General features: G+C 37.5%; 49 protein-coding genes (2 of these 49 cut by a window edge). 9 read left to right on the forward strand and 40 right to left on the reverse strand.

Annotation, left to right across the window (positions count from 1 at the left end):
• The 8 genes from AC27IF_RS11775 to AC27IF_RS11810 form a co-directional block, all read right to left on the reverse strand.
• Positions 1–1,500, reverse strand: partial view of an AAA family ATPase gene (locus tag AC27IF_RS11775; protein ID WP_487054525.1) — the 5' portion only. The gene continues 891 nt to the left of window position 1, outside the view; 1,500 of the gene's 2,391 nt are visible here — the first part of the coding sequence; its start codon is at positions 1,498–1,500; its stop codon lies beyond the left edge, outside the window.
• Positions 1,488–2,036: a hypothetical protein gene (locus tag AC27IF_RS11780; protein WP_487054526.1), complete on the reverse strand. Its 549-nt coding sequence runs from the start codon at positions 2,034–2,036 to the stop codon at positions 1,488–1,490. The genes AC27IF_RS11775 and AC27IF_RS11780 overlap by 13 nt, the downstream gene beginning before the upstream one ends.
• Positions 2,029–2,706 (reverse strand): hypothetical protein, encoded by a 678-nt coding sequence (locus tag AC27IF_RS11785; RefSeq protein WP_487054527.1) that lies wholly within the window; start codon positions 2,704–2,706, stop codon positions 2,029–2,031. The genes AC27IF_RS11780 and AC27IF_RS11785 overlap by 8 nt, the downstream gene beginning before the upstream one ends.
• Entirely contained in the window at positions 2,699–6,544 is a 3,846-nt protein-coding gene (locus AC27IF_RS11790; RefSeq protein ID WP_487054528.1) for a site-specific integrase, read from the reverse strand. Before AC27IF_RS11790 ends, AC27IF_RS11785 begins: the two co-directional genes overlap by 8 nt.
• Positions 6,544–8,085, reverse strand: coding sequence for a tyrosine-type recombinase/integrase (locus tag AC27IF_RS11795; RefSeq protein WP_487054529.1), 1,542 nt, complete (start codon positions 8,083–8,085; stop codon positions 6,544–6,546). Before AC27IF_RS11795 ends, AC27IF_RS11790 begins: the two co-directional genes overlap by 1 nt.
• An 84-nt stretch (positions 8,086–8,169) precedes the next feature.
• The gene (locus AC27IF_RS11800) at positions 8,170–9,135 is read right to left on the reverse strand and encodes an AI-2E family transporter (RefSeq protein WP_487054530.1); all 966 of its coding nucleotides are present in this window, start codon (positions 9,133–9,135) and stop codon (positions 8,170–8,172) included.
• 96 nt (positions 9,136–9,231) lie between these two features.
• Positions 9,232–11,841 (reverse strand): ABC transporter permease, encoded by a 2,610-nt coding sequence (locus AC27IF_RS11805; RefSeq protein ID WP_487054531.1) that lies wholly within the window; start codon positions 11,839–11,841, stop codon positions 9,232–9,234.
• Complete coding sequence (locus AC27IF_RS11810; RefSeq protein ID WP_487054532.1) at positions 11,838–12,587, reverse strand: ABC transporter ATP-binding protein; 750 nt, start codon at positions 12,585–12,587, stop codon at positions 11,838–11,840. Before AC27IF_RS11810 ends, AC27IF_RS11805 begins: the two co-directional genes overlap by 4 nt.
• Here AC27IF_RS11810 and AC27IF_RS11815 point away from each other — a divergent pair.
• Together AC27IF_RS11815 and AC27IF_RS11820 are read left to right on the forward strand one after the other, a co-directional pair.
• Positions 12,586–13,251, forward strand: coding sequence for an arylesterase (locus AC27IF_RS11815; RefSeq protein ID WP_487054533.1), 666 nt, complete (start codon positions 12,586–12,588; stop codon positions 13,249–13,251). The two genes, AC27IF_RS11810 and AC27IF_RS11815, sit on opposite strands and share 2 nt — an antisense overlap.
• Before the next feature lie 2 nt (positions 13,252–13,253).
• A complete protein-coding gene (locus AC27IF_RS11820; RefSeq protein WP_487054534.1) occupies positions 13,254–14,828 on the forward strand; it encodes a cation:proton antiporter domain-containing protein in 1,575 nt (524 codons plus the stop codon).
• A 440-nt stretch (positions 14,829–15,268) separates the two neighbouring features.
• Here AC27IF_RS11820 and AC27IF_RS11825 read toward each other — a convergent pair whose 3' ends face one another.
• The 15 genes from AC27IF_RS11825 to yceD form a co-directional block, all read right to left on the reverse strand.
• Positions 15,269–16,036, reverse strand: coding sequence for a TatD family hydrolase (locus tag AC27IF_RS11825; protein WP_487054535.1), 768 nt, complete (start codon positions 16,034–16,036; stop codon positions 15,269–15,271).
• Positions 16,037–16,092: 56 nt separating this feature from the next.
• Positions 16,093–16,419, reverse strand: coding sequence for a PilZ domain-containing protein (locus AC27IF_RS11830; RefSeq protein WP_487054536.1), 327 nt, complete (start codon positions 16,417–16,419; stop codon positions 16,093–16,095).
• A gap of 13 nt (positions 16,420–16,432) precedes the next feature.
• Entirely contained in the window at positions 16,433–17,422 is a 990-nt protein-coding gene (locus tag AC27IF_RS11835; protein WP_487054537.1) for a DNA polymerase III subunit delta', read from the reverse strand.
• 1 nt (position 17,423) lies between these two features.
• The gene (tmk, locus tag AC27IF_RS11840; RefSeq protein WP_487054538.1) at positions 17,424–18,059 is read right to left on the reverse strand and encodes a dTMP kinase; all 636 of its coding nucleotides are present in this window, start codon (positions 18,057–18,059) and stop codon (positions 17,424–17,426) included.
• 142 nt (positions 18,060–18,201) lie between these two features.
• Positions 18,202–18,669, reverse strand: a complete 468-nt coding sequence (locus AC27IF_RS11845; RefSeq protein WP_487054539.1) for an OsmC family protein — start codon at positions 18,667–18,669, stop codon at positions 18,202–18,204.
• Positions 18,670–18,693: 24 nt separating this feature from the next.
• Entirely contained in the window at positions 18,694–19,257 is a 564-nt protein-coding gene (locus tag AC27IF_RS11850) for a dienelactone hydrolase family protein (protein WP_487054540.1), read from the reverse strand.
• Positions 19,258–19,289: 32 nt separating this feature from the next.
• Positions 19,290–20,306 (reverse strand): endolytic transglycosylase MltG, encoded by a 1,017-nt coding sequence (gene mltG, locus AC27IF_RS11855; RefSeq protein WP_487054541.1) that lies wholly within the window; start codon positions 20,304–20,306, stop codon positions 19,290–19,292.
• A complete protein-coding gene (gene pabC, locus AC27IF_RS11860) occupies positions 20,299–21,111 on the reverse strand; it encodes an aminodeoxychorismate lyase (protein WP_487054542.1) in 813 nt (270 codons plus the stop codon). The genes mltG and pabC overlap by 8 nt, the downstream gene beginning before the upstream one ends.
• A gap of 109 nt (positions 21,112–21,220) precedes the next feature.
• Positions 21,221–22,456, reverse strand: coding sequence for a beta-ketoacyl-ACP synthase II (gene fabF / locus AC27IF_RS11865; protein ID WP_487054543.1), 1,236 nt, complete (start codon positions 22,454–22,456; stop codon positions 21,221–21,223).
• A 118-nt stretch (positions 22,457–22,574) separates the two neighbouring features.
• Positions 22,575–22,808 carry an acyl carrier protein gene (acpP, locus tag AC27IF_RS11870; protein WP_487054544.1) on the reverse strand — a complete coding sequence of 78 codons (234 nt, stop codon included), beginning with the start codon at positions 22,806–22,808 and terminating at the stop codon, positions 22,575–22,577.
• Positions 22,809–22,984: 176 nt separating this feature from the next.
• A complete protein-coding gene (gene fabG / locus AC27IF_RS11875; protein ID WP_487054545.1) occupies positions 22,985–23,728 on the reverse strand; it encodes a 3-oxoacyl-ACP reductase FabG in 744 nt (247 codons plus the stop codon).
• Between the two features lie 34 nt (positions 23,729–23,762).
• Positions 23,763–24,716, reverse strand: coding sequence for an ACP S-malonyltransferase (gene fabD / locus AC27IF_RS11880; protein WP_487054546.1), 954 nt, complete (start codon positions 24,714–24,716; stop codon positions 23,763–23,765).
• Between the two features lie 51 nt (positions 24,717–24,767).
• Positions 24,768–25,823, reverse strand: a complete 1,056-nt coding sequence (plsX, locus tag AC27IF_RS11885; RefSeq protein WP_487054547.1) for a phosphate acyltransferase PlsX — start codon at positions 25,821–25,823, stop codon at positions 24,768–24,770.
• Between the two features lie 28 nt (positions 25,824–25,851).
• On the reverse strand, positions 25,852–26,022 hold the full coding sequence (gene rpmF, locus AC27IF_RS11890; RefSeq protein WP_116000475.1) for a 50S ribosomal protein L32: 171 nt from the start codon (positions 26,020–26,022) through the stop codon (positions 25,852–25,854).
• Positions 26,023–26,069: 47 nt separating this feature from the next.
• Positions 26,070–26,582, reverse strand: a complete 513-nt coding sequence (yceD, locus tag AC27IF_RS11895; protein WP_487054548.1) for a 23S rRNA accumulation protein YceD — start codon at positions 26,580–26,582, stop codon at positions 26,070–26,072.
• A 158-nt stretch (positions 26,583–26,740) separates the two neighbouring features.
• Between yceD and AC27IF_RS11900 the strand changes: the two genes are divergently transcribed.
• Positions 26,741–27,349, forward strand: a complete 609-nt coding sequence (locus tag AC27IF_RS11900) for a Maf family protein (RefSeq protein ID WP_487054549.1) — start codon at positions 26,741–26,743, stop codon at positions 27,347–27,349.
• Between the two features lie 112 nt (positions 27,350–27,461).
• Positions 27,462–28,106, forward strand: a complete 645-nt coding sequence (locus AC27IF_RS11905; RefSeq protein WP_487054550.1) for an HAD family hydrolase — start codon at positions 27,462–27,464, stop codon at positions 28,104–28,106.
• Positions 28,107–28,590: 484 nt separating this feature from the next.
• Here the strand turns inward: AC27IF_RS11905 and AC27IF_RS11910 are convergent, their stop codons facing one another.
• Together AC27IF_RS11910 and rluC are read right to left on the reverse strand one after the other, a co-directional pair.
• On the reverse strand, positions 28,591–29,238 hold the full coding sequence (locus AC27IF_RS11910; RefSeq protein ID WP_487054551.1) for an HAD-IA family hydrolase: 648 nt from the start codon (positions 29,236–29,238) through the stop codon (positions 28,591–28,593).
• A gap of 3 nt (positions 29,239–29,241) precedes the next feature.
• Positions 29,242–30,252: a 23S rRNA pseudouridine(955/2504/2580) synthase RluC gene (gene rluC / locus AC27IF_RS11915; protein ID WP_487054552.1), complete on the reverse strand. Its 1,011-nt coding sequence runs from the start codon at positions 30,250–30,252 to the stop codon at positions 29,242–29,244.
• A gap of 753 nt (positions 30,253–31,005) precedes the next feature.
• Between rluC and rne the strand changes: the two genes are divergently transcribed.
• Positions 31,006–34,041 carry a ribonuclease E gene (gene rne, locus AC27IF_RS11920; protein WP_487054553.1) on the forward strand — a complete coding sequence of 1,012 codons (3,036 nt, stop codon included), beginning with the start codon at positions 31,006–31,008 and terminating at the stop codon, positions 34,039–34,041.
• A 111-nt stretch (positions 34,042–34,152) separates the two neighbouring features.
• Positions 34,153–34,947, forward strand: a complete 795-nt coding sequence (locus tag AC27IF_RS11925; RefSeq protein WP_487054554.1) for an ABC transporter permease — start codon at positions 34,153–34,155, stop codon at positions 34,945–34,947.
• 69 nt (positions 34,948–35,016) lie between these two features.
• On the opposite strand, the gene AC27IF_RS11930 is transcribed toward AC27IF_RS11925, so the two are convergent.
• From AC27IF_RS11930 to zwf, 4 genes are all read right to left on the reverse strand, one after another.
• Positions 35,017–35,664, reverse strand: coding sequence for a bifunctional 4-hydroxy-2-oxoglutarate aldolase/2-dehydro-3-deoxy-phosphogluconate aldolase (locus AC27IF_RS11930; protein WP_487054555.1), 648 nt, complete (start codon positions 35,662–35,664; stop codon positions 35,017–35,019).
• A gap of 79 nt (positions 35,665–35,743) precedes the next feature.
• Positions 35,744–37,558 carry a phosphogluconate dehydratase gene (gene edd, locus AC27IF_RS11935; protein WP_487054612.1) on the reverse strand — a complete coding sequence of 605 codons (1,815 nt, stop codon included), beginning with the start codon at positions 37,556–37,558 and terminating at the stop codon, positions 35,744–35,746.
• Between the two features lie 103 nt (positions 37,559–37,661).
• Entirely contained in the window at positions 37,662–38,357 is a 696-nt protein-coding gene (gene pgl / locus AC27IF_RS11940) for a 6-phosphogluconolactonase (RefSeq protein ID WP_487054556.1), read from the reverse strand.
• Positions 38,358–38,359: 2 nt separating this feature from the next.
• Positions 38,360–39,829 carry a glucose-6-phosphate dehydrogenase gene (zwf, locus tag AC27IF_RS11945; protein WP_487054557.1) on the reverse strand — a complete coding sequence of 490 codons (1,470 nt, stop codon included), beginning with the start codon at positions 39,827–39,829 and terminating at the stop codon, positions 38,360–38,362.
• A 516-nt stretch (positions 39,830–40,345) separates the two neighbouring features.
• Here zwf and AC27IF_RS11950 point away from each other — a divergent pair.
• Together AC27IF_RS11950 and pyk are read left to right on the forward strand one after the other, a co-directional pair.
• Positions 40,346–41,194 (forward strand): MurR/RpiR family transcriptional regulator, encoded by an 849-nt coding sequence (locus AC27IF_RS11950; RefSeq protein WP_487054558.1) that lies wholly within the window; start codon positions 40,346–40,348, stop codon positions 41,192–41,194.
• 106 nt (positions 41,195–41,300) lie between these two features.
• On the forward strand, positions 41,301–42,752 hold the full coding sequence (gene pyk, locus AC27IF_RS11955) for a pyruvate kinase (protein ID WP_487054559.1): 1,452 nt from the start codon (positions 41,301–41,303) through the stop codon (positions 42,750–42,752).
• Between the two features lie 103 nt (positions 42,753–42,855).
• Here pyk and AC27IF_RS11960 read toward each other — a convergent pair whose 3' ends face one another.
• Positions 42,856–43,155 (reverse strand): PilZ domain-containing protein, encoded by a 300-nt coding sequence (locus tag AC27IF_RS11960; protein WP_487054560.1) that lies wholly within the window; start codon positions 43,153–43,155, stop codon positions 42,856–42,858.
• 142 nt (positions 43,156–43,297) lie between these two features.
• On the opposite strand from AC27IF_RS11960, the gene AC27IF_RS11965 reads away from it, so the two are divergent.
• Complete coding sequence (locus tag AC27IF_RS11965; protein WP_487054561.1) at positions 43,298–43,510, forward strand: hypothetical protein; 213 nt, start codon at positions 43,298–43,300, stop codon at positions 43,508–43,510.
• Positions 43,511–43,520: 10 nt separating this feature from the next.
• Here the strand turns inward: AC27IF_RS11965 and hrpA are convergent, their stop codons facing one another.
• The 10 genes from hrpA to AC27IF_RS12015 form a co-directional block, all read right to left on the reverse strand.
• Complete coding sequence (hrpA, locus tag AC27IF_RS11970; protein WP_487054562.1) at positions 43,521–47,606, reverse strand: ATP-dependent RNA helicase HrpA; 4,086 nt, start codon at positions 47,604–47,606, stop codon at positions 43,521–43,523.
• 104 nt (positions 47,607–47,710) lie between these two features.
• Entirely contained in the window at positions 47,711–48,145 is a 435-nt protein-coding gene (locus AC27IF_RS11975) for a CBS domain-containing protein (protein WP_487054563.1), read from the reverse strand.
• A gap of 107 nt (positions 48,146–48,252) precedes the next feature.
• Positions 48,253–49,113: a D-amino acid aminotransferase gene (locus AC27IF_RS11980; RefSeq protein ID WP_487054564.1), complete on the reverse strand. Its 861-nt coding sequence runs from the start codon at positions 49,111–49,113 to the stop codon at positions 48,253–48,255.
• Between the two features lie 73 nt (positions 49,114–49,186).
• On the reverse strand, positions 49,187–50,053 hold the full coding sequence (locus AC27IF_RS11985; RefSeq protein WP_487054565.1) for a DUF4392 domain-containing protein: 867 nt from the start codon (positions 50,051–50,053) through the stop codon (positions 49,187–49,189).
• Positions 50,053–51,000, reverse strand: coding sequence for a 5-oxoprolinase subunit C family protein (locus AC27IF_RS11990; RefSeq protein WP_487054566.1), 948 nt, complete (start codon positions 50,998–51,000; stop codon positions 50,053–50,055). Before AC27IF_RS11990 ends, AC27IF_RS11985 begins: the two co-directional genes overlap by 1 nt.
• Complete coding sequence (gene pxpB, locus AC27IF_RS11995) at positions 51,000–51,737, reverse strand: 5-oxoprolinase subunit PxpB (protein WP_487054567.1); 738 nt, start codon at positions 51,735–51,737, stop codon at positions 51,000–51,002. The genes AC27IF_RS11990 and pxpB overlap by 1 nt, the downstream gene beginning before the upstream one ends.
• Positions 51,737–52,462: a 5-oxoprolinase subunit PxpA gene (locus tag AC27IF_RS12000; protein ID WP_487054568.1), complete on the reverse strand. Its 726-nt coding sequence runs from the start codon at positions 52,460–52,462 to the stop codon at positions 51,737–51,739. Before AC27IF_RS12000 ends, pxpB begins: the two co-directional genes overlap by 1 nt.
• A gap of 36 nt (positions 52,463–52,498) precedes the next feature.
• The gene (locus AC27IF_RS12005) at positions 52,499–53,311 is read right to left on the reverse strand and encodes a putative hydro-lyase (protein WP_487054569.1); all 813 of its coding nucleotides are present in this window, start codon (positions 53,309–53,311) and stop codon (positions 52,499–52,501) included.
• 210 nt (positions 53,312–53,521) lie between these two features.
• Positions 53,522–54,595: an efflux RND transporter periplasmic adaptor subunit gene (locus AC27IF_RS12010; RefSeq protein ID WP_487054570.1), complete on the reverse strand. Its 1,074-nt coding sequence runs from the start codon at positions 54,593–54,595 to the stop codon at positions 53,522–53,524.
• 40 nt (positions 54,596–54,635) lie between these two features.
• A protein-coding gene (locus AC27IF_RS12015; protein WP_487054571.1) for an efflux RND transporter permease subunit crosses the window boundary here: on the reverse strand, positions 54,636–57,671 show its 3' portion. 111 nt of this gene lie beyond the right edge of the window; the window shows 3,036 of its 3,147 coding nt (coding positions 112–3,147); its start codon lies beyond the right edge, outside the window; its stop codon occupies positions 54,636–54,638.

The raw sequence follows: 57,671 nt of genomic DNA on the forward strand, positions 1-57,671 counted from the left end.
AACCAATAATTGATTAAACAACCCCAAATCTGGCATGGAAGATTCATCCATAACGATTATCGGCTTTTGATTCAATTTTAAGTTAAAAGGGCTTTCTTCCTTAGCTTTTTTGGTTTTGTAGATGGCATTAATAAAAGAGTGAATAGTAAAACATGTCGGCTCTTCAATTTCTAAATAAGGGTCTTTAGTCGGAAAATTATTGATTAGCCCTTGTTTATGTAAATCTCGGTAGATTTTCCTCTGAGCAACTCCTGCTAGAGCAACAAAATAAACGGGTCTATCTATCTCAATCCCTACTGCTTTGATGCCAGCTAATGCCGTTGTTTTGCCTGTCCCCCCCTCACCTTGAAGAACTACCAGCCCTGTTGTGAAAGCCATTTTAATAGCTTCAGTCTGCTTGGCGACTAACCCATACCCATTTGTTTTTTCGAATTTGTCAGCATACTTTTCTGTAGCTTGCGAAACATATTCAATTTCTAATGCATCAAAAAGTTGTCCTTGCATTGGACTATTTAAATTCAACAATTTAGAAAAAGATTTTTCTACGTATATTTCTAGTTCGGCTGGACCAACGCCTTGCAAGCAATCACCTATTAGACAAGCGGTTCTCTTTTTTAAAGCAAGCTTTATCGCCTCTTTGCCCAACTGAGCGTCTTTTAGTAGTGAAGCAAGGTCATCACTTGCCTTTTCAATTAAAATAGCTGTATGGCCCTCTGATAGCGCGTCATAAACAATTTTATCTACCGAACCAAGTAGCCTTCTAGGGTCGTTATCACTAATTCCAAGTTTTTCTTTTAAGTCTTCAGCTAATATCCATGCTTTCTTTGCCAGTCGGCTTCCAAAAGCCAATAAACAGTATGGATTGGATTTAATAGTTTCATGACACATTGTTCCAAGTAGAGATATTATCTTTTTAATTTCATTGTTATCTAGCCCGGAATCAGCCAGAAACCGAGCGGTATCAATCTCTGCTTGAAGCTCATGATATCCATCAATAACGCCTCTCGCTCTTACGTAATTGCCGTTAAATGCATCCATTAAGGATTTGGTGTTGTAATTTTCCAAATCGGCCATAAAGAGAGTAAAACTACCAACATGATCTATGGCTTTTTGAAGTCGCTTCGGACCGAGACCTAATCCTTCAAAAGCTGGGTGTTTGTTAAAATAATATAAATAGACTGGAGGAATAAGAAGTGGAGATTTTACTAGCTCAATCTCGATAATTTCCATAGGGATTGGAATAGGGGTACATTTTTCAACTAATAATTGCCAAGTATTTTCAAAAGTAACCCACCTACCATAAGCTTCTACAAACTCCCCTTGTTTTGGCAACCTAAAAGTAGATTTCCAAGAGTTTATTTTTAATCTAGTAAGCTTAAGTGTAAAATCCCCCTTTTCTTTTTTGTATCGGATACCTGTTATTATTCCGTCACCAGCCCCCAATTTACCCTTAAATACGTTGGTTACACGCACTATCACTTTTACTTTTACTTCAACCATCGATACCCCCTGCCACCAGATTCTAAAAGGTTTTGGCGTTGGTTTTCGACTTTCTCATGAATGGCATCCACTTCTTTTTTCGCATCTTTTACATCTGTTAAAGATCTTTCTAAAGCTAAAGATAATTCTTTAACTTTCTCTGCTAATAGTTTTTTTTCTTTTTGCAAAGTTTGAACTTGTCGCTTTAAAGATCCTATGTCGCGCTGTCGCTCATCCAAGTTTTTTTCAAGTAAAGATTCCGTAACCGTTTTTTCTGCTTCTCCAGAAATACCAATTTCATTGATCGCGTCCTTTAGCATTTTTGTATAATTTTTATTTGCGTAAAAAGGGTTGCGGTTTTTCATACCACACCATCGAGCCACTTCACTTACATTTACCCCAAATACATCATTTCCCGCTTCTGCCGGAAATTTATGCTCGGTCTCCCTCATTCGATCGAAAATATTTCCAATTCGTTCTTTAATGATTGGCCCTCTACTTCGTGAGGAAATGGTGCCATCAAGGAGTGGGTAAACATTAAATGGTAAACTACTCATTACTGGCCTTAGACTGCTCTTCAAACCACTGCAAATAACCAGCAACAGTGTTCTTTTGAATTACTACCTCGTCTGTCAGAGGCTCGACTAACCCCTCATTGGTGAAATTTAACAAAGCAAGTTTTTCACTTTTTAAATAGCTCAATATGTTAAAAATACACACATAGGCATCGTGTATCTCTTGTTGCTGATTTTGCTGATCTTTTAATTCATCACTATTGGATTCTGGTAGTGGGTCAAATGTTGAGCCTGTTTGATTTTGAATTCTCCTCACAAATATATCATTTTCTCTTCGAGACTCAGCCAATTCATGTTGAAGGGTGCGAACCATTACCCTTAAAGCTTCTTCGCTAGCTACGCTCACATTCAGTTTAAGACTATCTTTACCACTTAAAGATGCAAAAAAACTGTCTAATAGATCCCGGTACTTTCCTTCCGGTCTTAGTAAGGCGCTTTTGCTCATAGGATAGTTTTCACCGTCAACATAAACATACTCTTTGCTGATCAGCTTAACTTTATTTGCTAATTCTGTGATGCTGGTCGGGTGATACTTATGAGTTTTCTTTGTGCCTAACGACTTTAAAATGGCTTTAACAATTTCTACCTTCTTTGCTTCTTCTAAAACAAGGTGGTAAGAATCTCTATCTCTTTTACTCTCTTTGCTATTCATTGTTCAATACCAATTTGGACGTTGACCCAATTAACCTATTCCCTTCCGTTTTAACATCATTTTCAATCCTAAGAAATGATGGTTTTTTCTCGACTGGTAAAGCATATTGCTTGCGCTCATCTGAGATAAGTTTGATGAGTTGTTCACGATCAATGATATTCGTATTAACCATCGACTTAACCAAAGAAGACACCTGCAATAATGTTTCACCGCTAGCATCACTATTTGCAACCTCCGCTAAGTAATTTTCCATTTCTTTTGGGTTTGCACTTGCCAAAGAAAATAAGATTTTTGCTTTTAGTCTCCTAGCAATTTCATGCAGAAGATTTGAACTTTCTGCTAATTTAGGAAAACTTTCTGCCTCTTCAATTGTTGTTAATACAAGTTCATCAACAGACGTTTTATCACGAGTAAGTTGGATAGATTCATCCAACATATTTGGGGGATATTGAATAGTTTCACTTGATTTGTTCTTCCTCAACAATTCCTGACGTTGATGTTCAACTCCTTGTAGTGTCAGTTCCCACCCGGCTAGTTCTTCTGCTATCTGGTCATTTAACACCTTAAAATTTGTTTCATTTTTACCCGTATTATTTTTATATTTCTTATGCTTTAGAAATGTTTCTAGTAAATCCACCTCGGTTAACTCGATTTTTCTAGCGATGGCCGGACCATGATCAATCCCTGCTACTTTTGCCCTGCATATACCGCACTTTCTATATCCCCTGTTTTCTTCAACAATTTCATCGGGACAGTTCATTTTAAAAGGACAAATATGAGTATCTGTAAAGGCAATATTTTTGTTTTCAGCAGTTCTCAAAATCAATAATCCTGATGGTCTTGGTTTTTGATCTCTTCCTTCAGAAAATCGGATGTCTTCCTGATGAACATCAATTGATGTAAATCCAAATACGGATTCTGTTTTTCTACGATCTTCGTTAAAACTTTTCACCAGATTTGATGATTCATTTGATTGTGAAGTTACTGCCGCTCGGTGGGAGTCGAGATATTTCTTAAATTTGCCTTTTGTTACTTGGTTATAATGTACAGTAGTAGCAATAGATTTCTGCCCCACCAAAGCTGCGATATCAGCCAATTCCATATGATCGGTTAAACTGCTGATAAAACTATTTCTTGTCGAGTGAGGGGTATGAATAGCTCTCAAAGTAATATCGGTATACTCAGTTTCCACTACGTAATTATTGCCATCCCTATTAGTAAAAGTATTTGAGATTGTCTTCTTAGCAGCTTTAACTGCCTGATCATTTTCACTAAATACGCTTAATGGACTTAGGGAGAATTCTTTCTTTGAATCTTTTGGGCACCAGCGCAAATATTTAACAGGGTGGCCTTTGATTTTTGACATAAAAGATGAAAAGGCGATCAATAATTCGTTCCAGCACGGATTTCGCGTTTTACTACTTGGCGGTTTACCAGTATCTGGTTGAGCAAATATGGCTTGAAACGTTAAGTCTTTATTATAGTCAAATTCATGTACAAAGTGAGATGGGTATGCACTTCTGAATTCTCGTTCGCGGTACAAGACCTCCATTACTGAGTAATTTACAGGTCTTAACCATGGTTTAGTTTTCACTTTATCTGTCGTTATTTTTAAGGTTGTAACACCTAATTCAACATCTACTCTATCGTCAACATGTGCATCAAATTCATTAGCATCAAGACTGAAACCATGTATATGCCTGATCCCTAAATCAGTTGATATTAGCTGCGCCCTCAACACATTGAGCATTGGCATCATTAGAGTAACACCAAGGTCTTCGTTATAGAGTCTCCTTACTGGCGTTATTGCAGGTATTTCACAATTGAACATTGTTTCTTTTATATCACCAGATTCAATATCCAGATATTTAACGTCAAAATGCTCAGGACTTATGTACTTCTTCGATACCTCAAGATCAATTGATATGAAGTTTAATTGTGTAGGACGCGGTTTTTGCGTAGCAGGTAGGATTCCAAAACGCTCATCAACCTTCGCCTTATACTTGAGATTAAGTGATTCCCAGCCTAACTCCAATAATGCCGTTTCACTAACCTTGATGTAATACTGGGCATCTTGATCAGGACCTGTCGTTTCAGTCCAAAGTTTCTTAGCTTTAGGCGCATATTCTTGTGCTTCCTTAACTCTCTTAATGACAAATTTCTGAACCTCGAAAAAGTAATTCTCAAGCATATCCATAAGATGCTTTAATGTGCTGAACTCATCACTTTCAAAAGCTTTTTTATCATCTCCGACATTCGCTGTACTTCTAGGTTTTTCTTCTGCTGCTTCCCACCATTTTTTTTGAAACTCAAGTTTAGTCACTATGCTGGCACTCTGACCATGCTTCTCTTCTAGCACATATGGACTATCGCTTTGCATCCATCGTGTAAATTTTCCAAATTGCATACATGCTGAGGAGGAACCAAACTCTCGTATAAACTCAGCGAATGTTCGGGGCAAGCTTTCATCTTCAGTATCTCTTATTAGAAATACGCTCCTGGTAAAATTACTAAAGTCGATTGGAAAGTTGAAATTTGGCTTATGTTCTTGAAACCAAGTGTCTAGATAAAGGAAGTATTTTATCAATAATTTAGTACCGCCTTTAAAATGTGTCTGAACTCCTCTTGAGGCGCTTTGAAGATAACTCTTTCCATAATTATCCCAATTTTCTAATTTATAGAACTCAATATCAGAAAATAAACTAACGTTTTCTGGTGAAAGATTTCCTTTCTCATCATAGAGAAGTTTGCCAGAATCGAACTTACCCCAAAAATCCCAACACTCGTCACTATTCATTGCAGATATTTCATCTTTAGTAATATCTAACTGAACAAGCATCAAAATTCGTTCAGCATCACTTAGGACAACAGCTCTTAGTTCTTCCAACTCCTCTTTATACTGTGGGATTAATTTATTTCCCCCTTGTATAATACGACCAAAAGGCAAATACTCCTCTTTACCACCAAACCTTCGAAATAGATCCCTTTTGATAATTGGTGTCATTGCTCTTTTTTTTCCTTTTTCCCACTGTTCCCAGTAATGGCAATGAATGACATGTGTGTTTTTGAATTCTGCAAGGTTTAGTTTTCCATACCAATCTGTTGCAAGTAGTAACCGTAAAAATGCTGGGTAATCCCTTTTTAAATTTTTAGAGTTGACTGTTACTCGCAGACCTTCACTGCCTAAACGTAAATCTATATCTTCAACATTAGCCTTAAAGCACTGAATAAATATTTTTACATCTTCATTTGTTGCAATCGCATGACATAAAGTAACATACAAATTTTTGATATGATCTGTTGTTGCTAAATAATGTGACAGTCGTGAGGTCAAAGGTAAAATTAGCGCCTTGCTTTCCCACAACCTGATAAACAAAGGAATGGTAATAAACCTCCAAAAACCGTTGAGAACGTGCTGATCACACCTTTGTCCATAATAATTAATTGGTGAATATTCTTTGACAGGAGCAATCAAAGAATCCGAATATCCCAATCCATCTGCTTTTTTCGCAGCACCTCCACTATTTCCAGCTCCAAAAGAAGAATGCAGTAATAGCGTGTTAATTAGACTCCTATTTACATCTAAAGATTGAATAAAGTTATCATCAAGAATAGTTGCTGTTAATTCTGGAGCAGAATAGGATTGTAAAAGTGCAGGCTTGAATTCCTGATTTTTATCATAATAAGGATCACCATCGACTCTTTTAACCATCTTAATTTCATGATCGACTCCCAGCGAAATCAACGAAAGCTTTATATCCTTTAATGCTTCTTTAACGATTACCGTCAAAGTACTGTCATCAACTAAAAATGTTGGTTCCGTATTTAGATTAATCATTATTTTTTGCCTTCTATTAACTGCATTGCTTTCGCTCTTTCTTCAGGGGATTCGATCTGTGAAATTAAAGCGTTTCTGATTTTTGTATGGTAAGTAGCCAAAGCTATAATTCGCGTCTGATTGTTACCTCCAGACTCTAAAATGGCATTAGCTTCTATGTGTGATGCTTTCGATGAAGCCAGAGTTGTTTTAGCATATACATTTGTTGATTCTAAACTTGCGTGACCCATAAATTTTGAAACGTCAGCTAAAGGAAATCCATACTCTATTATTGTGCGGTCTCCTTTAGAGTCTGAAATTACTTTAATCCGTGGTGCATAATTTCGCATGTAAGTACCGTAACCATGTCTTAAATCATGTTTTACGTAAGCTAAGTACCCTGAAATATGAGGAGGTACTATCGCAGCCTTTTTACATGCCGATTTGAAAGGAGTAATTAAAATAGATACTGAGTTGTTCTCCACATCAACTATTTGGAGCAGAGGTTGACCGACCCTTTCCCCTTTAGTAAATACAAAAATAAATTCATGATTTGGTGAAGTTTTGTATTCATTGCTTTTTTGATATTCATACAAGCACTTATACATTAAAGGCTCTAACTCAGCAATTGGCATCGTATTTGCTGTTTTTCTTCCTTTCCATGAAAGAATACTGTTTTGCTTTTCTTCTGGTACATTAGCTTTGGTAAGTTCTTCATGCGTAGCAGGTCTAACCTGAATATCTCGCTCTAAAAGGTCTATATCGCTCCATCTTAATTGCAGCGCTTCAGATATGCGCAAACCTAAGCAAGCTAGAACTGCAAATATAGCTCTATTTCTTTTTGAAGTAGTATGGCGAATCAAGTTATCAACTTCTTCCACAGGAAACGCTTTTTCAGTTTCAGCAACAGGTGCTTGCTTACCTAATAGGCCTGACACACCTAATATTTTAGAGGGCTTGAGAATCAATTTTCCAGTATCTTTAATGCACCCTCCTATTTTAGTTTGAGCAAACTTATTTTTTTCTTTTTGACTTAATGGCTTCAATTCCCAAACAGCAGGGAAAAGTGCCTCATAAGAATCATTAGCTGAAAGACCAGCCTTGATTGCTAATATTTCAGCAGCTTCTCTTGCTATTTTTTCAGACAATTCAAGATATGCATTTACATAGGTAATGTGAGATTTATGAGAACCAACGGTATTTAACTCTGGTTTAAAATTCTTAAGTGCATCGTGAGCTGACTTAAGTAATTCAATTTCTGAGTTGATTTTATCAGCTAAAAAATCAGGATATTGATTAATTACAAACCGTAATAACGTAGAGTTATATTCACCATTAAAGGATTTTACTTCTGCCATATAATCAAGAAACTTTGCAACAGCAGTTCTAGCTGTTTTTATGGTAGATGCTGAATGTGAATTTGGAGCATCAATAAAGTCTCGCTGAAATATTGAAAATGGAGAAAATTCATTTCCATCATGATCAATAAGCTCATAAACAACATATCCGCGATACATTTTTTTTATTGCTAGGAAGTTTTTGAGGACGATCCCTTGACTCATTGTTGGACACCTTAACTTAACAAGTTAAAGTAAACTATAGTATAAATATTCAATAATTCAAAGATGTTAAGAAATAAAATCAGCTTACGCTAAGACAAAATATTGTTGGACTTTTGGTTTGTTCGGATAACCTAGTAACCATCCCCAAAAAATTAACGACAGAAACACCACCAAAGTAGATAGACCTAAGCCTTTTCCTAAATATCTTGGCTCTATCATATTGCCCATGATCATATTAATCAGTACGTAACCTAAACCAATCGCACCAGCTTCACCTAAACCCAATTGAATTGCAGCTAAGGTTACCGCAGGTACCGCCGCAATAATTGAACCTATATTGGGAATATAATTCAATAGAAATGCAAATACTCCCCATAACAAATAGAAATCTAAACCAAAAATCCACAGCATGGTAGAAACAATAATCCCGGTAGCAATACTAACCATGGTTTTGATAGCGATATAGTTATTGACTGACGAAAGAAAGCGTTCAATTTGTTTTATGCGCATCTCAGGATCATCTAACGCAAAGTGTAACTTGATAGGAAAAGAAGATGCTTCAAAAAGCATAAAAACAACCGTTAGTATGATCAAAAACAAGTTAGTCATTACTGAGCCAAAGCCACTCAGCATGCTTGCAGCCATCCCCATAGCAACAGCGGGATCAAAGTACTCTAATAAAATTCCTGTAGATATTTGCATGTTATAACGCGCTAGAAAAGCCGTTAACCAAATAAATTGTTCTTTAAGCTGTAATCGGTATTGAGGAATAAGCTGAGATAATTCGTTTAATGATTTTCCTACCAATCCTGCGATAGAAAGTGCAATGGTGACAAATAAACCAATAACTATAATAACCGAAATAGCCTTTGGTATTTTAAATTCACTGGCTTTAGCGACTATTGGGTTGCAAATAATGGCAATAAATAAAGCCAATAAGAATGGGACTAAAATATTGGCTGCCGTTTTGATCCCTGCAAAGATAATAAAAATGGCTGCAATGGTGACAAACACTTTCACTACACTTGTATTCTTAGCTAACGCACCCATATATTTTCAATCCTTTTACCAATAAAGCTATTGTTTTTATTATTTAAATCATCATCGGCAATATACCTTAATTACCGATGATAATATATGGTGCTACTACATTGTCCGACGAATTAAAGTTACGCTAGGCAAATTTATCAATCGCCAACAAGACAACAAGCCAACAATACCAACAAATCCAGCGCCAGCGATGATGCCTAGTAACCAAAAATCAAAATGAAAACTTGTTTGCATTTGAAATAGGTTTGTTTGTAATAGATATACTGTCACCTCCATCGCCATACTTGCCATCAAACCTGCGATAGCACCTAACGCAACAAATTCGAATAATACACTATTACGCAATAATGAGCCTTTAGCCCCGATAGTACGTAATATAGCAATTTCTCTCTCACGCTCTTCCATACTTGCTTGTACTTGAGCAACTAGCACTAAACAGCCAGCAAGTACCACTAACACTAGTATAAACTCAACAGCTTTGGAGACTTGCTCAATAACTTTGCGTAATTGATCAATCATGGCATCGATATCAATTAAACTAATTGTTGGGTAATCAGCAAGGAACTTTTGCATTAACAACTTTTTATCTTTAGCAACATAAAGAGAAGCTATATAGCTGGCTGGAAAATCAGCCAAAACTTGAGGGCTGAATATCATATAGAAGTTTGGTTGCATCGATTGCCAATTTACCGTACGAATAGAAGTTACCGGTACTTCGATAGTATCACTGCCCAATTGAAAAGTGAGTTTGTCGCCAAGTTTTACATTTAATCGCTCAGCTAAACTTTCCTCGATTGATACTTCAGCAGTACTAGAACTTTCATTCCACCACTGCCCCTGTGAAATAACATTTTCATTCGGTAATTTGTCACGCCAAGTTAAATTAAGCTCACGCCCAACGCCTCGACGGCCATTATCAGCGCCATCGTCTTGCTCTTTAGTCACTTGTTTTGCAACTTCATCATTATTGATCGCCGTTAATCTACCTCTAATAACCGAATATAAATCACTCGCTACAATATTATTAGCATTAATAAACTCTTCAACGTTTGTTGCTTGATCGTTGGCAATATTCACTAAGAATAAATTTGGTGCATTTTCGGGTAGTTGTTCTTGCCACTCTGAAAGTAAAGCGCTTTTAATAACAATGATCATCAATAAAAGTTTTATGGCAATCGTAAAACTGACTAGCTGAACACTATTCGCTGCAGCACGTCTTTTTAGGTTAGCCATGGCAAGATGCCAAGCAGCACCAGATTTACTACCGACAGTTCGACTTATGTTCATCAGTAGGCGCCCCATAACAAGTAATAAACCTGAAACGACGACCCCTGCAAACAATAAGTTGATGCTAAGTTGTAAGCTGCGACTAAATAAGACTAACAAAAAGAATAATGCGAGTAGCGGAGGTAGTGCTTCAATAAGTCGATTTGAGAAAGATTGTTTTATTTTACCCTGATTGCTATCTCTAAGCGTAGCCAATGGAGAGGTAGCAATTAGCTGCTTTAAAGGAGTCAAAGCAAAAGCAACGGCACATACAAGTCCTGTTAATACCGCCATAACGAGAGGATATAGACCAAGAGGTATTAAGGTGAATGAAAATATGCTTAAGCCACCATCTTGATTTTGGCTCTCTATGACCTGAATGGGTAAATAATCTTTAATGGCATAAAGGCCTAGCTGAGCCAAAATATACCCAAATAATAACCCTAACATTATGCTAAACAGACTTAAACTTGCCCAATGTAAAGTATACAGTTTTCTAATGTGTGATAACGACGCACCCATTGCTTTGTACACAGCAACACTACTTAAGTGCTTTTGGCCATAACGCCTACTAGCGACTGCCACGGCAACAGCTGCCAATATGATACCGAGTAAACTGGCAAGCGATAAATACTTTTCTGCTCGATTTAAGGCATTTGCTAATGGTGATTGTTTAGATTGGATGTCATACCAACGTTGAGCATCATTTATTTGAGGTTTAATCCAGTTATCTAATGCTGTAATGGCATTACTATTACCAGCAAATAAATATTTATACGTAACACGGCTTCCAGGCTGAACAAGCTTAGTTGCCGCTAAATCGTCAATATTTATAATAACTTTAACACCTGAGGTAAAAACACTAAAAGAAGCATCAGGAATTTGATTAGCAATGCCATCAATTGTTAGTTGAGCATTCCCTATCTCAATCACATCGCCAACATTAACATTCAACAATGATAAAAATTTAGGCTCAACATACACACTACCTTGCTCAGGAGCATGTTTAACTTGTGACTGTTCAGACGATAGTTTACTACTAACTAAAAGTTCACCTCTTAATGGGTACCCACTTGAGACGGCAACTAATTCAACAAGTTGCATATTATCACCAGCAAATACCATAGATGACATTAATACTTGTTCAGCTTGAGAAATACCTGCTTGATGCGTATGCGCTTTTATCGCTTCAAGACTTAGCTCTTCACTTGTTGTTTCATGTAGAGAGCGGCTAGTTTGTAAAATTCGATCCGCAGCAATAAAACTGGTGCTTTCATTAATCAACGCTTGTTTTATTTGCCCTGAAAAACCCGCCAGTGAAAATACACTCATGACGCCTAAAACAATTGCCAAAATAATGATAGTGAGCTCTCCACGCTTTAATTCGTGGAAGAATAATCTCATTGACTGTTTAGCCCAGTTGGCCGTTAAAATACTCATGCGTTAGCTGGCTTAGAAGTGGCTTGTGGCTCTATTGTCGATTGTGTTTTTTTCTCAACATTAGATTGATCAGTAAGATAACCGCCCTTCATTTTAACACTTCGTTGGCAACGTTTTGCTAACGTTAAATCATGGGTTACTAATACTAACGTGGTGTCATAATGTTTGTTTAAATCAAAGAGTAAATCAGCAATATGGTTAGAGGTTTGTTTATCTAAATTACCGGTAGGCTCATCCGCAAATAATATGTCTGGTTTAGTAATGAAAGCACGTGCTATGGCAACTCGCTGTTGCTCTCCTCCTGATAATTGAGAAGGAAAGTGATTCACTCTATCAATCAAGCCAACTTGCTTTAATAACGATAATGCATCTTCTTTAGCCGTAGAGCTATTCGCAAGCTCTGCGGGTAGCATGACATTTTCTAAAGCCGTTAAACTATTGACTAATAAAAACTGTTGAAAGATAAAACCGACATGCTCAGCACGAACTTGACTACGCTCTTCTTCATTTAGCTGGTGTAAAGGCTTGTTTTTAAGATAAACTTCACCCTGAGAAGGTAAATCTAACCCTGCTAGTAGTGATAGTAATGTTGTTTTCCCTGATCCTGATGAGCCAACAATGGCGACAGTTTCACCTTTATAAACCGTTAAGTCGATGCCATTTAGCAATTGTAATTGCTTATTTTCTAGCGATACTGACTTAGTAATTGATTGAGTTTTAAGAATAATTTCGGAATTAAATGTCATGATTAAAAATACTTATTTAAATGTGTTACTACTGTTAATTGTGGTTACTTTATTTTACTCAAATTCAAGTTATAGTGAGTCAAAAAAACCTAGCTCTATTTTAATACTAGGTGATAGCCTAAGTGCAAGCTTTGGCTTAAAAGAAAACCAAGGTTGGGTATACCAGCTAAACCAAACATTAAGTAACCAAAATGCCCCTTATACACTTGTTAATGCCAGTATAAGCGGAGAGACTACAGGTGGTGCACTAGCTAGGTTACCAAGCATTTTAGCGAAACAAAATATCGATTATTTACTTATTGAATTAGGGGGCAATGATGGCTTGCGAGGCTTCCCTCCTAAGCTAATTAAAAATAACTTGTTACAAATAATCGAACTTGCCGAGCAAAAAAACATCCAAGTTTTACTAATGTCCATCATGATACCGCCAAATTACGGACAACGATATAACCAGTTATTCAATCAGACTTTTATTGATGTTGCAGAGCAAAAAAGTATTCCTTTATTACCATTTTTTATGGAGTCTATTGCGACACAGCCTGATCTAATGCAAGCAGACGGTATTCATCCTAATCTAGCAGCCCAACCATTAATAGTAGAATTTATGGAGCAAACATTATCAAACCTTGTTTCTACGCCACTGGTGTTAAAGGAACATAAATAACGATGGACTTTATTTGGATTTTCTTCGCCTTTATTTGTGGTTTAGCAGCTAAAACTATTAACCTCCCTCCTTCAATTGGTTTTTTACTTGCAGGTTTTGCATTGAACTTTAGTGGCTATCAGGCAGATGATAGTTTGACGATATTAAGTGATTTAGGCATTACCTTGATGCTATTTACTATCGGCCTAAAGTTGAATGTAAAAAGCTTGTTTAAAAATGAAGTATGGTTAGCCAGTTCATTGCATACCATCATTTGGCTTACTGTCACTATTAGTATCATTAAAGTTTTTGCTTTTTTTGCTATCAATTATTTTGCAGAGTTAGATTTTTTAACCATGATGCTCATCGGCTTCGCTTTAAGTTTCAGTAGTACCGTTTGTGTGATCAAGTTATTAGAAGAAAACGGCGAAATGAAAACTCGCCATGGTAAAATCGCCGTAGGTATACTTGTTATCCAAGATATCCTTGCGGTTGCATTTCTTGTCTTTGCTACAGGTAAAATACCTTCTGTCTGGGCTGTCGCATTATTATCCTTGTTTTTAATCCGACCGCTCATTAACAAAATCATTGATTTGGTTGGTCACGGTGAATTAATTCCGCTAACAGGTTTCTTTATCGCTTTAGGGAGTTATGAGCTATTTGAGTTAGTTAATATTAAAGGGGATTTAGGAGCATTACTTATTGGTATGTTTTTATCATCTCACTCTAAAGCATCAGAAATAAATAAATCATTAATGAGCTTTAAAGACCTATTTTTAATCGGTTTCTTTCTATCGATTGGCTTTAGTGCATTACCCACCATAGAAATGTTAAACCTGGCATTACTACTAATATTACTATTACCGATCAAATTTGTTTTATTCTTTGGTTTACTGAGCATCATGAAAATAAGATGTAGAACGGCTTATTTAAGTGCCTTAACACTCAGTAACTTTAGTGAGTTTGGGTTAATAGTTGCCGCAATAAGTGTAAGTAGCGGTTGGCTTAGTAATGAGTGGTTAGTGATCTTAGCGCTAACAGTCGCTATTTCGTTTGTTATTACTAATGTTTTGTATCGTTTTGCTCATAGCTTCTTTAGCCACAGTAAATATGTATTTCAACGCTTCGAGCGAAAAGAGATTTTGGCAGAAGATGTATTTACTCAACCTTGTAATGCTCCCATTGTCATTATTGGTATGGGACGTGTAGGTATGGGGGCATATCGAGCTATTTATGAACATAGCGATAAACTTGCTTGGGGCTTAGATGCTGAACAGGAAAAAGTGTCTTGGTTGAAAAAACAAGATGTTGAGGCCTTTTATGGGGATGCTGAAGATGCCTTCTTTTGGGAGCGTATTGACTTAACAAAGCTTGAATTGGTGCTGTTAGCATTACCCAACGTTATTGATAGTTTAAGTATCACAGAGCAACTGCAGTTAGCCGGATATAAAGGTAAAATTGCAGCAATAGCACGTTATGATGATGAACGAGAGCAATTAGAAGCATTTGGCATTGATAAAGTCTTTAACTTTTATACTGAAGCAGGTGTTGGTTTTGCCGATGAAAGTATTGCCTTAATTGATGTCAATAATAGCTGATCTGGCTGTGGATATACTGTGAAAAAGCCGTGCATAGCCAGTGCTTAAATTGTTACTAAAAGTGTCGGCTAATATATCAATATAGGGATAATCCCAATTAAAACTTTAAAAAACAACAAGATAAAAAAACATAAAAATAATTAGCATTTGTAAAAACATCCACTACACTTAATTAGTACAAGTTGAGCGGTCAATGTGTTTTGATAAACAGATTTACAATGCTGACTTCGTAATCTAGTCACCATTTAGGTGATAAAAGTGATGCTCGCGCACTCTTTTCCTAGTACTTTGATACTAGGTAAGTCTTGATTGAAAAAGTATTTTAGTTTTGATTAGTTTTTTTGTTAATGGATAGTTAATTAGCGCACGGCTCAAACCCCTTTGAGCCATCCCTTGAGCCCGAATGCTTTATTCGGGCTTTTTTTTATCTTATTTCAAGGTTATAAATTAAATAATCGGTTAAAGTTATCCGTGGTTAATTTGGCAATAGTATCAACAGATTGCCCACGAATACTGGCTAAATGTTTTGCAACTTCAACAACATAGGCGGGCTGGTTTTCTTTGCCACGATGCGGAACAGGTGCTAGGTAAGGAGCATCGGTTTCAATCAGTAACCTATCATCAGGTACTAACTTTGCTACCTCACGTAGTGCCGTAGCATTTTTAAAGGTCACGATACCAGAGAAAGAAATATAAAAGCCTAAATCAAGTGCTTGTTTAGCCATATCCCAACCTTCGGTAAAGCAGTGTAAAATCCCTCCTACGTCCTCTGCACCTTCGTTATTAAGCATGTCTAAAGTATCTTGCTGCGCAGCACGAGTATGGATTATTAAAGGCTTTTTCAACGCTTTTGCAACATTAATATGCTTCTTGAATGAATCTAACTGTAATGCTTTAGTTTCTGGTGCATAGTGATAATCAAGGCCAGTTTCACCAATAGCGATAACTCGTTCTTGATCTGAAAAGCTCAACAGCTCTTGCTCATCAACTTGATCGTCTTGGTTTAATGGATGCATACCACACGAAACCAAAACATTATCGAAGCTTTTGGTTTTTTCTAGCATGGATGGAAAGTCTTTCAGTGTAACGCTGACACAAAGAAGTTTATCTACTTTCACTGCTTTGGCAGCCTGTACTACATTGGCAAGTTCATTGTCATGAAGCGATAAATCAAGTCGGTCTAAGTGGCAATGGGAATCGATGAACAAAAATAGGCTCCGTATAAAATTATAGAAAGAATTTGGAAAAATATATATGAACTGAGTTACATGGTTAATGTTGGCTCAGATGAACTTAATTGGCGTGCAATAGCTTGTTCAATTTGATTTCGGATCTTATCCGGATCATCAGTAAAACTTACACCAATACCTGCAGGTGTGCCATTTTGCGCGCCTGTGGGGGTTAACCAGCACACTTCTCCTTTAATAAGGGAAGGCTCTAACGAATCAGGTAATAATACGTTTAGCTCAACTTCACTGCCAAGATCATAGGGCTCAACAGTACGTATAAACAACCCCCCCTCTTTTAAAAAAGGCATGTAAGATATGTATAAATCATGCTCAGACTGAAACTCTACATTGATGGGGATCACACTCGCTCTCCTGCTAGCCGCTGTTTTTTATTAACATCTTATTTTGAGCAATAACATCACTAATTGACATAATAAGTTGTTCGCAAACGAACTGCTTATTTGCTTGTATGTAAGACTTCATTACTTTACACCCATTAATGATTACATTATAGAGCTGATTCAAAACAAGCGCACTTAACTGCTCTTGCTCTGGAGTTAAATCATTTAACGACAATAAGCGATTTCGCTGAAGGTTAACGGTAATTTGCTCTAACCAGCGTAATGCATGTTCATTATTTAAGACCTGTTGCAATAACTCACTTTCTCCCTGTTGATGGAAAATATAAGTTAGATAAGTCTGTTTAAATGTTTGAAAAGCTTCATTGACTGATGGATTTGTTAATTCTGGTAATTGGGTTAGATTAACAAAATGACTTTCTTGACTGATATCTTTATGGCTAGCTAAGGGGTTGCTATCAAACTCAGTCAATTTTTGTATTAAGGCATCACCTACTACTGGCCTAATATTTAAAACTCTAGAGCGACTAATAATGGTAGGCAGCAAGCGGTCATGATCATCTGTTAATAGAAGTATAATACTGTTTTGTGTTGGCTCTTCTAAAGTTTTCAACAAGGCATTTGCAGCTTGCACTGTCATGCTTTCACTTTCCTTTATTAACACGGTTTTATAAAGGCCAAGTTGTGTGGTTTTTTGTAGAAAGCTATTCGCATGGCGAACTTCATCGACACCAATACTGTTTTTTTCAGCGACTAGATTTAAATGATCAGGTAAAGTATTACTTTGCTCAAGTAAACAGGTTTTGCACTCGCCACAAGCAGTTAATAACCGATGTTCATCTTGCTGCTCTGTCGGTGATTGACAAGCTAATAATTTGATTAACCACTGAGCCAAGTCAGTCTTGCCAGAGCCCTTTACTCCGGTAATAAGAATAGCGTGGGGTAAAATCTGCTCTTTAAGCTGTTGAGATAGGAGCTGTTGATGCTCAATCAACCATGGTTTCATATTAAGTACGCTTTGCTAACAATAAATCGATAATGTCGATAACTTCAGCCAATACAGTTTCTTTGGATTGCGCGGCATCAATTACAGAAAATTTTTCAGGTTGTTGCTCTGCCTGTGTTAAATAGCCATTTCGTGCTTTAATTAAAAAATCAGCTTTTTCATCTTCTAAACGATCAAGCCCCTCTCCCCGGCTATGGACACGCTTAAGCCCTTCGTTAGGATCGAGATCTAGGATAATATTTTGATCTGGACTAAACCCTGCCAATGCTAGATCGTTTATCTTGATAATCGTATCTAATTCGATGCCTCTAGCATAATGCTGAAAACTAAAGGTTGCGGCATCAAACCTATCAGAAATAACAATTTTCCCCTGCTCTAAAGCTGGAATGATTTTTTCTTGAATATGTTGAGCACGGCCTGCACCAAATAGCATTAATTCGGTCATGTAGGTCATTTCAGGGGTTTTGGGGTCTAAAATTACTTCTCTGATTTTTTCACCAATAACTGTGCCACCAGGCTCTCTTGTTAATAAAACATCTAAACCTTTTTCCGTTAGATATTTTTCTACACCTTTAATCACGGTTGTTTTTCCCGCACCATTGCTGCCATCAAAAACAACCATAAAGCCTTTATTCATATTTCTCTCATTTCATATAATTTTTGTCTGCACGACATTGTCCAATGATAGCTAGCTTTGCAACTGACAACAATACTATAGACGAATTGTTGATGGGTATTTTGAACAATTCACCGCTATATGAACAAATTTAGATAATGTCTTAACTAACTATTTCAGTGACCACTTGAGTTTTTACCGAATTAGCAATAAAACATTGTTGATGAGCTTGGTGATGCATCTTTTCCAGCTGTTCAATAGTCGGCGTTTTCTCTGATGAAAAATCTACCTTAGGCCTAAGCGTAACTTTAGTCATGGCAATATTCCCTTCATCATTTTTAGCCATTATTCCCTCTGCATTATCGACATAAGCATTAACAACAAATCTTCTTTTGGCTGCTATAGATAAGAAAAACAGCATATGACAACTAGAAAGTGAAGCAATAAATGCCTCTTCTGGATCGACATTTTCTGCAACAGAGTAAGGTAAAGGTACAATGTGCTCTGACGATGAGGCTTGAACCGTAACACCACCATCAAAGTGCCATTGATGGCCTCTACTGTATTTATTGTCGATGTACACTTCATCTTCTGCTCTTATCCACTTCACTTGAGCTGTATAATCTGACATTTTCATCCCTCATTTAATAATTAATTAGCTGGTATGACTAAAACTTTTTAGTAAGGCAATATGCTCGCTATATCCGACTGAATTAAAGTTGTTTGAAAGCTGATTCATAAAGCCATGCAAATAGTCACAATGACTCGTAGTAACCATAATTTTATTTACTATAGATTTACTCAATTCATTAACATCAAAGTGAGGCTCACTTTCAGGAAAAACAACTTGTATGGGAAATTTTGGTGATAATTGAGTTAAATAGCGTATTTGTGAGCCATAATAACAACAAGCGCTGTTAACTTTGTTTGCAACAACATCCGAAATAGTTGCAGACAATTGCCATATGGCTGAAGCGCCAACACTAAAACCAATGAGTTTAACGCTACCTTCACAACTTGTTATCTTTTCATGCAATAAGTCCACATAACTGTCTATGCCCACATGTTCGGTAAAATACTTATAAGCATGAGACTCATTATCAAAAGATAACACTGCTCCTTGATAGGGATCGATTATGGTATCGGCGTTAATGGCACGAGCAAGTGCTTTGATAGCAGGTGTAAAACCAAAGATGTCTGTAACAATAATACTAACCATTAACTCACTCTCTTATTAAAGGCCCTAGTTACTTATTTGCCTTTCTGTTTAGCCAGATAATTTCGAACCGCAATATTATGCTCTCTTAATGTCTTGCTAAACACATGCTTACCCTGACTATCACTGACAAAGTAATAATAGTCGCTACTCGCAGGATTTAGTGCCGCTGTTAACGCCGATAGGCTTGGCATAGCAATAGGTGTAGGAGGTAGTCCATTAATTCTGTAGGTGTTATATGCCGTCTTCTCACGTAAATGAGCACGAGTTATATCACCTTGATAACGGTCTCCTAACCCATAAATTACCGTTGGGTCTGTTTGTAATCGCATTCTTTTTGCTAATCGATTCATAAATACTGAGGCAATAAGAGGTTGCTCTGGCAAATGACTGGTTTCTTTTTCTATAATTGAGGCCATGATTAAGGCTTCATATGGACTTTCGTACGGCAAATCCATGGCTCTTTGAGCCCATAACTTATCTAACGTTAGTGCCATTGACTTATGTGCACGTCTTAACAAATCAATATCTAAAGTACCTTGAGTAAAGGCATAAGTTTCAGGAAAAAACCATCCCTCAGGGTTAGTTGCGCTGATTTCCAGTTTCTGTGCGATTTGTTCAATACTTAAACCGCTAAGTGTATGGGTCAGGTGCTGCTGTTGCTTAATTTGAGCTAGCCATTCCTTAAAGTTAGAGCCTTCAACAAACGTCAGTTGAAATTGGTGCTCTTTACCCTCTGATAACAGAGCGATTAAGCTTGCTAAACTGCTATTGGGAGACACTTGATATGTTCCCGCTTTGATTTGTACGCGACTTGGATATATACGTGCGTATGCGCGTAACCAAAAACGGTTTTCTAACCAACCTTTATTAACCAACTGTTTGGCGAATGCACTTACTGACATACCTTTGTCAACCGTTACCAACTGTACTTTAGTTATTGGTAACGGTTGCTGAAGTTGTCTATCTAATAAGAAATAAAAACTACACACCAGTAATATTAAAGTGAAGAAACAAACTAAAATTATTTTTTTGAACACTGAACTAATCATTGTTACTCCCTGATTCAATCATCAATTCGCGGATTGCTTTTGCCGGTTCAATATCCAATGTATGTCCATTAAATTCTGCCACAGGAATAACGCCAGAGACACAATTACAGGTAAATATCGTTTTCGCTTGGGAAAAGTCTTCTAATGTAAAAGGCTTAATCACGGTATCAGAATACTGAGCAACAACAGCTTGTCGATAGATACCATTCACACCGCTATGGCTAATAGTAGGAGTGTGCATAATGTTATCTTTTATATAAAAAACATTCGCACTTAGAGTCTCAATGACTTCATCATTGATATTAGTGACTAATAAGTCATCATTGTCAGTCGTTGATAATTCTTGCCTTAACAAGACTTGCTCAAGGCGGTTTAAATGCTTTAATCCTGCTAGCATAGGGTTGAGACCAAGCTGCTGCTTACTAATACCTAATTTAATACCTATTTGGGCTAGTTCATCATAATGCTGAGGGTAATCATGGATCATAATAATAATATCATGTTGATGATAACTAGCTCGGGCATATCCTCGCCCTCCTTTGCTAGCACTTATGATCACTTTTAATACAGCTAAGGGGTAATTCTCTGTAACACAAGAAAGTTGCTTTGTTAAAGAAGAAACTTCTGGAGGGGTAAGGCTTAATTTTTTACAGCTGTTAATTAGTCGCTCGACATGCTCTTTTAGGTAATGAACGCGTCCATTTTGAATTTTAGCGGTAGTAAAAACACCATCACCATAAGCAAGACCACGACTTTCAATATCGATATAACTTTGTTGTACGCCATTAACCAAGCAAAATTTCATAAGAAGAACACATGATAAAAAAGATTCAATAAATAAAAAAGCCTGAAGACTTTAGCAAACAAGCTAAGTATTCAGGCTTAATCATTTAAACACAAGCGTTTATTTTAATTTATATTTTTTTGAAAATTAGTGAGCCGTTAGTGCCACCAAAACCAAAAGAATTACACAACACATAATCTAAATTAACTTCTCGAGCAGCGCCACGAATATAATCTAAATCACAGCCCTCATCTGGGTTATCTAAATTAATGGTTGGAGGAACAATATTATTGGTTAAGGCTTGAATACTAAAAATTGCTTCAACAGAGCCTGCTGCACCTAATAAGTGACCAGTCATCGACTTAGTTGATCCCATCAAGACATTATAAGCATCAGAGCCAAATACTGATTTAACGGCATTAGTTTCAGCAATATCACCTGCAGGGGTTGAGGTACCGTGAGCATTTATGTAGCCAATCTTACTTGCATCTAGCTGAGCATCATTAAGCGCATTCACCATGGCTCTTGCAGCACCTGCGCCATCGGCAGGAGGTGATGTCATATGATAAGCATCACCACTCATACCAAAACCAACTAATTCAGCGTAAATTTTTGCGCCACGAGCTTTAGCATGCTCATATTCTTCAACAACGATTACACCTGCACCATCACCAAGCACAAAACCGTCACGGTCTTTATCCCATGGACGAGATGCCGCTTGAGGATCATCATTACGTCTTGATAAAGCGCGAGCAGCACCAAAGCCACCCATACCAAGTGTAGTAGATGCTTTTTCTGCGCCACCGGCAACCATCGCATCAGCATCACCGTAAGCTATCATTCGAGCAGCATGGCCTATATTATGAACACCACTAGTACAAGCTGTGGTAATCGAAATATTAGGGCCTTGTAAGCCAAACATAATAGACAAATGACCTGAAATCATATTAATAATGGTTGAAGGTACAAAAAATGGTGATAAGCGTTTAGGGTTACCTGCTTTTAACATTTTTTCGTGGTTTTGCTCAATTAAGCCTAAACCACCAATACCAGAGCCAACCGCTACACCAATTCGCGGTGCATTTTCATCATTAACTTCAAGACCAGAATCTTTTATTGCTTGAACACCCGCTGCAACACCATATTGAATAAAAAGATCCATTTTCTTGGCTTCTTTTCTTTCCATATAGTTTTGTGCATCAAAGTCTTTAACCAAGCCTGCAAATTTAGTGGTGTATTCTGAAGTATCAAAATGTTCAATATTACTGATACCACTTTTACCAAGCAGTAAGTTTTCCCATGTCGCCTCTGGTGTATTGCCTAATGGGCTAAGCATACCAAGGCCGGTAACAACAACACGTCTCATTGTGTTCTACCCCTTAAAAAATAAATAGCAGATATAAAAAAAGCGGCCACTTAACTGATAAGTATACCGCTCTTTGTCAATTACGTATAAAACGCAATTAATAGTGACTCACTAATAATTACTGGTTAGCAGTTACGTAGTCGATTGCTGCTTGAACTGTAGTAATTTTTTCAGCTTCTTCGTCAGGAATTTCAGTATCAAATTCTTCTTCTAACGCCATTACTAATTCTACTGTATCTAATGAATCAGCACCTAAGTCATCAACGAATGATGAATCAGTTTTAACTTCTGCTTCACTAACACCTAATTGTTCAATAGTGATTTTTTTTACGCGTTCTTCGATAGTACTCATTTTGTTTCCTTTACTTACTGAAAGTGCAGTTTTTTCAAATTGCGTGTAGTTTATTCGTCAACAGCTCTCCATGCAAGCATCAAGTTGTATTTTTTACGTGGTCTAACCTGTTGACTTCTATTGATTTGATTGAAATCAATAATATTTAATTAATGCAAAGCCTTTAGTATTAAGGCTTAAACCATATACATGCCACCATTAACATGGATGGTTTCACCAGTTATATATGCAGCAGCATCAGAGGCTAAAAAAGCTACTGTGCTAGCTATTTCTTCTGGTTTACCTAATCGATTAGCTGGTACTTGAGAAAAAATCCCCTCTTTTTGCTCATCAGTTAAGGTTTGTGTCATGTCGGTATCGATAAAACCTGGTGCTATGGTATTTACTGTTATGCCTCGAGATGCGATTTCTCGTGCTAGTGATTTCGTAAAACCAAGTAAACCTGCTTTAGCTGTTGAATAATTAACTTGGCCAGCATTACCCATAGAGCCAACAACTGAGCCGATGTTAATAATACGACCTTGACGTTTTTTCATCATAGGGCGTATAGCCGCTTTACTTACTTTAAAGATAGAAGTTAAGTTAGTATCGATAATATCTTGCCATTCATCATCTTTCATACGCATAAATAAGTTATCTTTTGTGATACCAGCATTATTGACTAAGATATCAATGCCGCCATGCTCATCTTTTATATTGGCAAATAAAGCACTAATTGAATCATCATTAGTAACATTTAAGACATAACCGTTACCTGCACCACCTGAACTCAAGTAATCAGCAATTTTTTCTGCGCCGTGCTCAGAGGTCGCTGTACCTACAACGGTTGCGCCTAGTGCTTGCAATTGCATAGCTATCGCTTTACCAATACCACGACTTGCACCTGTTACTAGTGCTACTTTTCCTGTTAATGAAAACATATTATTTCCTATATTTATTATTTTGTTGCTGAAATTAGTGCTGAATTAGCTCTTTTGCTTTTACTAAGCTATCTTCGCTATTAAAAGATACACAGCTAATACTTTTCTTAATTCGTTTAACTAAACCCTGTAATACTTTACCTGGTCCCGCTTCTATCATTTGAGTAATACCTTGCTCACCAAGCAAAGTGACTGTTTCACTCCATCTTACAGGGCTATACAGTTGCTTAATTAATGCTGTTTTAATTGCTTCACCGTTGGTTTCCACGGCGACATCAACATTATTTACTAAATTAATTTTAGGCGTACTAAAGGTGATGTTTTCAAGATCTGCTGCTAATTTGTCAGCAGCATCGGCCATTAATGCACAATGTGATGGAACACTAACAGGTAAAGGAAGAACACGTTTAGCTCCTGCCTCTTTACATAACTCCCCTGCACGCTCTACTGCAGCTTTATGTCCCGCAATAACGACTTGTCCTGGAGAATTAAAGTTTACTGCCGCCACTACTTCACCTGCTTGCGCTTGTTCACAAGCAGAAATAATCGCTTGGTCATCTAAACCGATCACCGCAGCCATAGCACCAACACCCGCTGGTACACATGCTTGCATGTACTCACCACGTTTTTCTACTAACTTAACCCCATCGGTAAGTGAGATCACCTCGGCACAAACCAAGGCAGAATATTCGCCTAAACTATGACCTGCAACAACACTAGGTGTAACACCAACTTCAGCTTGCCAAACTCTCCACAAAGCTACACTAGCCGTTAATAGTGCCGGTTGCGTGAAATTTGTTTGATTGAGTTTCTCTGCGGGACCTTGTGCGATTAATTGCCATAAGTCGTAACCTAGTGCATCTGATGCTTCTTTAAATGTGTTTTGAACAATTTCATTGTCACTAAAATCACTTAACATTGCGACTGTTTGTGAGCCTTGTCCTGGGAAAACGAAAGCTAAATTGCCTTGTAAAGATATATTTTGCATATGATTTTACGTCTCTTTTAACTATTTATAAGTGTTTATAAATGAATAATATTACTGAGGCGACAAACCTTGCTCTAAGGAGTGTTTAATTTTTTCAGGGACTTGTCGCTCTACTTCTTTCACCGCTTCCATAATAGCTGAGAAAAAAGCATTTGAATTTGCATTACCGTGGCTTTTTACCACAATACCGCGCAATCCTATCAAACTTGCACCGTTATACTGGTCGGGGTTCATGGATTTGAACATTTTTTTTAAGCGAGGCTTAACAATTGCTGCCAGTAATTTAACTAAAAAGCTTTGATTAAAAATACTGGTGGATTTTTTATATACTAATCGTGCAACACCTTCACAGGTTTTAAGGGTTACATTGCCGACAAAACCATCACAAACAATAACATCAGCTTTATTAGAGAAAATATCACTGCCTTCAATAAAACCAATATAATTTATCGCTTTATTTTCAGCAAGTTCAAGCGCAGCGAGCTTTATATGGTCACTACCCTTAATAGCTTCCTCCCCCATATTGAGTAACGCGATACGGGGTTTATCGATACCATCTACTTGCTGAGCCATCACTGAGCCCATAACACCAAACTGGTAAAGTACATGAGACTCACAGAAAACATTCGCGCCTAAATCAAGCATAAAGACATGTTTATCGTCATCATGAGTCGGTAAAGAGGATATTAACGCTGGACGTTCAACACCGGGTAACGTTTTTAAAACAAAGTGAGCCATTGAAAATAGAGCACCTGTATTACCGGCACTCACACAAGCTTGCGCTTCACCACTATTAACAAGGTCTAATGCTTTACGCATTGACGAATCTTTTTTAGTTCTTAAAGCAAAGGCAGGTTTGTCATCCATTTCCACAGTTTGAGTTGTGGCTAAAATAGATAATTGTTTATGATTTAATAAATCCTGCTCAGTAATATTAAATTGAGCAAGCTCTGTTGTAATGATTTTTGTATCACCACAAAGAATAAGGTGCAAATTAGGCATATGATTGATTGCCATAATTGCAGAGGGGATCGTTATAAGGGGGCCTTGATCGCCCCCCATAACATCTAACGCTAAGGTTAGAATATTTGAACTGTTCAAGCTCAAATCTATAAGCTATTTAAAGTAAATACGCTTATTTAGCGATTACTTTAACGCCTTTGTAAAAACCATCAGCTGTAACATGGTGACGACGATGCGTTTCACCTGATACTGGATCTACTGATAAGTTTTCTGCTGTTAAAGCATCATGTGAACGGCGCATGCCACGTCTTGAACGAGACTTTTTGCTCTTTTGAACTGCCATGAGTTACTCCTAAATCGGTTGTTAGTTAAATTGCTCTATGCGATCAACTATTTGAGTTGTTTTAATACGTCAAATGGATTCGGTTTCTCAAGCTCTTTAGGCAATTCACCCCAAACACTATCTGCATCAGCAGAACAGTCTTCGATTTCGTGCCGTGGAATTAAAGGAATCATGAGTATTAACTCTTCCTCCACTAATTCTCGCAAGTTTACTTCACCATCTTCATTTAATTCTATTACATCATAATATGATGGAATATTTTCAGCGGCTTCTTCGTTTTTGGCTGGACTAAAAGTAAAGTCTACTTCTAATTCAGTATCAAAAAGTTCATTACACCGCTGACAAGTTAATGCAACTAATGCCGATGCTGTGCCAGACATTACTGTCAAACCACGTTCATCCACATCAAACTTAACACTAACTTGAACATGCTCGCTACGCATTTCGCTAACAGCAAGCAGTCGAGTCATTTCCGATATTTTAAACACACCTTCACACACAAGTCTACGTTGTGCACTTCGGGTTGGGCTAATTGTTATCGGAAGCTTAAGATTCTGCATAAGGCGCGCATAATAAAGCCCCTAAGAGCAAGTGTCAAAAGAAAATTAGCTTATTTCGTTTAAAATTCAAAGATTCTCCTTATAATAGCAGCTATTGAACAGTTTTTGCTTAATTGTTCATCGATGCTGTGCAAATTATTTACTTTTATAGGAATACCATGAAAACCATCGTTTTAGGCTCTACCTCTCCTTTTCGTAAAAGCATTTTAGAAAAATTAAATCTTCCATTTCATTGCGCTAAACCTAATATTGATGAGTCACCGTTGAACAATGAAACACCACAAGTGTTAGTCGAGCGTTTAGCCATAGAAAAAGCTAAAGCTGTTGCCCATAAATTTCCTAATGCTTTGATTATTGGCTCAGATCAAGTGGCGGTATGTGAGGGTGAAATATTAGGTAAACCTCATAATTTTGAAAATGGCGTTAAACAACTTACTAAATTTAGCAATAAAGCTATCACCTTCTATACCGGTTTATGTGTACTAGATAGTGCAACTAATACGGTTAAGTCACTCGTTGAGCCCTTCACTGTACACTTTAATGATCTTTCACTGACAGAAATTGAAAACTACTTGCACGCAGAAGAGCCCTATAACTGTGCTGGAAGTTTTAAAAGCGAAGGATTAGGTATTTGCTTATTTGAGAAGCTTGAAGGTGATGACCCTAATACGCTTATTGGTTTACCTTTAATCAAACTAGTATCACTATTTAAAGATCATGGATTAGATGTACTTAAGAACCAGAGACATTCTCACTCCAAACGATAAGAGCAAATTATTTAAGTTAACAGTTAACAGATTTACTCTTGAGAATATTAAAATAACTGTAATGTTTTTATTGTAAGATGTTGCTTTAAGCTGACCAATAAAGTCTTTAATTATGATAAATTACAGCGATTTTGATGCAATTTTATTTGATATGGATGGAACAATTTTCGATTCAGAAACTGTTCATAGAGAAGCATGGAAAATAACGGCTAATCAATTTAGTCAGCTATTTACAGATGAAATGTATTTACACTTTATTGGCGTGACTACACCAGAGTGTATGAAATTAGCGGTTAAGATGTTCAATGACGAAGTAGAATTACACGAGTTTTCCACTTGTTATTACAACAACCTTCGCGTATTACTTCAAGACAAGGTACCACTTAAAGCTAGTTTTCTAGCTTATTTGGAAGTAATTAAGACGTTAAATAAACCACTGGGAATAGTCACATCAAGTACTATGTCTGGTGTAAAATCAAACTTTGCCTATTACGACTTTTACTCAAATTTTCAAATCGTTGTGACGCGAGATGATGTAAAAAACTCCAAACCTGATCCTGAACCCTATTTGCTTGCCTGCCAGCGATTAGACATTAATCCTCAACGAACAATTGTCTTTGAAGACTCAAGTACAGGGGCAACAGCCTCTCTTGATGCCGGCTGTTATACAATTGGCATTCCAGATCTTGTCTCATTTAATAAAAAAACAGCTAAACGTCTTCACATTGAGTTAACAAGCTTCGAATCCTTGTTGTAAATTAGCTAGGCAGAAAATAAATTGCCCAAATAGTTGTCATGGCATCAACTCATAAGCCGAACTGACAGTCCGCTTGGCTTATGAGCTGATATAAAATAATATTAATGAGAGATAGTGCTTAAATTAAATGCCTTAGTATTATTAACAATAGAAATACTGATGACTAATCAAAAGCTGTTTTTCCGCAACAGTAATATCCTTCTAGTAAAGTAGAAGTTTTTGCTGATGACACTAAATATTGAGTACTTTTTCAAGGTTAGTGAATTCCATGATAGTTTCCCCATGGCATCTCCTCTCATAACGCTTAACTATTGATAAACGTGCATGTAAGACTTGAAATACATCGAGTACAGGCGCTTATCGTTATTTAACGTGTCAAAGCCACATTAACATCATTTCTTTAAAATAGGTTTAAAGGTACGAACGCCTGTTTATTGATTTACGTCTTTCCTTTTATCAAAATAAAGCTTCTCATTAATCAACTCTATAATAATAGTTGTTGTAATTCTGTTAGCGAATTAACTACGGCCTTAGGATTATATTGCTCAAGTACTTGCCTGTCATGTACCCCATAAGTAACGGCAATACTATCTACACCTGCATTTTGAGCCATTTTCAAATCATGACTGGTATCACCAATCATAATAGCTTCATGCGCAGGCACTTCTAATTCAGCCAATATGCTAGTAAGCATTTCAGGGTTTGGTTTTGATGGCATTTCCCCAGCACAACGTGTCGCCTGAAAAAAATGAGTAGTATCACTAATATCTAGTACCCTATCTAAACCTTCTCTGCCCTTTCCTGTGGCGACAGCCAAAAGCTTACCACTATCTTTTAATACTGATAATAATGTGGTCGCATTTTCAAACAAAGGTGTTGGAGTATTACTTCCCTCAATATATTCATACTTATATTGCAAGCGCATTGTTTCAATTTTTTCTTCACTAATACCACTAAACAAAGTAGTGAGAGCTTCAGGAATGCTTAAACCAATAATTTGCTTTACTTCATGAGAAGATGGGCTGACTAAGCCAACAATTTTTGCCGCAGACTGCATTGATACGACAATACGATCTACAGAGTCCATTAACGTACCATCCCAGTCAAAAATGACTAACTTATACTGCTTCATATTTTATAGCTTCTCTTTCACTAATTTACTCAAGAGTTTTTCTAGACTTGGCTCTAATGGTGCTTCCACTTTTAAGCGTTCTTCGGTTTTAGGGTGAGTAAATTCAATACTAGCAGCATGTAAAAATAAACGTTTCAAGCCCTTATTTTTCATATCATTATCAAAATCTTCATGGCCGTATTTAGCATCCATAGCAATAGAATGGCCACTAACTTGACAATGCACACGAATCTGGTGCGTTCTTCCAGTAACAGGAAAAGCACGTACTAAAGTGGCTCCCCGATAACGCTCTAAAACACGATAACGTGTTTCGGATTCTTTACCGTTAATATTATCGACAACAACAACTCGCTCACCAGATTTAAGATCGTTTTTCTTTAACCCTTCAGTAACTCGGGTCAATTTGTTTGGCCAATGACCTTTAACTAATGCATGATAAAATTTTTGTACTTTTTTATTGCGTAATTGCTCATGTAAGTTTCTCAAGGCTGAACGCTTTTTAGCAACCACTAAACAGCCAGAAGTATCTCTGTCTAAACGATGAACAAGCTCTAACATTCTAGCATCAGGGCGTAAGGCCCTAAGTGCTTCAATTAACCCAAAGCTTAAACCGCTACCACCATGAACTGCCATACCTGAGGGCTTATTGATGACAATTAATCTATCATCTTCAAAGAGTATTTGTTTTTCTAAATTAGCAACAATATTTAACCCTGTGGAAACATTATCCGTTTTTTCCGAAACACGGATAGGCGCAATACGCAACACATCATCAAGAGCTAACTTATAAACAGGCTTTATTCGCTTTTTATTAACTCTTATTTCACCTTTACGCATTAAACGATATAAATGACTTTTAGGTACACCTTTTAAGGTTCTAAGTAAAAAGTTATCTATTCGCTGGCCTGCATCTTCACTATCTATAGTAATAAAACGAACTTTGGGTTTATCTTCTTCGATATTTATAGGTTTACTTTGAACAGGTTTTTGTTGATTCACTGAGTTTTTTGACATGACTTGCCGCTTATTTCCTGTCGAATTTCGCAATTCGCGCAGTTTAACACACTTTTTTTATCGCTTTTTGTCATTTAAGTTGTTTTTTATTGGCTTATCCAAGTTTAATAAGTGATAATAAAAAGCTAATGCATAATAAATACTGCTTATTTAGGATATTACTAACAATTTTGCTAAGCAAAAAGTAGTCCTTTTCATAAGTAATTAAGCATTAACTTTAGAAGCTTTAAAGAGAAACGTAAGAGGCAAACTGCGGTCACATTAGTATAGCAACTCCAATTGTTGGCACTTGACTTACTAGTAGAACGACCTGTTGTAATAACTAACGCGTGTAACTTGTTAGAAAAAACATAAACAGTTTTATTAATTGACAATTAATAGTAGCCCAGCTCCATAAAGCAATTTTATTAAATTAACTTACTTTGCTGTATCAGTTTTCAACATACAACTTAATAAACCACTAAAATAAAGCGTAAAAAGTCGCTAGGTATAAATAGTTGTAAATACAAGCAAAATAAGTAGCACAGCACACTTGCTGAGCACATAAAGAAACATTTACATCATGAGTTTTGTTTGAGAACAATTTCATGGTTAATTAATAACAATCAGAATTTATAACAGCTTAGCGTGGTTAAATGACACGCTAACATTGACAACCGTGAGGCTGACAACTTGCTGTTAAAACACCATAGATTGCACTACTTTGTGTACTTAACATAGGTGTGTTGTGACTAAAAATGAGTCACACAAACTATGAAACGTATGTTAATAAACGCTACCCAATCGGAAGAATTGCGCGTAGCTCTTGTTGATGGACAAAAACTTTACGATTTAGATATTGAAAGTCCTGGCCATGAACAAAAAAAATCAAATATTTATAAAGCAAAAATCACACGAATTGAGCCTTCTTTAGAGGCTGCTTTTGTTGACTATGGTGCAGATCGCCATGGTTTCCTACCGATGAAAGAAATTGCCCGAGAGTATTTCCCTAATGGTTATACTTTTAAAGGCCGCCCAAATATTAAAGAAGTATTACGTGAAGGCCAAGAGGTTATCGTTCAAATAGATAAAGAAGAACGTGGCCAAAAAGGTGCTGCGTTAACGACTTTTATCAGCTTAGCCGGAAGCTATTTAGTTTTAATGCCTAATAACCCTCGTGCTGGTGGTATATCACGTAGAATCGAAGGTGATGAACGTACAGAGCTTAAAGCATCTTTGAGTAAACTTGACCTGCCAAAAGGTATGGGATTAATTGTTCGCACCGCAGGTGTAGGCAAGGCCTATGAAGAATTAGAATGGGATTTAAGTGTTTTATTACATCACTGGAAAGCTATTAGTGATGTAGCAGAAACTCGCCCTGCTCCTTTTTTAATTCATCAAGAAACTAATCTGATCCTACGTGCTATTCGTGATTATTTACGACGCGATATAGGCGAAGTGCTTATCGATCGCCCTAAGACATTTGAAAGTGTTAAGAAGCACATCGAAATAGTTCGCCCTGACTTCTTAAATAAAATCAAATTATATAATAGTGACGTACCTTTATTTACTCACTATCAAATTGAAACCCAAATTGAAACAGCATTTCAGCGTGAAGTACGCCTACCTTCTGGTGGTTCAATCGTTATTGACCCGACAGAAGCAATGACTTCTATTGATATTAACTCTGCCCGTGCAACTAAAGGTAGTGATATTGAAGAAACAGCCTTTAATACTAACCTTGAAGCTGCTGAAGAAATTGCGCGTCAATTACGTTTACGTGATTTAGGTGGTCTAGTTGTTATTGATTTTATCGATATGACACCTGTTCGTCATCAACGCGAAGTTGAAAATCGTATGCGCGATTCAGTCAGACAAGACAGAGCACGCATTCAATTAGGGCGTATTTCTCGCTTTGGCTTATTAGAAATGTCTCGACAACGACTACGCCCTTCTATTGGCGAAACTAGCCAAGGGGTTTGTCCTCGTTGTAGTGGTACTGGACAAGTACGAGGTGTTGAATCTCTAGCACTTTCAGTACTTCGTTTAATGGAAGAAGAAGCCATTAAAGAAAATACTCAACATGTTCAAGCACAAGTACCTGTTCCTGTTGCAACCTACTTGCTAAATGAAAAACGTCGCTCTGTTATGCATATTGAAAAGCATCATGGTGTACGTGTACTGATCATCCCTAACCCTCACATGGACACACCTCAATACGAAGTATTACGTGTGAAGAAAGATGAAACAGTAGCTAATGCAAGCTATGAAATTTCTATAAAACAGGCAGAGTTAGAAGAAGCTAAAATGCCTAAGTTTGATAAAGAAGTTGCTAAGCGTGATGAACCAATGATCCAAGCTATGGGTCAAGGAATGGTCGCACCTAAGGTAGCAGAATCAACAACTGCTCCGAGCGCGGTTGCTACTCCTAGTAAATTAGCAGCTAAACCAACAGGTTTCTTTGCTTGGCTGAAAAGCCTTTTCGTTTCAGAAGAAGTGAAAACTGAAGAAAAAACTACAGAGAGTAAACCTAAACGTCAAGACAACCGTGGTCAACAACGTGGACGTCAAGGGCAACGCCGTGGTAATACTCGCAATAATCGTGGTGGTAAACGCCATGATGAACGTAACGATAACCGCAATGCTAAATCTAACGAGAAAGATAGAAACACACGTAATAAAGATGAGCGTGAAGAAGGTAATAAGTCACAAAACAGGACTAAAAAGCCTAATCGTAAACCTGAGCATGATAAAAATAAACAGGTTAAAGATGAAGTAGTAGCTGAACGTCGTCAACGTAGATCAAACCGTAAAAAAGTACGCGTTAATAAGGCGAAAGATGCAACGACTGAACAAGAAAATAGCCAAGTTCAAACCGCTGCTAATGAAGCCGTTGCACCTAAAAAGGTAGACGTACAAACTGCTGCTCAATCAGAAAACAAAGCAGACGTAGTGAATACGGAGTCAGAAAAGCGTGAAGAACGTCCAAGAAGCCGTCGTTCCCCTAGACACTTACGTTCTAACGGACAGCGTAAACGTCGTGAGAAGAATGTTGAACAAGGTAATGAAAACTCTGCTGAGGTAGCTAACGAAGCAATTGAAGCTCGTTATCCTGAAGCTGTTTCAAATGAAATTCAGCAAGACTTACCTTTTGTAGATGTTGAAACTCAAGTTGAAGCTAAAGTAGAAGCTCCAGTTGAAACTAAGGTAGAAACTCCGGTTGAAGCTAAAGAAGAAGCTCCAGTTGAAACTAAAGAAGAAGCTCCAGTTGAAACTAAAGTAGAAACGCCAGTTGAAGCTAAAGTAGAAACTCCGGTTGAAGCTAAAGCAGAAACTCCGGTTGAAGCTAAAGTAGAAACTCCAGTTGAAGCTAAAGAAGAAGCTCCGGTTGAAGCTAAAGTAGAAACGCCAGTTGAAGCTAAAGTAGAAACACCAGTTGAAGCTAAAGTAGAAACGCCAGTTGAAGCTAAAGTAGAAGCTCCAGTTGAAGCTAAAGTAGAAACTCCGGTTGAAGCTAAAGAAGAAGCTTCGGTTGAAGCGCCAGTGAAAAAAGTTAAAAAAGCGACAACAGCTAAAGCTAAATCGGCTCCAAAAGATAAGAAGTTAGCAAGACAAGTTAAAAAAGCGAACCGATTATCAGGTCGAGCAACTTCACCTATGACTAAAACTGAAACTATTACCACGATTAATGAAATCCCAACTAGCTATATGGCCAGTGAAGATCGTTTCGTGCATCAGGTATCAGGACGTACTGCTGTAACGTCTGATGTAGTAAGTCGTAGTTCAGCTGAAGCAACTAAGCCAGTATAATGGTTTAATCGCCTACAAAAATCTAAGCCAGTCGTTAGCAATAACCACTGGCTTTTTTATTTCTGGTAAGGGAGAATAAATACTATCTAATCTTCACCACTCAGGTAGAACGTGCAAGCATTCATCGATATCAGTTGGTGGCAGTTAGCAAGTTTCAGCTTGCTCTTATTTATACCCTTTGCCATAAATCATAAGCTAAAACTTACCATTAACTCTGATATAGCCTACGCTACTCTTCGCATGTCTATTCAGTTAATGCTAGTTGGCCTCTACTTAAAATATATTTTTATCCTCGATAACCAATGGCTAAATATCATCTGGCTAGTTATTATGGTTTTAATTGGCACAAGTGCGATATTATCCAGTAGTAAAGTTAATAAGAGCAATGTCTTCATTCCTATAGTTATAGGTTTGTTTATTGGTCTAATTCCCATATTGATGTTAATTCTCTATTTTATGTTACAGCCGACTCCAACACTGTCGGCGCAATATTTAATTCCTATTGCAGGGATGCTATTAGGTAATAGTTTAAGTGGTAACATAATAGCACTGCAAAGGCTCTCTAGTGCCTTTGACGAGAGGATTGCTGAATATGAAGGAGCATTAGCGTTAGGAGCAACTCCAAAGCAAGCCAGTGAAGGTTTTATTCAAGATTCTCTACAAACAGCCTTGGCACCAATATTAGCGACTATGGCAACAACAGGCTTGGTTACCTTACCAGGAATGATGACAGGTCAAATTCTTGCAGGTGCTGACCCTGTGATAGCGATTAAATATCAAATCATGATCATGATTGCTATCTTTACTATGATGAACATTTCTATTGCTGCATGTTTAAAGCTTACGGTGCACTTTTCAATAAATAATGCCGGCTTAGTGAAAATAAAAAAACCAGCACATTATTGAAAACATGCTGGTTTTTATTTATATAACTGTAATTAACTTATATAAATTAATTACTCGAACAAGTGTCGATTATTTAACGTGAGCTAATGCTTCATTCGCTAATTGAGTTATTTGTCCCCAATCTTTGTTATCAACAATTTTACTTGATACTAACCAAGAGCCACCACAACAAGCAACATTAGGAAGTGCTAGGTAATCACGTACATTATTGATATTAATACCACCTGTTGGGCAAAACTTAATATCAGGAAATGGGCCGCCAATAGATTTAATGGCATTCACACCACCAGAAGCTTCTGCAGGAAAGAATTTAAGGTGATCATAACCATAATCACAAGCATCCATTAATTCAGAGATTGAAGAAATACCAGGGATTAAAGCAATCTCACTTTCATTACCCGCTTGGAGTAAATCTTTTGTTAAACCAGGGCTTATAGCAAACTTAGCACCGGCATCATATGACTGTTGTAATTGCTGACGGTTAGTCACGGTACCAGATCCTATAATAGCTTCTGGTAACTCTTTCGCGATAGCACTAATTACGTCTAATGCAGCAGGCGTACGTAAAGTTACTTCTAACACTCGAACATCTGCGGCAAGTAGAGCTTCAGCAATTGGCAAGGCATCTTCCACTTTGTTGATTACTAATACTGGTACAATAGGTCCTTGATTGAAAAGATCCTTTGGCATCATTTGCCAATTTTTTAATACTGTCATAAATCCTCTGTTTTACTTGGCATCGAATCAATTCGATGCTTAATGTTTATTAAGTTTAAATTGTCTGATATCGAATTAGTTATTCATCAAATAACGAACAAGCACCGGTTTCTGCTGAGCTTAAATTACGGCGCATAAAACCAAATAATTCACGTCCCATACCTTGATGATGACCGTTAACTTGGAATTGAGCGTTTTCACGAGCTGACAATTCTTTTTCATCAACGAGTAAAGTTAACTCACCTGTTTCGCCGTCTAAATTAATCATGTCACCTGTTTTAACTTTAGCGATCAAGCCACCGTCTAATGCTTCTGGACATAAATGAATAGCAGCGGGTACTTTACCTGAAGCTCCCGACATACGACCGTCAGTTACTAATGCCACTTTAAAGCCTTTATCTTGCAAAACACCAAGTGGTGGAGTTAATTTATGTAATTCAGGCATACCACGTGCTTTAGGACCTTGGAAGCGAACAACAGCAACAAAGTCTTTATCTAATTCACCGGCGTCAAAAGCCGCTTGTAAATCATGCTGGTCTTCAAACACTACGGCAGGTGCTTTTACAGTAGTCGTACATTCAGGCAGTGATGAAGTTTTTATCACTGAGGTACCTAAATTACCTTCAAGTGTTTTTAAACCGCCATCTGTTTTGAATGGATTAGCAACTGTTGCTATTACTTCTTTGTCACCAGACTCACTAACACCATCAACCCACTTAAGCTGGCCATTTTCTAATACCGGCGTTTGGGTATATCGTGTTAAACCACGACCACAAATAGTTTCAACATCTTCATGTAATAAACCAGCGTTAATTAATTCTTTAAATAATAATGCCATACCACCAGCTTGCTGGAAGTGGTTAATGTCAGCATGGCCATTAGGGTAAATTCTGGTAATTAAAGGAACCACATGAGATAAGTCATTAAAATCATTAAAATCAACTATAATTCCTGCAGCACGAGCAAAAGCAATAATGTGCATGATTAAGTTAGTTGAGCCACCTGTGGCTAATAATGCAACGATTGCATTAACAACTGAGCGTTCATCGACCATTTCACCAATTGGCATAAAGTTGCCAGATTGTTGTGTTAAACGAGTTACTTGACGAGCTGCTGCTTTGGTTAGTTCTTCTCGTAATGGAGTATTCGGTGGAATGAAAGAAGCACCCGGTAAATGTAACCCCATCACTTCAACCACTAATTGGTTTGAGTTCGCGGTACCAAAGAAAGTACAAGTACCTGCGGTATGGTAAGATGAAGACTCTGCTTCTAATAATGCCGCCTCATCAACCTCACCTTTCGCGTATTGTTGACGAACACGCGCTTTCTCTTTATTTGGAATACCAGAAGGCATAGGACCCGCAGGAACAAAAACTGTTGGTAAATGACCAAAAGTCATACTTGCTATTAGTAGACCAGGAACGATTTTATCGCAAATACCTAATACTAAAGAGCCATCAAACATATTATGCGATAAGCCAACAGCTGTTGCCATGGCAATGACATCACGACTCATTAGGCTTAAATCCATGCCTGGTTGACCTTGTGTAACACCATCACACATTGCTGGTACACCACCAGCAAATTGTGCGACACCGCCTGTTTCTTTAACGGCTTCCTTAAGAATGTCAGGGTATGTTTGATAAGGCTGATGAGCACTTAACATATCATTGTAGGCTGAAGTAATAGCAATATCTGAATGATTTAAACCTTTTATTGCTTGTTTATCTTCTTTACCACAAGCGGCAAAGCCATGTGCTAAATTCCCACAAGATAAACTAGCACGGTGAACTGTGGTTGATTTAGCTGCATCAACCTTGGCTAAGTACTTTGCTCTAGTATCAACACTTCGAGCGATAATACGCTCAGTAATGTCTACTATTTCTTTTTTCATTTTAACTGTCATTTTTCTGCTTCTTGATGGGTTGTGGCTATTTTAATAATAGCTTTATTAACATATTTACTATCGAACACTTATTATTTTTATGGTTAAGCTTTTATTGTGCCCAGTAAATTTCAGTTTTAATTTTTTCATTTTGTAAAAATGCTCTTATAGGCATTTCAAATGCATCCGTATCAGCAAGAGCTTTGTCCAATACTTGCTTCTTACTTTCACCACAAATATGTAAAAAGGTGTTTTTACTTTGACTTAAAGCTGCAAAGCTAAAAGTGATACGTTGGTGAGGTGCGGTAGTTGGTTGCACTTTCATTAACGCATTAGGATTAGTTTCATCTAAGCCAAACTTAATTTGTTCACTACAAGGGAATAATGAAGCAGTATGACCATCCTCTCCCATGCCTAAAATCAACACATCTAATGGTAATAAACTATTGTTTGCCGCTAAATTAAGATCATTTAACGTTTCATCACACAAGTTTTCACCTTGTTTCAAGTGAAAAAATTTTGCATTTGAGGCTTTATTTTGTAATAAATTTTCATGGACTAAGCGAGTATTACTATCACTGCTATTAATATCTACCCAGCGTTCATCAGCTAAAGTTACCGTTATTTTTTTCCAATCTAAATCTTTTTCGGATAACGCTTTAAAAAAACCTTTCGGTGTAGAGCCACCTGACACAGCAATACTTGCTTTACCTTTTAAAGCGATTGCTGAAGTTAATATGGCACTTACTTGTTCAGCTAAGGCTTCATCAAGTTCGTCACGTTCATTAAAGTCATTTAAATGGTACATAATTATTCAACCCACTGGCGATCATCACGCGCGATTAATGAAATAGATGAAACTGGCCCCCAAGAGCCTGCTGCGTATGGTTTTGGCGCTTCGTTTGTTGACTGCCAAGCATCAATAATACTATCAGCCCATGTCCAAGCAGCTTCTACTTCATCACGACTAACAAACAGTGATTGGTTACCATTAAGTACTTCAAGCATTAATCGCTCATAAGCATCGATAACACGTTCATCTTGATAAGTTTCAGAAAAGCTTAAATCTAATTTATTTTCTTGGATGTGCATCTGTGAGGCAATACCAGGAATTTTATTCATCATTTGCAGCTCTACGCCTTCGTCAGGCTGTAAACGAATGGTTAATTTATTTGAAGGTAAATCACTGTAACTGTCTTTAAAAATATTGTGTGGCTGTTCTTTAAAGTGTACAACAATTTCACTGTGCTTAGCTGGCATACGTTTACCAGTACGTAGGTAAAAAGGAACACCTGACCAACGCCAGTTATCAATTTCAGCTTTTATTGCCACAAAAGTTTCTGTTCTACTGTTGGTATTTGCACCCTCTTCATTAAGATAACCAGGTACTGCAACACCATTTAAGAAGCCATCCGTGTACTGTCCACGTACAGTTTTATCTTTAACATTACTACGATCAATTGGAGTAAGCGCTTTTACTGCTTTTAACTTTTCTGCACGAACACTTTCTGCACTTAAATCAGCAGGTGGCTCCATAGCAAGTAAAGACAAAATTTGTAAAAGATGGTTTTGAATCATGTCACGCATTTGGCCTGCTTCATCATAAAAGCCCCAGCGTCCTTCTATACCAACACTTTCTGCTACTGTAATTTGTACATGATCAACACTATTTCTATCCCAGTTATTGGTAAATAATGAGTTAGCAAAACGAAGTACCAATAAATTAAGTACTGTTTCTTTACCTAAGTAGTGGTCAATACGATAAATCTGGTTTTCTTTAAAGAAGCGCGCTACTTGGTCATTAATCACTTTCGATGATTCTAAACAATGACCGATTGGCTTTTCCATGACAACACGGTCAATGTCGGTGATTAAATTTGCATGATTTAAGCCGTCACAAATATCGCCATAAATAGCTGGAGGCGTTGAAAAATAATATACTCGTGTTTCATTGCCACTGGCTAATGTTGAGGCTAAATTTGTATAAGCATCAGCGTCAATCATATCAAGCTGTTGATAAACCAAACGCGCTGTTAATCGAGATACAACCTCTTGGTCTAGCTCTTCTTTTACAAAGCTATTTAAGCTTTCAACGACTTTAGTTTTAAATTCGTCTAACGACTCATCTTGGCGAGCAACACCGACAATTCGGCTCTCTGGATTGATTAAGTCACATACTTCTAATTGATATAAAGCAGGCAATAACTTGCGGCGTGACAAATCACCTAAGGCACCAAAAATGACAATTTCACTTGCTGTCTGACGATCTATTTTATTCATATTACTCTCTGACCTTATGGCTAAGCATTTGTTTATCATAAAGATGATAACTATTTTGCTCGACAAATTTGTTAAAATTACAGTTGCATATATAACATTGTGCTAAGCAACAAGACTGTAACTAAACTACATATTCCCTAATTTAGCGCTTGAATCTTCATCAGTAAAGAACTTTTTGTAATTTTACTACATTATTTTTTTTATTTAACTAAATGAAGTTAAAATAGCGAGATTTCCTCGAGTTTACGAAAGCTCAATACGTATATTTTTTTCATTTCTAAATATAGTATAAGAAATTAAACTGCGTTTATTTATTAAACATTTGCAAAATTCATGCTTTTTGCATTATATTAGTTAAAATTATGAAATAAAATTTCATAATTTCTGTTACTCAAGCAGAAAATAAATTACAGTATAGGTAATCAGCTTAGAAGCTTCATTGCTAAAAGCTAGAAATTATTACTTAACAAATGCCGAAATATTTGGGCATAAAAGCAGATCTAGGATCACAACATAATGAATATATTAGAAAAGATCGCCAATGAACTAGACACTTTAAGTAAATCTGAACGTAAAGTTGCTGAAGTTATCCTGTCATCACCTAGTACAGTTATCCATTCAAGTATAGCTGCACTTGCCAAGCAAGCGAATATCAGTGAGCCCACTGTCAATCGTTTTTGCCGTCGTTTAGATACTAAAGGTTACCCTGATTTTAAATTACACTTAGCGCAAAGCCTGGCTAATGGAACACCTTATGTGAACCGTCACGTTGATGAGAATGATAGCGCTGATGAATATACCGCTAAAATATTTGAATCAACAATGGCAAGTCTTGAACTTGCTCGTAAAAGTTTAGACCCGTCCTTGATCAACCGCTCTGTTGATGTGTTAACTCAAGCTAATAAAATCTCATTTTTTGGTTTAGGGGCTTCGGCTATCGTAGCTCACGATGCTCAAAATAAATTTTTCCGCTTCAATGTACCTGTTGTTTATTTTGATGACATATTAATGCAACGTATGAGTGCTATAAATAGTCGCCAAGGCGATGTAGTAATTGTTATTTCACATACTGGACGAACCAAATCACTTGTTGAAGTAGCAAGCTTAGCAAAAGAAAATGATGCCACTGTTATAGGTATTACTACCACAGGTACACCACTAGCAAAAGAATGCAGCATAGTACTTTCTGTAGACGTTAGTGAAGATACCGACCTTTACATGCCTATGTCATCCCGCATTGCTCAATTAGCCTTGATTGATGTTTTAGCAACAGGGTTTACTTTACGCCGAGGTAGTAAATTTAGAGATAATTTGAAAAAAGTAAAAGATAGTTTAAGAAGCTCACGCTTCGATCGTAAAGAGTAAGAATATTTAACGGCTTATTGCTGAATCTACGTTTTGATATAAAGCGTAAAAGTAAATAAGCCATAAATATAATATATGTTAATTAAAAGAAGTTATAAGGATTAAAATGCCTAGAAGAACGAAGATAGTTGCTACCTTAGGTCCTGCAACAGATGATAAAGCTAAATTAAAAGCAGTACTTGCTGCTGGTGTCAACGTAGTACGATTGAACTTTTCTCACGGTGTACCACAAGATCATATCGAACGAGCAAATAACGTACGAGAAGCAGCAAAAGAATTAGGTGTATATGTAGGTATCTTAGGTGACTTACAAGGTCCTAAAATCCGTGTATCAACATTTAAAGACGGTCCTATTAGATTAGCAATCGGTGATAAGTTTGAGCTAGATGCAACGCTTGGCAAAGGCGAAGGCTGCCAAGAAAAAGTAGGTATCGATTATAAACGTTTAGTTCAAGATGTAACAACGGGTGATATTTTATTACTTGACGATGGCCGCGTTCAATTAAAAGTACTTTCTAAGTCTGAAACGTCAGTTTTCACCGAAGTAACTGTTGGCGGACCTTTATCAAATAATAAAGGTATTAACCGTCAAGGTGGTGGTTTAACTGCCCCTGCTCTTACTGCAAAAGATAAAGAAGATATTAAACTAGCTGCAGAAATTAATGTTGATTTCTTAGCCGTATCTTTCCCTCGTGATGCTGCCGATATGCGCGAAGCTCGTTTACTTGCTCAAGAAGCTGGTTGTGATGCGCGTTTAGTGTCTAAAATTGAACGTGCTGAAGCTGTTAATGATGACAAAGTACTTGATGGCATCATTCTAGCGTCTGATGTAGTTATGGTCGCACGTGGTGATTTAGGTGTAGAAATTGGTGATGCAGAATTAGTTGGTAAACAAAAACACATTATTGCTCGATCTCGTCGTTTAAACCGTGTTGTTATTACAGCAACTCAAATGATGGAAACCATGATAGAGCAACCAATGCCAACACGTGCTGAAGTAATGGATGTTTCAAACGCCGTTCTTGATGGTACTGATGCTGTAATGCTAAGTGCTGAAACTGCTGCTGGTAAGTACCCTGTTGAAACGGTTACTGCCATGGCAAATGTTTGTGTAGGTGCTGAAAAACATCGCTCAGTTAATATTTCTAGCCACAGAATGGATTTAACTTTTACTGAGATTTCTGAAACTATTGCCCTTTCAGCTATGTATGCTGCCAACCACCTTGACGGTGTTAAAGCGATTGTTTCATTAACTGAGTCTGGTCAAACGAGTAAGTTAATGTCTCGTATCACTTCAGGTTTACCAATTTTCTCTTTATCTCGTCATACCAAAACATTGAATAAGACTGCGATTTACCGTGGTGTTTACCCAATTGAGTTTGATTCTACTGACAGTAAAGTTGAAGAGTTAAGTGATGATATTTTATCAGCTATTTGTAGTAATTCTGATCTTGCTGCTGGTGATAAAGTTATTTTAACTCACGGTGATTTAATGGAAACGATTGGTGCTTCTAATACTTTAAAAGTACTTACAGTTGCTAAAAAGCATTTAGCGTAAGTAATTAGTTTCACTAAAGAGTATAATGAGTGCCTAAGAATTATTAGGTACTCATTAATTTAACTAATTTAGTACATTGTTCTGTTTTAACATTTCTTACTTATCAATCTAATTCTTCGATTGAAATACCAATAAGGTAACAACCTTCACACTCTTCATCTATTCGCACAACTTTGCCGCGCATATCTAATGACTGTACCTGATTAGACGCTGAGTCCAATTTAATTTTCACATGTGTCGTTAGCTCAAGAGGATGCTCCATCTCTATTGCCAAACCAGTAGCACTTAAATCTCGACAAGTAGCCGTCAATTGGCTATTAGCTTCATCATCAATTACCGTTATGATAACTTCGCTGTTCAACATCATGCGATAAAAATCGCGTTTATCATCAAAATTTATCATCCCTACTCCAATGTAATACAAATTGAATTTAAAACACTAGGGACTGTTGTTCTTTCTCGGTTAAATTTTGTTCGAGATAAAAGCGTTTTAATCGCGATGAGTAGTTTTTAGCCTAGTCATTCTAAGCAAATACTACTCAACAATGAGTAAAACGCTTTTAACCGAATCCTTCGGACAGCGTTTGTTGGGTATTTTTACGGCGTTATCGCCATTTTATGTGGAACAACCACATGACAAAGACTCTGCCTTGTATAAGTACCCAACAATTCGCTGCAAAAACAATCTCGAAAGTTCAACAGCCCCTAAGCTATTTAGTATAAGCCTTTATACTGAGCTTAGACACTTGTGTCAATAACGCGATTTTATTAATAATCTTTAAGATGATTTAGAATACGTTTTAATGAAATAGCTTGTTTGGTACCTAAATTTTGTGCAAATAAAGATATTCTAAATTCTTCAATTAACCATTTTACTGCGGCTATATCTTCATCAATGGGTTTATCTTTACGCTGTTTAGCAAGTACTGCTTTATAAGCGTCTATCGCTTTATTAACATCGATCATTTTCAGCCTATCCTGGTTTGGATCAATGGGCAGTTTTTCTAAACGCCTTAACATGCCTTGTAGATAACGAATAATATCATCTAACTTCTCAAGACCAGAGCTACTAACAAAGCCTTTAAAAACTAATTTCTCACTTTGCTCTTTAATATCAGCATGAGATTGGATCACTGCCAGTGTCATATTACCTTTTAACTTTTTAGCGACATCATGACGTAAACTTAATGAACGCTCTACTTTAATCGCAGCAGATAAAACGCAATCCGCAATTTCTGCTCGTACATAATCACTAACTTGTTTAAATTCCATTTTTGAACGAGGTAGATTGGTTTTTCCGTGCTGTTGCATATATTGCTTTACCAGAAATACGCAGGCCGCTTGAATACAGTCTTGCAGAAGCTCAGCAATGGCACCAAAAGGATTGAAATATAAGCCTAGCTTTGCTTTGTTAGGCATATTTTCTTGTAAATATTTTAACGGTGATGGAATATTTAATAAAATAAGACGACTTAGCCCAGCTAACATAGCGGCTTCTGCTTGCTCTTGCTCTTCAAAAAGCTCTATAGCGACACTTTGTTGATGATCAACTAGCGCAGGAAATGCCTTAATAGTCATGTTAGCGACTTTCTTTTCATACCCTTGCGGTAGAGTATCAAAACTCCAAGTGGTCAGTTTGTCTTGCTCGATACCTTTTTCTGCAACTTGCTTAATAGACTCTTTCACTTTTCCTTGCAGTTTCGCCTTAAGATCGTTTAAATCTCTACTTTGCTTTAGTAGCTTGCCTTTTTCATTGACCACTTGAAAATTCATGGTCAGATGAACTGGCAAATCAATATCTTGCCAAACATCTTCAGGCAATCGCACTCCGGTCATGCGTAACAACTGTTTTGTCACGGCTTCCAGAATGCTCCCCTCTCCTATTTTAATATTGGCGAGGCAGGCCTCAGCATAATTCGGTGCTGGTACAAAATTACGTCGTAAATTTTTGGGTAACGCTTTAATTAGTGCAACAACAAGCTCATATCTTAGTGCAGGTATAAGCCAATCAAAACCTTCATATTGCACCTGATTTAACATAGCTAGCGGTATCATTAAGCTAATGCCATCATCAACATCACCGGGAGTAAAATGGTACTTTAACGGTAAAGTTAAAGGGCCTTGTTGCCAAGTGTCTGGGTATTCTTGCTTTGATAATTCTTTAGAGTTCTCATTAAGTAAAAATGCTTTCGTGAAACTTAGCTCGTTTGGAGACTGTAATTTGACTTTCTTCCACCAAGCTAAAAAACTTGCCTCACAAACCACGCTGTTTGGGATTTTTTCTGCGTAAAAATCGACTAACTGTTGTTCATCAATCAAAAAGTCTTTTCGGCGGGCTTTTTGTTCAAGCTCCTCAATACTAGTAACCAAGCGTTGATTCTGTTGTAAAAATTTCTCTTTAATAAAACTATCACCATTAACGAGTGCTTCCCGAATAAAAATATCTCGGCAGGTTTCTGGCTCAATTGTTTTAAAATTCACCTTCCGTTTACTGACAATAGTTAAGCCGTATAGGGTAATTTGCTCAAAGGCCATTACAGCCCCTTGCTTTTTCTCCCAATGAGGTTCGCTGTAATGGTATTTAAGTAAGTGTTGGGCAATAGGCTCTATCCAAAGAGGATCGATTCGTGCGTTCATGCGAGCAAATAAGCGACTAGTTTCGACTAACTCTGCTGACATAAGCCATTTAGGTGATTTTTTTGCTAAAGCTGAGCCCGGAAAAATGAAAAACTTACTACCGCGAGCTCCTTTATATTCACGATTTTCATCTTGTTGGCCAAGATGGCTCAATAACCCAGAAAGTAAAGCTTGATGAACCGTAATAAGGTTTGCAGGTAAAGTAGTTACTTTGCCTTCGGCTTTGTTCTTGGATTGTTGAATATCTTCAAAATCAAATGAATAATCGACCGAGGTTAACGTGATTTTTTGTTCTTTTAGGGTCAGTTTAAGCTGACTAAAGATATCCTGCCACTCTCGTATTCGTACATTTGAGAGGTATTCACGTTGACATAATTTTCGAAATTGATTTTGCGTTAAGTCTTTTTGCTGTGCTGCAACATACTGCCAAAGATTTAATAAACTAACAAAATCAGAAAGTTTATTACTAAAGCGATTATGTTTTTCATCAGCGGCTTGTTGTTTCTCATGTGGACGTTCGCGAGGGTCTTGAATACTCAAGGCACTAACAATAATTAGCACTTGTTCAATACAACCTAAATCAATGGCGCTAAGTACCATTTTGGCTAAACGCGGATCGATAGGAAATTTAGCCAACAAACGGCCGGGTTTAGTCAACCGAATATTTGTTTGAACAGTATTGCGACCATTCTTAGTGTTATCTATCGCTGCTAATTCTTCTAATAAGCGCATACCATCGGTAATATTGCGATTATCTGGTGGCTGAACAAAAGGAAATTTATCTATGCTGCCAAGATCTAAAGCCAGCATTTGTAATATTACGGTAGCTAAATTAGTTCTTAATATTTCAGGATCGGTAAATTCGTCACGATTATTAAAATCCTCTTCGCTATATAAACGAATACAAACCCCTGAGGATACTCGCCCACATCGACCTGATCTTTGATTAGCACTAGCTTGTGATATATTTTCAATAGGTAAACGCTGTACCTTAGTACGGTAACTATAACGAGAGATTCGAGCCGTACCAGGGTCGATTACATATTTAATGCCTGGAACCGTTAAACTGGTTTCAGCAACATTGGTGGCAAGTACAATATTACGGCCAGTATGTGGTTTAAAAATACGGTTTTGTTCACTGATTGTTAAGCGTGCATATAATGGAAGAATTTGAGTATGTGATAAATTCGCTTTAGTTAATGCTGAGGCCGTATCACGGATTTCACGTTCACCATTTAAGAAGATCAAAATGTCTCCGTGGCTAAACGTTGATAACTCGTCAACTGCCGCTAAAATGCCGCTAATAATATCGTTAGTTTCATGTACTTTGTCTTCAGTTTCTTGGCTCGCTTCATTCAGAGGTCTGTAAAGTAACTCAACAGGATAAGTTCGACCTGATACTTCAATAACAGGAGCAGGATTACCTTGTTTATCTTTAAAATGATTAGCAAATCGTTGTGGGTCAATGGTTGCAGAAGTTACGATAACTTTTAAATCGGGACGTTTAGGCAATATTTGACGCAAATAACCCAAGATAAAATCGATATTTAAACTGCGCTCATGAGCCTCATCAATAATAATTGTGTCATATTGGCGTAAAAGGCGATCTTTTTGCATTTCCGCCAGCAAAATTCCATCAGTCATTAACTTAATGTAACTATTACTACTGACCTGATCATTAAAACGAACTTTATAACCCACTTGTTCGCCAAGTGAAGTGTTGAGCTCTTCTGCAATACGATTGGCTACCGTTCTGGCCGCAATACGACGTGGTTGGGTGTGACCAATTAACCCATCTACTCCTCTGCCAAGGGCTAAGCAAATTTTTGGTATCTGAGTGGTTTTTCCTGATCCTGTTTCACCAGCAATAATCACCACTTGGTTTTCCTGAATGGCTTTTGCTATATGCTCAGCATTCTCCGCTATCGGAAGGCCATCAGGATAAACAATACGAGGAAGGTTATCGATTTTATGTTGTTTTTCTGCGATTGACTGTGCAATATACTCGGTTGTTTTAGTGAACTGTTTGGTTAACTGCACTAACCTTTTTTGAGGTTTTCCCTTTAACTCACTCTCTTTTGCACTAAATTGCTCAAACGCTCTTTTATGTGCAACTAGTTGGTGTTTTAAGCGTAAAAAATCAGACTTTTTTACTTGCTGTAATAAATCGAATTGGGCTTGAATTTGAGGTATTTCTGGAGAAGAATGGCTAGGCAAAACAGACTCTAATAACACTAAAGATGATAATAAAGTCTATTTTATCAGTTGTTGTACTAAATTTGTATTATTGAAAACAATTAGCTCGTTAAAAACTTGCTAAGTTAACTAGCCGCTTTACTCTTACCTGACTGCAAGTTGGCGCGCATATGTAAATCGATTGCCTGTAATACATCATTTCGACATATGGTTCCTAATAAGTTGCCGTCATCATCTATCACGGGATAAACCTTTGGCTTATTTTTCAACATCAATTGGCCTAACTCCATCACACTGTCGTAAGGTTTCATCGATAGGACCTCTTTGCGCATGATATCCCTAACATCAGCTATATGTTCATTGAAATAAATAGTCTCTAACATTTTAGCTAAAACATCACTTTCAGACAAAAAACCAATTAACTTTCCATGCTCATCAATCACAGGGCCACCAATTTGCTTGGTTTTTAAAAAGCGTAATGAAGCTTCTTCAACAGCCATATCTGCAGTAAATGTTACCGGGTAATGGTTCATATATTTTTCTATTTTTAAAGATTCCATTTTAATTCCTTATGCTTTAGGGCAGAAAAGCTATCTATACCTTCAATGTAGATAATTCTTTTGCAAAACTCCACTTTTTCATAGGTTTATCTGAAAAAATTTATCATCTAGTATAAAAACTTGTTATTTGAGTATAAAGTTGCGGCTTTTAACCAAATATCACCAACGTTACCATTACCAACAGGCTGGCCATCGAGCATTGTTACTGGCGCTATTTCTTTTGAAGAGCTAGTGATCCAAATTTCATCGGCTGATTGTACCTCATCAAGAGTTATAACCCGTTCTTCTAGAGGAAGTGAACCATCTTTTGCAAGTATATCAATCACTAATCTACGAGTTATGCCAGGTAATATTTGATTATCTTGAATGGGTGTCGCGATAACACCATTTTTAACTATAAAAATATTTGAGGCACTCGCTTCCGTCAACTGTTTATCACTATTATAAAGTAAGGTTTCTTGACTACCTTGTTCATACCCTTGTTGAAAGTGCATTACGTTACCTAGTAATGCCGTTGATTTTATTTGACAGCGTTGCCAACGTAAATCTTCGGTGCTGGTCAGTGAATAACCTTGACCAATAGTTTCAATAGCCGGTGTTTTTGGCTCTGGTATAGCAAAAGTCATTGCAAAGACTGTTGGCTCAACATTTTCTGGATAAGCGTGGAAACGTTTAGTATCTGCCCCTCTACTCACATGCAGGTATATTCCTAGCGCACCTGCATTATTTTTTTCACTTAAAGAGTTACATAAAGATAGCCACTGCTCATCGCTCCAGTTTAACTGGATACCAATGGCGTTAAGGCCATCATTCATGCGTTCAATATGCCCTTGAAAACCGACCATTTTACCAAAGTAAGACGGGATAACTTCATAAATACCATCACCAAATAAAAACCCACGATCAAGGGGAGATATTTTTGCTTCAGTTATTGGCATATAGTCGCCATTTAAAAATACTATACTCATTAATTTTCCTGATACGATGTAAATGTACTGCTATCAATTATAAATCACAGAATTGATACTGCGTTAAAGTTACTTAGCTATAACCAATCAACGCTCTTATTCTGGCGATTAACGCAATGCCCTCTGACGCGGGTAAGCTATCTTCAGTTAATTCATTTTTACGTGTTACCCCGTCAACACTGCCTAAATCAGAAATATACCTTAGGATTTTCTCAGGACAGGTTTCACTTAATAAATCATGTTTTGACCATAGACTTAAAAAAGCCAATAAACCATACACCCCCCAGTTGGAAACATCGGCAATAATCAATTCATCACAAGGAGTCACAGAGGGTGTGATATCAAGCTCAGTTAAAAAATCTTTTACATTGCCCATCCCTATTTCATTACCGCCATCACCAATGGCAAGTGTTGGACAAGTTGCTTGCGTCATAAAGTAATCAAAACATGCTGCACGGGCGCTAATATCTTCTCCTCGCATATTATAATAATGGCCGTCGGCAGCTAAGCCCGGGCGTTCAATAGAAATAATAGCTTGTGGTTGATAGTGCTTTAGCATTCTAATGGCTTCTGCTTCACCAAGCTCTTTTTTACCGACACTGATCACACAAGTACGGTAATCATGTTGAAAAGCGCTCGCCATCGGAGTACCACAAACAAGAACCGGCGTTGCGCCTAATATTTCTAGAGCTCTATATAAAATTAATGCGCCTACTGGGCCATCAGTTTCAAAGGTATTGACGACGGGAAATCCAGTACCTATCAAAACTGTGCCGGTAAGATCACGAAGCACTTGTGCTCCACGTAAACAATAGCCACTCTTTAGATCTGCCTGCAAGTTTTTCATACCACGTAAATTACGCTCAACCAGCATATCTTCAATGCTTTGACTTAATTCAAGCTCTTTTATCATCTGATCTTCATCTGGTGTTAACTTCATTATTCGCACTCCACTACTGACATTCGCGTGAAACGACTTAGCGCTAAATGAAAGTAATTGTGGGCTTTTTCCATACTTATAGGCTCAAAATGTACCTTTGCACCTTGGCTTAATTGACCAAGCTTGGCTGTATCCAGAGATATAACTGAGCCTATTTTAGGATATCCGCCAATGGTTTGCCTATCATTCATTAAAATAATGGGCTGGCCATCGGCTGGGATTTGAACTGCGCCATGGCATATACCTTCTGACAAAATACCATCGACATTGCATTTAATTGCCCTGCCTTCCAGTCGATAACCCATACGGTCACAACTGTTATTTACACTATATTCGCTAGAAAAAAACAACCGTTGCTGATGTGATGAAAATTCATGTTGTTGATAACTTGGTATAGTTCTTAATGTTTGTGCTTGTTCATAACTTGGCCAAAACTCTTCCGGTAACATTAAGTTAGCCCTGTTATCTGTGACCTCGTTACAGGCTAAGATATCTCCAACAGCTAACTTTTCACCGCACAGCCCCCCTACTTTTTCGCGAGTAACGGTTGCTGTGCTACCAAAGTCCTTTTTAATGTTGAAACCACCTGATACGGCTAAATAACAACGGACACCCGAGCTTGCATAACCAAACTCAATAACATCGCCTGCTTTTATTTTATGGCTGCGCCACAAGCCACTAGCCTTTCCATTAATGGTAACTGGCATATTAGCGCCAGTAACTGAAATAACGGTATCAATTTGGGCTGTTAAAGCGAGTCCACCAACACTTATTTCAAGAGCCGTAACAGCAAGCTCATTACCACATAATCTATTTGCCCATTTAAAAGCATGACTATCAATGGGACCACCATTGGTTAGGCCAATATTAAATGCACCAAAACGTCCTGCATCTTGAATCAGGCTTAGCATACCTTGCTGTTTGACTAAAAATCCAAGAGCTAACATTAAGATATCTCCCAGCCTGATTTAGGAAAAGTTCCACCTAAAGCGAGAAACTCTTCTTTTGAAATGGCTTTAAATTTGACGGTATCACCTACTTCAACCGGCATAATTGGATTAGCTTTAGGATCAAACATATCAATAGGACATAGGCCAATAATATTCCAACCACCGGGAGATACGCTTGGATAAATAGCTGTTTGTTTATCTGCAATTGCTACAGCACCTTTAGGAACTTGAAGGCGCGGTGAGCTTAAGCGAGGTGCGGCAATTCGTGAATCTACTTCGCCAAGATAAGCAAAACCTGGAGCAAAACCAATAGCATAAACAAGGTATTCTTGCGCTTGATGGATACTGATAACTTCTTCAATACTGATATTAGCATTTTTCGCAATAACGCTTAGCTCAGGGCCTGATTCTTGAGCGTAGTAAACAGGCAGTTCCACCAGTTTCGCATTATTTGCACTTAAGCTGCTTTCCTGAGTGATTTTTTGTAACACTTGCCTTAACTTATTTCGTACTTGATGATGATCGTTATCTAACATGTTAAACATCACTAGAATTGATGCATATGATGGTACTAAGTCTATGATCTCATCATTCATATGTTGCCGTATAAGTGCTGAAGCTAGCTGTACCTGTTTAGAAACCTGCGCATTAGCCTGTTTAGCAAAATAAATGATTAAAGTGTTTTCACCAGCAATTTGAATGCTGATTTTATTGCTAATAACGTTTGTCGACATTAACCAATCAGCTCCCTAATTGCTTCAATGGCCTTCACACCTTCAATATTGTCACCATGAACGCATAAACTATCTGCTGCTAACACTAACGTTTTTCCACTTAACGTAGTAACACAGCCTTGCTCTTTTAATTGCTTAACTTGGGCAAGCATTTTTTCTTTTGTATGCACAGCACCTTCGCGTGTTCTCGCTAATAATTTACCATCATCGTCATAACACCTATCGGCAAAGGCTTCACTAAGTACTTCAACATTAAAAGTTTTTGCTTGTGCTTTATGGTCATTAAAATTGGCCGTTGCCTGAATCATCAACTTAAGTGGTTTATGATAGCTTGAGATCGCAACAAAAATAGCTTCACGAACATCATCTTTGGCCATCATATCGTTATATAAAGCACCATGGGGTTTAACGTATTCAAGCTCTATCCCTAGTGACTTAGCAACGCCATCAATTGCAGCGATTTGATATTTCACCAAAGCAATAATTTCAGCACTAGAACAATGAATAGAACGTCGACCAAATCCCACAAGATCAGGATATCCCGGATGTGCACCAACACTAACACCATGTTGTTTAGCCAGTTCAAGAGTTTTCTGCATAACTAAAGGGTCGCCAGCATGAAAACCACAAGCAATATTTGCTTGATCAATATAAGGCATAACCTGTGCATCTAAGCCCATAGTCCAACTACCAAAACTTTCACCAAGATCACAATTTAATTTCATTTTTAATCCTTACATTACCGCGAGATAACATCTCACTTACAACACTGACAAGCTAGAATTACTAATATCCGTCACTAACATTTTACCCGGACTATGGGTAATACAAAAAGCTGGTTTTGTTTGCTCTAATACTAATTGCGGTGTCACACCACAAGCCCAGAATACTGGCACTTCATCTGGATTAATAGTGACTGAGTCGCCATAGTCTGGTTGAGATAAATGATTTATACCTATTAAGCTAGGATCACCAAAATGAATTGGTGCTCCATGAACAGAAGGAAAACGACTACAAATTTGAATAGCACGGATGGCATCTTTTGCTTTCATCGGACGCATACTCACCACTGTATTTCCGCTAAAACGACCAGCATTTTTACAGGCCAAATTGGTGCGATACATGGGCACATTTTTCTGCTCAGTGATATTTCGTATTTCAAGGCCATCAGCAAGTAGTGCTTCCTCAAAAGAAAATGAACACCCTAGAACAAAAGTTACTAAATCATCTCGCCATAAAGCAGAAATATCAGTGACTTCTTGAGTCAACACCCCTTGTTCAAAAACACGATAACCGGGCACATCAGAGCGAATATCAATATCCTGCCCTAATGCCTCCAACATATAATCCCCTGGTTTTACCGACATACCAACTAACGGGCAAGGTTTAGGATTAAATTGACAGAATTGTAAAAAATCATTCGCCCAATCTTTAGGTAAAATGACAATATTTCCTTGGACAAATCCCTGAGCATAGCCAGAAGTATTACTAGAAAAATCACCACTGCGGATAAGTTGACGTAGTTGATAAGCACTTGCATGTTTAGATAAAGGGTTAACACCATCTATTGTCATAAACACTCCATTTGAAAAGGAAATCCTGATGAGTACGATAGCTCTAGTATTGCTAAAATCCTTATATAAAGCCACCATTTACAGTGATTTGTATAACAAAAAATAGCGAAAGTGATTACTTTTTTCAATTTTTTAAGAAAGCCAGTAACTGGAAATAAAAAAGCATGAGGTTCACTCATGCTTTTGGGGAGTAAAGAAGTACTAGAATACTTAGGGATGTTTAGCTAACAAGGTTTCATTTATTCTAACTTTTTGACCATCTTGTAAACGCTCTCCACCACGAACAATAACTTTATCCTCAATCGAAAGTGCCCCGACAACTGAAATCCACTCACCAACACCTTGCCCTAATTTAACTAATATTTTATTAGCAGTATCTTCTTTATCAACACTGAGCACATAAGTTTCATTGCTACGAAGTACAAGGGCATCTCTTGGCACTAGTAAACTTTGTCGCGCTTGTTCTTTTGGTAAAGAAACCATAACAGCGCTACCCGCTAAGATATCAATGTTATTCGCTGATAACCTGACATCGAAGGTTCGAGACGACTGCTCGCCTGCTCTACTCCACGTTCTAATAGGTAACTGTAAAAGCTGGTTTTGCCATTTAACAGTTACTTGTGCATTTTTCTTTAGAAAAGGTGCAATATGAATAGGTGCCGCAATTTTGATATCTAAGTTTTGTGTATCAATGAACTGGACCAAAGGTCTTGCAACCGAGATTAACTCACCAACATTTGCATACCGCTCACTGACATGCCCGTTAAAAGGCGCAACAACACGCGTTTTCTCAATCGCTAATTTTGTTTGTTCAACTTCAGCTTTTAAGGCAATCACTTTATTAACGGCGATAGTAAGATCCTTGTTAATACGTTCATACTCACTTAATGCAGAGTTATTCTTTTCTCTGAGTTTACCAATTCTATTTTTCTGACTGGTATAGTAATCAACATCGGCTTGATACTGATTAATTTCAGCACGCTGCTGCGTTAGTTGTAATGTTAAATGCCTATCATCAAGTTGCGCTAATAACTGCCCTTTTTCTACTGTTGAGCCTACATCCTCAATCCATAATAACTGCCCTGTTTGCTCAGCAGAAATTTGCGCATTCATTCGACTAATAACGTTTGCCGGCAACCAAATCGTAGGCTTTACTTCTTGCTCTTTAACCATATCAATACTAACCAATTGCGCTGGTTGCTCTGCGAAAGTTAAAAAACTGAACGATGAAAGAGTGACTGTACTTAATAATATAAGTGTGGTTTTCATACATTTCTTGATCATAATATTTCCTTAAATTATTTTCTGGGCAGTAAAATTAAAATTAAATTTTAATTTTCGCTGTTGGTAATTGTTTCAGGGGAACTGATAATCGGCGGCTCTGCGCTTTTCCTGTAATAAAGTCATGCTTTGCTAACCTAAGTAAACAAGGCAACAGCACAATGGTAAATAAGGTACTAAACGCCAATCCACCCACGATAACAGCAGCTAAACCGCGGTAAATAACACTGCCTGCACCAGGAATTAACAACAAAGGTAACATGCCAAAGAAACTGGTTGCTGTACTCATAAATATAGGGCGTAATCGTAAACATAACGCCTGCTCAATAGCTTTAGAGCGCTCTAGCCCTTGTTGCTGACCTATCCGTGTTTGATGTACGAGTAAAATAGCGTTATTCACCACTAAACCCAGTAGAATGATAAAACCTATCATGGTTAATAGATCTAGCGGCTGAAAGACTACTAAATTTAATAATTGCAAAGCTAAAATACCGCCGACAGTTGCTAGTGGAATAGTAATAACAACCAGTAAGCTATCTTTAACCGAACGAAATAACGCAGCCATAAGTAAGAATAAGACCACCAAGGCAAAAGCAAAGTTTTCACTCATTACACTAATGGCTTTAGCTAATTGATCGGCACTACCACCGTATAAGATGCTGCCATCATCCGGCATGATGTCACGTAATTTAGGTTCAACTTGTGTTCTTAGAACCGCAATAGTTTCTTCTAACGACCAACCTTGTGGAGGATTAATGTTTAAACTGATTGTACGATTACCATCAATTCTAGTTAAACGACTTGGCCCAACAGTTCGATGGATATCGACTAAGCTTGATAACTGAGTTAACTGAGTGATACCAGTATTATTATTTGCCACAATCAGTGGTACATCAGCTAGGTTATCCGGGTCATTCCAACCTTCAGCGCGTAAAATCATATCCAAGCGCTTACTGCCATTAAAATATTCCCCAACAAATAAGCCATCGCCTAGGGTTCTTACCACTCGACCTAGATCACGACGATTCCAGCCTTGCTCAATAATATTGCGATCATTTGGCGTTAAACGTATTTCAGGCTCAGCCATCTCTAAACCGGGATTAGCATTAACAGAAGCGCCTTCAATGGCTTCACTAACAAAGGTCATACCTTGGCGAGCAACGTCTTGTAATGCTTTAGTATCTTTTGATTGCAAATGAAGCTGCACTTGTCGACCGCCGCCAAAGCCGCCAAATAAATTACCTTGCCGAGCAAAAACTTGAGTATCGGGTAAATCGACTAATATCTCATTTTTGACAATATCTAATAACTCATCAACTTTTGACTGATCTTTTACCCGTACACCTAAACTACCGCCAAAAGGACCGCTAAATAAATAGTAGTTTTTTAACGCCGGCTCTTTAACACCATCCATGTAAGGCTTTAACCTAGCAACAATAGGCTTAATAACTTCTTGCTCAATTGTATTGATATTAGCGCCAGGTGGGAATTGCATATTCGCGTCTATCGCGTCGCGCTTAACTGGGGGTAAATAATCTAACTTTGGCATGGCAACAATACTAATGATAATGGGTAAAATTAATAATGTACCGGCAAGTGATAATCGTTTAACTCGTGTATTAGTAGCTTTCATCACGAAAGCTGTCATTCGTTGCCAAGTTTTTTCATTGGGATCAGCAATGAGCTTTTCACCATTTTCTTGCTGTTTTAAAAAATATTTAGATAACACAGGCAATAGAACAACAGCAACAATTAAGGACACTGACACAGCGATGGCAATAGTGAGCGCCAAATCTCCAAATAGCTGCCCTTCAATATCCTTTAGAAAATAGACAGGTAGGAAAATAGCTACTGTAGTTGCCGTAGAGGCAAGTAATGCTCCCCAAACTTGTTCAGCCCCCTGCTCAGCACTATCATGCTCGTCTAACCCTTTATCCCGCATTCGCAGAATATTTTCTAAAACAACGATAGCCGCATCTAAAACCATCCCTACAGCAAAGGCTAACCCAGCTAGTGAGATAACATTTAATGATCGCCCCGATATTTCTAAAACGATGAAAGTACTTAATAAACTGACGGGAATGGCGGTAGCAATAATCAATGTCGCTCGCATACGACGAATAAAGAACCACAAAACCGATAAGGATAAAATAATACCTGCAAATAAATTACTGGTGACTAAATTAATAGCACGATAAATAAATACAGAAGCATCAAATGATTGCACCATCACCAGTTTCTTATCTAAAAGAAGCTCAGTATTTAAACGTTCAACTTCCGTTTTCACTCGATTTAACGTGGCAAGTACATTGGCACCGTTTGCTCTATCTATGCGCATAGAAAAAGCAGGATTACCATTTTGTACCGCTAAATTTTGTCTATCGTTACGCCTGATCTCAACGGTAGCAATATCACTTAAGCGGATATGACTACCGTTTCGTGATGCTAACATCAACTGTGATAGTTCATCGACACGGTATTTTCCACTGTAACGTAAAGTATATTGTCTTCGCCCGACATCAACAAAGCCGCCTGAAACATCATCGGTTGCTGCTACTAGGGCAATTAAATCGGTTATTTTTATGCCATACTCTGCAGCCTTAATTGGGTCGTAACGTATCTGTAGCTGCTCTCTGTTTTGACGAGTAAACGTTTGGACACTTGAGACCCCTTCAATGGCTTCTATTCGCGGCCTGATGGTGTCATTGGTAAAGTCCATATACTCGGCGATGTCTTTATCATTACCCGGCAATGCCTGTAGAAAGAACCAAGTTAGTGCTGGCGTATTTCCACCGAATCCCCCTAACATAATGCGTGGTGGCCTAGCATCGCGAGGAAGATTAGCAACTCGGGTCATTCTAGAAATGACTTCTATTAGAGTTTGCTCCATATTGGTATCAACACCGAACTCTAGATTAATAAATGCGGCGCCTCGATTAGCAAAAGCATTCATAGAAGTTAAACCTGGGATCCCTCTTAAGACTTGCTCTTGCGGTTCAATAATTTCAGATTCAATTTCGCTAGGTGCAGCAGCTCGCCAAAAGGTTTGAATCGCAATTCGAGGACGTTCAATATCGGG

Source organism: Colwellia sp. KS18-150 (assembly GCF_057551365.1).

Excerpts from the sequence above, each read along its gene's own strand:
- AC27IF_RS11780 (WP_487054526.1), bottom strand. The coding sequence starts at position 2,036 with ATGAGTAGTTTACCATTTAATGTTTACCCACTCCTTGATGGCACCATT.
- AC27IF_RS11785 (WP_487054527.1), bottom strand. The coding sequence starts at position 2,706 with ATGAATAGCAAAGAGAGTAAAAGAGATAGAGATTCTTACCACCTTGTT.
- AC27IF_RS11790 (WP_487054528.1), bottom strand. The coding sequence starts at position 6,544 with ATGATTAATCTAAATACGGAACCAACATTTTTAGTTGATGACAGTACT.
- AC27IF_RS11795 (WP_487054529.1), bottom strand. The coding sequence starts at position 8,085 with ATGAGTCAAGGGATCGTCCTCAAAAACTTCCTAGCAATAAAAAAAATG.
- AC27IF_RS11800 (WP_487054530.1), bottom strand. The coding sequence starts at position 9,135 with ATGGGTGCGTTAGCTAAGAATACAAGTGTAGTGAAAGTGTTTGTCACC.
- AC27IF_RS11805 (WP_487054531.1), bottom strand. The coding sequence starts at position 11,841 with ATGAGTATTTTAACGGCCAACTGGGCTAAACAGTCAATGAGATTATTC.
- AC27IF_RS11815 (WP_487054533.1), top strand. The coding sequence starts at position 12,586 with ATGATTAAAAATACTTATTTAAATGTGTTACTACTGTTAATTGTGGTT.
- AC27IF_RS11810 (WP_487054532.1), bottom strand. The coding sequence starts at position 12,587 with ATGACATTTAATTCCGAAATTATTCTTAAAACTCAATCAATTACTAAG.
- AC27IF_RS11820 (WP_487054534.1), top strand. The coding sequence starts at position 13,254 with ATGGACTTTATTTGGATTTTCTTCGCCTTTATTTGTGGTTTAGCAGCT.
- AC27IF_RS11835 (WP_487054537.1), bottom strand. The coding sequence starts at position 17,422 with ATGAAACCATGGTTGATTGAGCATCAACAGCTCCTATCTCAACAGCTT.
- tmk (WP_487054538.1), bottom strand. The coding sequence starts at position 18,059 with ATGAATAAAGGCTTTATGGTTGTTTTTGATGGCAGCAATGGTGCGGGA.
- AC27IF_RS11845 (WP_487054539.1), bottom strand. The coding sequence starts at position 18,669 with ATGTCAGATTATACAGCTCAAGTGAAGTGGATAAGAGCAGAAGATGAA.
- AC27IF_RS11850 (WP_487054540.1), bottom strand. The coding sequence starts at position 19,257 with ATGGTTAGTATTATTGTTACAGACATCTTTGGTTTTACACCTGCTATC.
- mltG (WP_487054541.1), bottom strand. The coding sequence starts at position 20,306 with ATGATTAGTTCAGTGTTCAAAAAAATAATTTTAGTTTGTTTCTTCACT.
- pabC (WP_487054542.1), bottom strand. The coding sequence starts at position 21,111 with ATGAAATTTTGCTTGGTTAATGGCGTACAACAAAGTTATATCGATATT.
- fabF (WP_487054543.1), bottom strand. The coding sequence starts at position 22,456 with ATGAGACGTGTTGTTGTTACCGGCCTTGGTATGCTTAGCCCATTAGGC.
- acpP (WP_487054544.1), bottom strand. The coding sequence starts at position 22,808 with ATGAGTACTATCGAAGAACGCGTAAAAAAAATCACTATTGAACAATTA.
- fabG (WP_487054545.1), bottom strand. The coding sequence starts at position 23,728 with ATGTTTTCATTAACAGGAAAAGTAGCACTAGTAACAGGTGCAAGTCGT.
- fabD (WP_487054546.1), bottom strand. The coding sequence starts at position 24,716 with ATGCAAAATATATCTTTACAAGGCAATTTAGCTTTCGTTTTCCCAGGA.
- rpmF (WP_116000475.1), bottom strand. The coding sequence starts at position 26,022 with ATGGCAGTTCAAAAGAGCAAAAAGTCTCGTTCAAGACGTGGCATGCGC.
- yceD (WP_487054548.1), bottom strand. The coding sequence starts at position 26,582 with ATGCAGAATCTTAAGCTTCCGATAACAATTAGCCCAACCCGAAGTGCA.
- AC27IF_RS11900 (WP_487054549.1), top strand. The coding sequence starts at position 26,741 with ATGAAAACCATCGTTTTAGGCTCTACCTCTCCTTTTCGTAAAAGCATT.
- AC27IF_RS11905 (WP_487054550.1), top strand. The coding sequence starts at position 27,462 with ATGATAAATTACAGCGATTTTGATGCAATTTTATTTGATATGGATGGA.
- AC27IF_RS11910 (WP_487054551.1), bottom strand. The coding sequence starts at position 29,238 with ATGAAGCAGTATAAGTTAGTCATTTTTGACTGGGATGGTACGTTAATG.
- rluC (WP_487054552.1), bottom strand. The coding sequence starts at position 30,252 with ATGTCAAAAAACTCAGTGAATCAACAAAAACCTGTTCAAAGTAAACCT.
- rne (WP_487054553.1), top strand. The coding sequence starts at position 31,006 with ATGAAACGTATGTTAATAAACGCTACCCAATCGGAAGAATTGCGCGTA.
- AC27IF_RS11930 (WP_487054555.1), bottom strand. The coding sequence starts at position 35,664 with ATGACAGTATTAAAAAATTGGCAAATGATGCCAAAGGATCTTTTCAAT.
- edd (WP_487054612.1), bottom strand. The coding sequence starts at position 37,558 with ATGAAAAAAGAAATAGTAGACATTACTGAGCGTATTATCGCTCGAAGT.
- pgl (WP_487054556.1), bottom strand. The coding sequence starts at position 38,357 with ATGTACCATTTAAATGACTTTAATGAACGTGACGAACTTGATGAAGCC.
- zwf (WP_487054557.1), bottom strand. The coding sequence starts at position 39,829 with ATGAATAAAATAGATCGTCAGACAGCAAGTGAAATTGTCATTTTTGGT.
- AC27IF_RS11950 (WP_487054558.1), top strand. The coding sequence starts at position 40,346 with ATGAATATATTAGAAAAGATCGCCAATGAACTAGACACTTTAAGTAAA.
- pyk (WP_487054559.1), top strand. The coding sequence starts at position 41,301 with ATGCCTAGAAGAACGAAGATAGTTGCTACCTTAGGTCCTGCAACAGAT.
- AC27IF_RS11960 (WP_487054560.1), bottom strand. The coding sequence starts at position 43,155 with ATGATAAATTTTGATGATAAACGCGATTTTTATCGCATGATGTTGAAC.
- AC27IF_RS11965 (WP_487054561.1), top strand. The coding sequence starts at position 43,298 with ATGAGTAAAACGCTTTTAACCGAATCCTTCGGACAGCGTTTGTTGGGT.
- AC27IF_RS11975 (WP_487054563.1), bottom strand. The coding sequence starts at position 48,145 with ATGGAATCTTTAAAAATAGAAAAATATATGAACCATTACCCGGTAACA.
- AC27IF_RS11980 (WP_487054564.1), bottom strand. The coding sequence starts at position 49,113 with ATGAGTATAGTATTTTTAAATGGCGACTATATGCCAATAACTGAAGCA.
- AC27IF_RS11985 (WP_487054565.1), bottom strand. The coding sequence starts at position 50,053 with ATGAAGTTAACACCAGATGAAGATCAGATGATAAAAGAGCTTGAATTA.
- AC27IF_RS11990 (WP_487054566.1), bottom strand. The coding sequence starts at position 51,000 with ATGTTAGCTCTTGGATTTTTAGTCAAACAGCAAGGTATGCTAAGCCTG.
- pxpB (WP_487054567.1), bottom strand. The coding sequence starts at position 51,737 with ATGTCGACAAACGTTATTAGCAATAAAATCAGCATTCAAATTGCTGGT.
- AC27IF_RS12000 (WP_487054568.1), bottom strand. The coding sequence starts at position 52,462 with ATGAAATTAAATTGTGATCTTGGTGAAAGTTTTGGTAGTTGGACTATG.
- AC27IF_RS12005 (WP_487054569.1), bottom strand. The coding sequence starts at position 53,311 with ATGACAATAGATGGTGTTAACCCTTTATCTAAACATGCAAGTGCTTAT.
- AC27IF_RS12010 (WP_487054570.1), bottom strand. The coding sequence starts at position 54,595 with ATGATCAAGAAATGTATGAAAACCACACTTATATTATTAAGTACAGTC.